The organism is Candidatus Zixiibacteriota bacterium, assembly GCA_029860345.1.
Lineage (GTDB): Bacteria > Zixibacteria > MSB-5A5 > GN15 > FEB-12 > JAJRTA01.
In genome coordinates this window covers 173,014-219,210 of record JAOUBJ010000007.1, presented here as the reverse complement: position 1 = coordinate 219,210, position 46,197 = coordinate 173,014, and the positions used below count along the sequence as shown (strand labels likewise).

Genomic DNA, 46,197 nt, shown 5'->3' with positions numbered 1-46,197 from the left:
AACCCCCCGGGGTTTCAGGGGGGTGGGGGGGTGGTCCGGTGGGGTTTGGCTCACGGGGGGGGGGGGGATTCTCGAGCCACTCAGGATGGATACCCCTGTCCCATAACTTCCAATAGGTTTCTCGGGATATCCTGATATGAAACACACTGTCCCGTTCTGTCGGCGTGAGTTCCCCAAGCATGGGTAACACAAACTGCAGATTCTTTGGCAGAACATCTTTCAGGCTGACCTCCCAATCCATCACCTGTGCCAACTGTTCAGGCGTCAGCTCCGCCCTACGCGATTCGCCAAAGCTCATTTTATTGCGCGGTGTAGCTCCTCGAGGGCTACCCTTCCAGAACTCGACCGACTCGTCAAAGGTAACGAACCAGGCGTGTGCAGCGTGTCTTTTCCGGCCATCGATGGACAACTCAATCCGAATGCCGCAGGTGTCGTTGGGTGGGATACTAACGTGGATCAGCTCGGTGTACTTAACACTCTGCTCCATATCTACTGCCCACGTTTTGGGTCCGGAATACTCCAGGCCGCTCTGCGTGGTTACGGTCAACGCCACCGTTGAGCGGCCTTTGAAGTGCTCGTTGGGGGTGACACTGAATCTCAATTCTACCGGCCCCGGTGCCAAGGGCATCTGAGTCGGCTCGAATTCACAGTCAAATATGAACCCTTTGCTGGTAGATGCAATTGCCGGTCCGGCCAACTGTATCAACAGGCCAAGGCCTGCAATCGCCCCTGTGATAATTGTCTTCCGATAACTCATTCCTTCTTCTCCTAATCTAATGAGTGTTTACTGTTAGCACAAACTGTTGTTCGGCCATAGACTCCTCCTTTCTGTTTGTTTACAATTGTACACACCACAATACGGTTTACTTCCCATAAACTCAAGCCTTGCGGGGCTAGCTGTGTACTCTTGCTCCCATCGCGCTTTTACGCGTGGTCTGGATTGGTTGTGTTCCCTGTCCTATTAGACGAACGTGCGGCTATAATGTCAAGCAGATTGTTAGTTTTCAGGTGGAATGGGATGTGGGCTATGACTGCTGTTCACCGCGGTGTGCTGATAACGATGTCGGTACCGTAACCGGATACGTCCAGCGATGCAGCCATGCGCCCAAGTTCGAGCCGAGTGGTGCTGGAACTGTCGGTCTGTTGGACGGGTGTCGAAAAGGCGCTCTTGATAGCGCCACCGATCATCTCGACAGTCAAGAGAACGTCCGATGATTCGTCCAGTCTGAGTTTGATGGTTCCATTATCGGCAATGATCGAAGAACGACCGATGATATCCTCATCGACGACCAGGTCGATCAAGCCGTTGGTGTTCACCAATCGCAAAGGTCCACTGAGCGAAACGGCCGAGATTGAACCATAGTTGTTGTTGGCCGACAAAGGTCCATCGATCTGATCGACCTGGATAGTCCCCCGCTCGTTTTGCAGGCCGGCCCGTCCGCGAATGTTCTCGACCACCACCGGCTGAAGCGAGTTGGTCACTTCAAGGCTGCCCTCGAGATTCTGAACCATCACAGCCCCGTTGTCATTGTCGATCCGCAGGTCACCTATAAACTCGTATACATCCACTCTTCCGGAGTTGCGTACCTGAGCTTCACCGGAACAGTCTTTGATATCTATCGAAGCAAGATCGTTTTCGATTGTCATATCTCCATTACATCCGGTCACCGTCAAGGCACCATAGGTGTTTCTCAACTCAAGCCGTCCAGAGACATCGCTGACGGTCAGATACCCCATGCTGTTGACTACCTCGACTTTTCCATCCACCGTGCTCAATTTGATATCACAATGGTCGGCATTGATTTTAACATCGTTGTCAAAATCCCGGACGACCAAACGTCCATGCGAGTTGCTGCAGCTCAGGGAATTGTCCCTGGGCGCTTTGATTTCAATCGTCGTACTCAAGATCGAGGTCCTTGGATCGGTTAACTGGGGCAGAACCAACTCCACGTAGACGGCGTTGGACCGGTTGTGAATACGAACGTCGACACGCTCGGCCAAGGCCTCGGCTTTTTCGGCACTAACGGCCGACAGTTCCACCTTGGCGTCAACCGAGATCCATGGCCGGTTCCACCCCTCAACCTCCAGGGTTCCCATGGGATTGACCACGTACACCGGTGTCGCGGCTGAATTGATACGGGTGCTGTCGATAAACTGTAAACTGAGTCCAGCTTCACCCGACGAGTGGCGGAATGCAGTCCGTTTATCTTCCAACCGAATTGGAGGCGCTTCAAACTGGGGCGCGTAGACTGTCAACTGCGGAAACTCATAAACGTCCGAAGGTTGTGGAGGCTCGATGATACTGTGAATTTCTATCTGCTCACAGTTTTCCAATACTGCGTCCAGATCGGGAAAGTTACCCAGATCTATTTCGAGCACAATCGGTGTATGTCCAACCTGGTCGCCTTTGCCCAAAACAAACGCACGCTTCTCCACACCACCGTCCGCCCCCATGGAAACAACGGCTGCCCTGATGTACTGTTGGACGATAGCCGATTTGGCGGCGCTGACTCTCATGCGTTCACCTATATCGTCCTCGAACTGATCATGTAGCATTTCAATTTCGCGGCGCAGGGTGCGTGTAATCTTCCGAAGCCTGGGATCGGCCGATTCGCCTGAGTGCACACCTCGCGCGTGGCTGTTCTTGTGCAACTTGGCCAGCTTCTCTTCCTGTAGCCGCAGCTCGTATTGTAAGCGGGTCAGATCGTAAGTCAGCGTTGTGAAATCACGGAAGTAGGCGCTGTCGTTGAGACGGTGTGATAACTTGCGCATTTTTTTTTCGAGCTCTTCGGCATGTACCTGTTGAAAGTCGGAGTAGTAGGTGCTGTAGTCGGCGGTCAGAGTCTTCAATTGGTCCAGCAGCACCAGATAGTCTTGAGCAAGTTCGCCGGCGTCATCTTTCAGCTTTACTTTGATTCTATCCCTGGCGGTGGGTTTGCCCCGACCCTTCTCGATATCCGGCGGCCGCGGCGGCGCCGACTGGGCCAGCACCTGAGCCGACCAGGCCAACAGCAAAACCCCTACTCCCAGCGCCAACCACACGAGCCACAGCGATCTCTTAAGGGCGACCGACCGACAGCGAGCACCATCACCACCACCCCTGGAAATATCCCATGGGTCATCGTTGAAGTTTCTGGCAGGGCGAGTGTCGTTGTAACCGTCGTACATATCGCTCTCGGCTCCGATTCTTGCCGTTGCTGTTTCCTATCACGGGCTCAAGGCCCAGTTCTACCTATCTTAATACGTCTTACACGATAGGTAGTTTCCCCACAACTTACCAATTATGCTCAACTCAGGCCAAACCGCAACCGGTTTTTCCCATTGGTCGCAGGGAAAAAGGAGAGAAAGTCAAGCTGTGCAGATAATGCACAATCTTGCCGATAACCTTACGGAACATAGGATTGCGACCGGCCGGACAAAACGACCGCACAAGTACAAGGTAGCGCCATAATGGCGCCGTGGACAATATGGCCAAGAATGGAACCTGCAAGACCGCATCGGCTCAAGGCGTTGCTGGACCCGACGACCGGCGCCGGTCCGATGAGGTCTCGATAAGTGTCGAACAACTGGATTTCCTCCTCAACTCGTCGAATCTGCTTTTCTGTGCGGTTGACACCTCTACCGGACGACTGGCCACTCTGGCCGGAGACATTGACAGCATCACCGCAGGTTGCAATCCTGCGCCAAAAACACTTGATGACTTGATTCAAGCCGTGGTTCATCCGGAGGAACTGGAAGGGGCAAGAGCAAAGCTGGCTGCGGCCGATGGAGCTGGTCTGTTCGAGTGTCGTCTTACTCCAAATGGCATCAGCACACGCCTGGGTCGCTTCAAATATCGGTTGGCGGCTGCCGAAGGTTCCGCGGACAATCGGTTGGATATTCTCATTACCGACATCACGGGCTCGAACAAAGCTCACGCCGAGCACTCGTTGGAAGAAGCACGTTTGCGGGCGGTGGTGCAACTCGACCGCGCCCAGGTTTCATCACAGCGCGAGCTTACGAATCTGGCCCTGATGGAATGTCTCACCCTCACTTCGAGTGCTTGCGGATTTCTGGCCCTGCTCTCTGAGGATGGTACCTCGCTGACGATTCCCAACTGGACACAGCCGCAAGGGAGCCAGGGACTGATTGCCAATCGAGCTCTTGTCTGTGCTGTGGCCTCTGCCGACTCCTGGGCCGACGCAGTGCGCACGCAGGAGGTCACTATTGCCAACAGCAGCGTCGCGGCCGATCCCCTTAAACGTGGATACCCGGGGGGACATGCACCGATACTTCGTCAGATGAGTGTCCCCATATATTCCGACCAGAAAATCGTGGCGGTAATCGGCGTGGCCAACAAGGTGACGCCGTACACACCTGAAGATGCAAACCAGCTATCTCAATTGATTCAGGAAATCTGGCCGCTCTTGCAGCGCCGTCGTGATCGCACCGCCCTGGAGGAAAGTGAAAAACGGTACCGTCTCCTGGTGGAATCGATGAACGAAGGGCTGGGTGCTTTCGATGAAAACTGCAACGTCACTTTTGCCAACGAACGGTTCTGCCGGATGTTGGGATATGCCGAACATGAACTGGTGGGGACATCGGCCGCCGCTTTTTTGGATGAACGTGATCAGGACGTATTCTATGATCGGATCGCACACAACAAAGACGAAGGCTTTCGGCCTTATGAAGTCGTCTGGAAAACAAAGCTGGGAGCCGATTTACCGGCTATCGTCTCGCCCCAGGCGCTGTTTGATCTCAGCGGGAACTTTGTCGGTAGTTTTGCCGTCGTCACCGATATCTCCAGACTCAAACAGACCGAAGAAGAGCTTCGGACAACCAACACGAAACTGCAAGCCGAGCAGATCGCGCTTCAGGAGAAGAACGTGGCTTTGCGCGAGGTGATGTCGCAAATCGAGAATGAAAGGAAACTTCTCAAGCGCCAATTGCAGACGAATGTCGACCGTATCCTGACGCCGATCATAACGAAACTTCAGAAACGGTCCAGCCGCCAGAACGAACATTATTTGACCCTACTCAAGACTTGTCTGGATGATATCGCGGCGCCGTTTGTCAACGAACTTGATCGCCGCTTTGATCGTTTGTCACCGAGGGAGCTTGAGATTTGTAACCTGATCAAGTCCGGCTTATCGACCGCGTCGATTGCCGAGACCTTAAGTACTTCGATTCACACTGTCAACAACCAACGCAAGACCATCCGCCGTAAGTTGAAACTTGCAGGCGAATCTTCCAACCTGAAAGTCTTCCTGCAATCCGTTTGAGGTTGGGGGATGAGCCTGGGCACGCACCGCGAGCGGATGGGCCGGAGAGCGACTGACTCCTACATGAAATGTCAGACCTTTAGAAATGGGCTTGTAATTCCAATTTTCGTCAGCTATATAAGACTCATAACCGCCAACCGTGGGAGGAGAAGAACGAGTGAATAGAGAGTTACTGACACAGCATATTGGGGCATTCGTCAACCGGTTGAAGGAGGAGCCTGAGAAGTTCAAGACTGATTGGGAAGAGAGATCAGGACTTATCCAGGTTTACGGTGGATACACTAAGGATGTGCTGCTCGCGATTGACGAGGATGGGATATTTGACTATATGTCGAAGTTGTGGGCGATGCTCATATGGGGGAACAAGCACTATGTTATTGACAAGATTATCGAGGACAATGGCCTGGATAATCTGAGACGCAGGCTGGCAGAACTCATCTGGGGTCAGACCAACATATCCCAACGCTGGGATTCCTTTCGCGGTGAGATAAAGGGGATGGGACCGGCCACAATTAGTGAGTTGCTGTGCAAGACACACCCTGATGAATTCATGCTATGGAACAGACGAGCATTTGTAGCCTTGGACTACTTAGGGGTCGACAACCTGCCCCGTTACGACTATCAACTGACTGGAGAAGTATATGACAACCTTTGCCAAGTCTGCAAGACAATTGCAGTAGAGCTCAGTAATGCTGGATTCTCTGATACAACCCTTTTGGCGGTTGACTACTTCATCTGGGATGAGCTTCAAGTTGAGGATAACCTGAGTAGGATTCACACAAGCCGTCCGAAGAAAGAAGCCGAAACAACTGAACCAATCAGAGCGGATTCTCGATTTATCCACAATGACATTCGTGACAAGCTCCGTGAAATAGGTCGGTGGCTGGGCTTCGAATCCAGTATTGAAAAGAAGGTATCTCAAGGTTCTGTTGTTGATACCGTCTGGGAGGCGACCATAGGAAACATGGGCCGAGTGGTTTATGTATTTGAGGTGCAGACTAAGGGAAGCATAGATAGCTTGATAGTGAATCTTCTCAAGTCACTTAACAACCCGGCGGTCCAAGGGGTCGTGGCTGTCTCTGATCAATCCCAGTTGGATCGAATCCGAAGCCATGCTGATGGTGTCCAAAACCTCCGAGACAAACTTCGCTACTGGGACTATGAGGACGTCGCCAGGGTACACGAGAGCCTGCAGTATGTTAATGAGAGTATAAACCGCCTTGAGCTAGTTCCAGAGGGCTTTTGACTACACAGCTATGAACTGCCACCCCACGATTGCTGTAGCTCCTGTAGTGAAAACACAATACCAAAAAAAATGGCGGAGAGGCAGGGATTCGAACCCTGGATAGAGGCATGACCCCTATAACGGATTAGCAATCCGCCGCCTTCAGCCGCTCGGCCACCTCTCCGACTAAACGATACCAAAGACAAGCCAATATATCGCAAGCCCGACCGGTTTTCAAGTCAATTCTTGGGAAGACGTTTTGAAGGACAGAGCAGGGGTTTAGCTCTTTTTGTACTTTTCCTCGATGATCCGATGGCCGTCCTGGCTGAGTTGCACAGCCAATAGGTCTTCATCGACTTCTTTGACCAACACCCCAACATGCGCCTTAACACCGGCATGCATGATTTCGCTGGCGATGATTTTGGAATCGCACAGTTTCTTGAGGCGTTCCTCAACTTCAGCCTTACGTTTTTCCACCGTCGCCAGTGCATCAGGAACAGAATTCTTGAATTCCTCAAGCTTGGCCAGACCCGCTTTCTGCTGGTCATTCAGTTTGCCGGCCATCTGGAGCTTATACAGCTGTACGAGGTTTTCCTTGACGCGCTCATCGTCGGCTTTCAACCGGCTGATCTCATGGCGAGCCTCGTGGAACAACCGCATCGCCTCAGCATCGAAAGCAACCGTCAGTGAAGTAACGGTTCCGGCATCGGAGCCGATGACGGCCGCTTCGATTTTCTTACCGGCATTGATTTCGCCGCCAACGATCTTACCCTTGCGTCCCTTTACAACGACAGAATCTTTGGCCGTGACATGGCAGTTGAGCAGTTCGCCGCCGACAATGATACTGCCGCCGGCGCTGAGCTTCTGACCCACGGCATATTTGACGGTGATATCACCATCGGCATGCATCTCACCCTCGCCGGCACCCAGGAAGCCGCCACGAACCAGGATGTTGCCCTTCACGTGTATCTTGGCGTCGTCGACATTACCGCTGACTTCCAGATCGCCACCGACATTGACGGAAAACCCGGTGTTGATCTTGCCGCTGACACGCAGCGAACCGACTGCATCGATATTGCCGACGTTGAAGTCAACGTTGTTGATGACCATTACATCTTTGACCGACACTCGACCTCGCGAGTAGACAATGGCGCCGTCGACCGTAGAAATCAATTCGAGGCCGTCGTCGGAGACCTTTGTGTTTTCGCCGTTGTTGAATGGTATGTTGCGACCTCTGGGAGCGACTATCTCGCGACCATCGACCCCCTTGCCGTTGACCCCGTCGGTAGGCGGCTTCCGTCGGATCAGTACATCACCCTTGTGGGTATTCTGGATATACTTCATGTCGCGGTAGTCGATGCGACCCTCTTCATCTTCCTGTGGCTGAAAGCGATTCTCGGTTTGGAAAAAGGTTTCAAATTCGGAGTCGGAGCCTTTGACCGGCGGCTGGCCTTTGGCAACCTCGATCGGCTTTTCATACTCAGCCATGGTGACACTTTCGGAAATCACATCCTCGTCGATACCATACACCACACCAGCCTGGGTCAGAGCGTTCCTGACCTCTTCCACGGTAATATTCGGCTCTTCGGATTCCGGTCGGCTGATGACGATAACCACCTTCATGGAATCCTTGGTGATTGTCACCCGAATTCGGCGGCGGGTCGCGGTACTTTGGGCTTGGCTGGCGCTCATGTCACTCCTACTACAACTCGGTGGTCATCTGGTTGCAGGACGAGAGAATTCGCCAGTAAGCTCGTTCTACTACCAGGGAGATCTCATAGCTCTTGAACGGCTTGGTGACATACTCATCGGCTCCCAAGAGGAGCGCATCCTTGACCGTGTAGGTGTCGCCATAGGCGGTCATAATTATGACACCCACGCCCGGATGGTGTTGTTTGATGTTCTTGAGCAGTTCAAAACCGTCCATCTTGGGCATTTTCATATCAGAGATAACGATGTCGACTTTGTGATTCTCGAGGTATTCCAGAGCCACCTGGCCGTCACAGACCGAGTGCATCTGGTATCCCTCCCGGGCCAGAATCTTTTCCAGCAGATTGCGCATCGTTGATTCGTCGTCCACAATCAGTATCGAGATTTCACTCTTCATGCCATTGCCCCCGTAGCTCCTCTTTCTTGATTGTTCATGCCCCTCATTTTCCTCTTTGGCCACTTTCATCGATCCTCATCGGTCCAGCGTGGACGTCATCTCAGAAATAAAGCTCTCCAGCATCACTGGTTTGTACATCACTCGGCAGGCCCCGAGTACACCGGCCTGATGCACGAGTTTTTCGGTGGCATTGCCGGTTATGACCATTATGGGCACCTTTGGCGCCACCTCTTTTATGGCTGTAAGTACTTCCAACCCGGACATCTCGGGCATTATGAGGTCCAGAGTGATCAGATCATATTCGCTATCACCGGCCATTCTGACGGCCTCGGCTCCGTCGGGAGCCAACTCGACCTTAAAAGCATCCGTAAGATTGCAGAAATCCCTGAAGACCTCACGAACCCACTGTTCGTCGTCCACTATCAACACTTTGTACGGCCTTCCTCGGTTTTTGGCCATTTCAGTGAGTTTATCTAATACCGGAGTGTTCATAATCCATTCGCCTCATCAGTGCACTCGATGGTAGCAGTCATCGCTTCAGTAAGCCGACAAGATTCCGTTTTTGAATCCACGTTGTCTCCATCGCGGTCAGGGTTCTCATATACTCGTCCGAGCTATTGTCACAACCGCGGCCCGAAACGGCTGAACCGTGATCAGCCGGAAATCCCGACAATGAGTCAGAGCCGGCCGCATCCAATCTATATCCTGTATATCGTCACTTGGCATGGTATCTGCACCTGTTCAAGCCAGAATTGAGCCGGCTCGTCACTTTTCAATCGGGCCACCCTTGCCCAGAGCCGTCATAATCCGACCACAGTGGTCCAGGATTGAGCGGAGTCTGAGTTCTATTTGGTCGCGCCGGAACTTGCCTGAAGGGACGTCGTAAACCAGTGTTTCAAGATTCCTTGCGGCTGCAATAATCCTCTCAATCTCCTGAAGTACGCTCACGGTACCGTTTACCAGCCGAATAAAGTCCGGTTCAAGCTGGCTAAGTTGCTCCGATTCGGATTTGGTTTTGGCCAGGTAGATAGCCAGATTCAGAGCCAGAATCCTAACCTCTTCGGCGAGTCCGTCGACCTGATCAACCAGGTCCAGGCTTTTGTCATTTTTGGTCTTGGTGTTCAACGGGATCAATCAACTTCCTGATGTTATGTTTGAGCGGTTCCAGGTCCGACGATTTCAGAACATAGGCATCGGCCAGCCAGGATTGGAAGTCTTGCTTGTAGTTGCTGTAGGCCGTGTTCAGGATCACCGGCGTGTCCGGGCTGACCCGACGCAAATGAGACAAGGCTTCGATACCCGACATGTCGGGCATTTCGATGTCCAGAATAATAATCGCGAATTTTTCCCGGGAGGCCAACGCGACAGCCGCACCGCCTGAGTCAACCGCCGCAACTTCGTACCCGGCCCGGACCAGTTCGGTCAGATAGAGGGCGCGGATGCCGTCATCGTCATCAACCACCAGTATGCGCGGTTTCACTTTCCGGCTCCTTCATAGTTGGCAGTTCGATATACAGCGACGGTGGAATATCAGCGCCGCAAGCAATACCCAGGTTTCCGCCGTGATATCTAACGGTCTCACCGGCCACCAGGATGGTCAAACGCTGCGAAGTTCTGTTTTGCGTGAAGATTTGCTGCAGGGACTTTCGCACTTTGTCACGTTGGTCCTCAGGACACCTGATCTTGACAAGCATCACGGCCAGGTCGTCTTTCGATTCGGTGCGCACTTCCGCATCTCCCAACTGAACCAGGTCCTCGGCCACAAACTTCAGAAACTGGTACACGGCGTGTGACAACTGGTCGTAGTTGCCAAACACCCTGAGAGGAGTGCCGGCCAACGATAGATACATCGGCAACTCCCTGGCCGAGAGGCGACCTTTCAACAGCTCCATGCTGCGCTGGACGAGTTGGGAAAAGTCGATCGGCTGATTGTCGCCTTTGCTGGCCTGCGAAAAATCAAGAACCTGGTGAAGAACAGACTCCGCCCGTTTGATTTCTGCGGCGATTATACTCAGATACTCACGGTTTTCCTCGGGCAATTCGGCTTTCAACATAAGGTTGGCAAAGCCGCCAACTACCGTCAGAGGATTGCGAAGTTCGTGGGCGATGGCCGATGTTAGCTCGCCTATTACGGACATTTTCTCGAACTTAATAATCTGGCTCTGCGATTCAGCAAGCAGTGTGTTGATCCGTTCCAACTCGCACCTGCGTTCGCGTTGTGCCTCGTACAAACGTGCTCGTTCCATGGCCACCGCAGCCTGGTTGGCAAGGACTTGTAGAAGATGCACGGCTTCATCGGAGATGGGATGGCCGGTGATTTGATTATCAGCAGCCAGTAGTCCCAAAAGGTGACCCTTGCTTACCATAGGAACCAAGGCCAGCTTGTTCGTGCCCAACCGTTCGGCCAGAGCCATGGTGACGGCATCGAGGTCATCCGACTCGGTCAGGTTCAACCATTCACCCTGGCGACAAACGCGACTGATCATGGATTCTTCATCAAGGCTGACTCTGAAATCGGTAATCAACTGGGTGATTCCATCCGAGAGTTCGTCCGGCTGGTGTTGTTTATTGTCCAGTAACTCTTCAAGCGAAAGACGCATGGCGTCCAGGTTACGCCAAATACTGCCGGCCTCTTCGGCCGAAAGCGGACCCACCGCCATCTGGCCGACCAATTCGTTGGTGTCCTCCTGGTGCATGAACAAAAAGGCGCGGTTGAATCCCAACCCTTGAGAGGCTGTAGCACCGGTGAGAATCACTTTAAGAAGCTGGACAAGTTCGCTGGATGACGACAAGGCAGCCGCAACATCTGAAAGTATTTGTAACTCCTGCCTTAAAAAGCGCTCGTCGTCTGAAATGTGATGTCGCCGCTGCAGGTCGTGCAAGAAGCAGATAGCAAACGACCCGTCATCACTACCAACATAAAGACAAGAGATGTCCAACAACATGTGTCGTCCCTTGCAGTTCGAGCAAGGTAATCCTCTTTGGTGTGACCGAGGGCGCTCCGGACCGAGATCGTTGACGGCATCGTTTAAGCTGGATCCGAGAACATGGGCCAGGTCCGATATATGAACAGGCTCGGTCGAACTCTTGTCATCGAGAACGAGCATTTCGGATGCAGCATGATTATAGTCCTCAAGCCGCCCGTCATGACTCACCATCAAGAAACCGACACCAAGATCATCCAGACCGGACGACCACGGTTTCCAGCTAACAAGGTTGTTGATTTCCTTAGTGATCGTATTCATTCAACTTAAGTCTCAGACTTTGACCGTGAAGTCGTTTTGGTTCTCATCGTCTTGCCTGGTGATCACCGGTATCTGCAGGAGCCGCTTGTTGACGGCGCCGATTTTGATAGCCGCGCTTTCGATGCGATGCAGACGGTCCTGGCTGGGGTCGTCGGTCGACTCCTTTTCCATCAGTAGACACTGCACGTTACCGATGATAACCGACAGCGAGTTGTTCACTTCATGACTTATGGACACCAACATTTCGTGGGCTTCGTCCAGACTCTGAAGCCTTGGACCGGATCGTGGCGCCAGACGCTGTGTCGTTTCCAGTTTGGACAGTGTCTCGTAAAGGGCTGTCAGTTTGTGGCGGTATTGACACCGTTCAACCGCCGAGGCCATCTGTCCACCCAGCACTCCGGCCAGCCGGATGGCTTCTCTGGACGGAGGATCGTTGGCAATGAAGGCGAGATTCAGCAATCCGTTGAGACGTTCCTGAACCATCATTGGCGCACTCAAAATGTGGGCGCGACCATCAGCCGAACCAAAGGCAGCAGCCGGGACTACCGACATTGACACCGGCGAATCGGATGATCCCTCCCAAGATTCCGGGTCGGTCGGGTCGCCCGACGAATCGGCGCAGAGGTCGACAGGGTTAAGCAAGGTGGCCGCCGCAAAGAGTCTCTTGCTCTTGCTGTTAATCAGATATACGGTGGCCGCATCGAAACCAACCAGGCGTCTTAACGCTCCCAAAACAGTGGCCAGTTTCTCCTCGGTTGTATTATCAAGGCTCTCGGTGATACGTTTGATTGAGACGATTTTCTCGAACAGTTGGTCATCACCGTCGCTATGCTTCAAGAGCCGTCCAATTTCATTCACCGTCGTTCCCTCGCTCTGAAAAACCGATGATCTCAAGCAGCTGATCACAGAGATGATCCTCCATTTGATCGAAAAAGACCAGTTTGCCCGGCGCCGTCAGATGCAGATCGGGGTGATTGGCATCGTCGTCGTCTGATGATTGAAATATCCGTTTGGCTTCTTGTTCTTTCAGAAACGGTTGGGCCACCAACAGGCGACCCTGGTTGAGGTCGATCAGCCTCAGTTCGCCGGAGATAACACCCACTGTCACATACTTGTGAAAAAACAGCGGTATCTGAAAGGACTTGCGCCGCTCCAGACGTTGGTGATGAACATCCACCAACATCAGGTACTGGCCGCCGATCTCCAGACCCCACTGGATCAGGCTGTCCACATTGTATCGATCTTTTGGAAAGGCAGGCAGTGCGCTGTCAGTCCCGTCAACGCTGGTCACACTCATAGCAGTGTCCCGGCTCATACGGATTATCAGCTTTTCCTCGATGCTGCTGGATGACCAGGCCGCCTCGGCCGGGCTGACCCTGAGCAAAATATTGGGACCCGCCAAAACCGCTCGTGGTACTACGGCGACCAACAATAGTATGATGCCGACAACTGTGTTTCTCATAACGACCACGAATCAGGCCCGGGTCCGTTTATCCTGAAGGTAACGACTCAGAAGTTCCTGCACCGACTGGGTAAAATGACTCAGGTCCTCCGAGAGTAGCTCCATTTCCGACTGCGAGAGTTTGTCGACGAGCTCATCACGGCGAACAAACTGGATGCCGACGAGGTGATAGTCATCATCCTGGTCGCAACGCTTGACCAGGCCGAGCACGCCCTCGATGGGTTCGACCTGCTCCATGATAATGCGCATGGCCACAATGTCGCCCTCGTTCAGCGGCTGATCCATCTCTGCCAACACGCCGCCCTCTGAGATATTCAGTATCGTGCCGTCAATCGGATATTCACCTGGGTTGGGCGAGAAGTTGCCGAAAATGTCCTTGATACTTCGGAAGTTGATGGGTGATGAAATCGTGAGTCGGACAAATCGCCGTTGGTTTTCACTCTGCAATTTGAGTGGTTGCTTGACTCGGACATTGTCTTCTGTGATCTCGACATCCGATACGAATTTCGTGCGTTCTTGTTCTGTCATCTGAAATACCCCTGATCACTGTTTTTTGGGTTCTGTTGCATCCATGCTGTTATGTGGCCGTTGAGACCTTTGCGATGTAAGTAGCTGTATTCAAAAGCCGACGATGGGAGGTTATCCAACAATGGCTTGGAGAAGTGTCGGCTACGCTGTTCGGCCACTATGAATTCGAGACCTACACGAAACTGTCCGCCTTCCTGTGGGTGGCAGTGGCGCACACTGCCGATGACCAGCGGCGGAAAGGAGTGCGACTCGATATCGACATTGACAAAAAGATAGGTGCTGTTGTGCAATAGGCTGTTGATATCGAATAGGGCACCGCCCGATGCAAAGTCGACCAGGTCGGTTTGCATCCAACGCAGGTGGGGCAGTTTGTGTTTCAAGAAACTACCGGTAGGAAGTACAGCCAGGTTAATCGGTTGTTGTGACCTGGCCCGGACGAAGCGTCGTCGTTTCAGCGGCTTAACTGTTTGCCCGACCAGCACGGTACTGCGGCCACCGTTGGTCCTTTTGAACACAGCCGGCGTGGCCACCTCTTCCTGCTTGTACATGAACTGCATGACTACTCCCTGACCGCTGACAAGATTGCCCAAAAGTACGTTGCCCGGAATCGGCTCCAACGCCACCTTGTCACCAACTGCCTGTACAACACGAGCCGGCAAAGGACGACCGGGATACTGCCTGGAAAAGATCGATACCTTACGCCCGACCAATTGCCCGAGGTCGAGGTGCGAACGATCAAATTCGGCGGCTGCATGGCCGTGGCCGGATGGTGTTGACGGGTTCACAGCAGTCCCTTCTTTCTCAGTTCGATTTCCTGCTGAAAGATGTATGACACCAATCGGTTCTGGGCGCGACGGTCGAATCGTTTCACGGCATCCGGCAGTCGTTTGAGATCATCCGACTTGAAATAGTCTACCAGGCGATCCGCAACGATATACTCAACTCCGGCCATGATTTGCTTTTCCAAAGTGAACACGCGCCTGACAACGCCCGCAACCGTATCCGGAAGTCCCTGACCGGGGAAGAAACCGATCTTTATTAACAAGCGGTCGTCAAATTCAAGCTCTTTATCGATTCTTATCATGGCGCCGCCGCCGCTCATATTCTCGGTAGTGGCCGTGAGCCACTTTTGACCCTCGGCCAGGTTATCCCAGTCGACCACAGGTCTGAGTTGGGTGTACTCAAGATGTTTGAGCATGTCGACCCGCACGAATTGGCGGCGCTGGACACGCTTGGTCTTGCTGGGCCTGGCCAGCAAATAGAGATTCTTGCCGTCAATGGGATGCTTCTTTATGCAGGAATGACATTGATACGTGGCGTCATCCTTGGTGAACACTATCAACACATCGGCGTTCTCTCGAAGCAGAGTGTGTCCTTTGACGAACTCCGGACTACTTATGATGATGCCCTCGGCGACGAAGTCCTCGATCCGTGCGGTGTAGATACCTGTCTCGTCTCCTTCACCGGTGACAAGCTCGAGTTTCTCCCAGAGCTTCAGAGGTTGCGATAAGTGCGGCAATGATAGATGAACGGTCATGTTATCTCAAATCGAGTCAGTCCGACTTCAATGCTTCCATGTTTTCGCGACCCTGTTCGATGGCCAGTTCGAGTATTTTTCTGGCCAGTGCGGTGCGTGACTGATCGCGCCGATTCTGGTAGATAAATTCCTGACCGTACTTGATGGTCGTGTTGAAATACTGCTTGGCATCCTCGTATCGGCCTATTCTGCGCGAAAGTTCGGCTATCAAGTACGAAGCCTGAATCTGCTGATTGCCGGCCGAGATACTGCGACCATCCTCAAACGCCTTCTTGTAATACTCCACCGCGACTTCGAGTGCTTCCTGTTCATCCAGCACTATCCCATTCCATCGGTTCTTGATGTCCTGAAGGAAAGCCGTAAAAGATGGGAAGCCTTCAAAGGCGGCGCCATCACTCCCTGAGCCCGTCGCAGACGACTTGTATTCACTCATGAGATCCTTCATCAGCTCCAACTGCGTCTGGGTCTGATTGAAAGTCACTTGCAGGCGGGCCAGTTCGGCGTCAAACTTGTCACGAAACGGCAACATTTGTGATTTCAGTTGCGTCGAGACCTGATCGGTCTCAAAATGGGCCGAAAGATGCCGTGCCCACACGGCCGCCTCTTCTTTCAGTTTTCCCAGAGCCTCGTCCATCATGCCACCCCGATTATCGACTTGTAGAAGGCTCTTGTTCAAAAACTGCTGGTCCGGGTTCTCACACGTCACCATGGAGCGATAGACCCATCCGATCCGAAGGTAGAAGCGACCGAGATCGAGATTGCCTACATGTTCGCAGAGCAACTCATCAAAGGCCGCCAAATGCAGTTTCAGAATTGCGGACTCACTCGGATTATTGACCAGGTCCACCGCCTCGCCCATTCGCTTCAGGACAGAATCGGCTGTGGCCAATCTGTCCAGGTGCAATTCCTTGACGCTCTTCAGTCGATAGGTGCGGAAGTTGCCGTCGCTCTTCCACTCCTTGTAGCTGTTGTTGAATTCGCGCGTGTAGTAACAGTTGGTGCAGGTGGCGGTGAAATAGCTCAGTGGATTGTACGCCTGGTACTTCGGGTAGCGCCACTCGATTCCCGACGGGCAGAAATCGGTATCACGCCCTTTCTCCACGTATGCACCTACCCGCACTGTCTCAAACTCGTTTATAGTTTTGCAGATCGGACACTCCAGCTTGGTCAGGAAGAAGGGATTATCGTTCGCCATTGTTTATCTCCAAGAGTTGCTATTGATTCTGCATGGTCAAGAGCGCCAGTTCCGCCTCCGAAACCGGGAGCACCTGTTGGATGCGTCTGTTGTCGGCTCCGGCCTTAAGCATCTCACGCGCTATTCTGATTATGTCCACACGATCGCGCCGCTGGGGCGGGCGCAGCATCGATGGCCTTTCGATCGGTTTGTCATCGTCTACCGCAAAGGTCTCAGCCGACGGAGTTGGCTGTTGAAGACGCATGAACTGAGGTGCAACAGCAGGCTGCTGAACCGGAAGTGGTCGGCTTGGCTGAGCTTCGGGTTGTGGCGATGCAGTCGGGCGACGTCCCAGTAACGGCGCCACTATCGGGTATACTGTCCAGACCAGCGCTCCGGCGGCCAGGTAGCCGATCAGGTTCAAAAGCAGGTCCAGATAAAATCCTGATGAAATATCCATTTTCATCCTCGCAATCTGTTCACGCTTTCAGGTCGATGTGACCATCCGACGTTTCGTTGTTTACATCCTCGTTATCTTCAGGCGCATCGTTTTCCACCGCGCCGTCGTTCGATTCGTTTTCATCGCTTTGATCATCGCACAACTCGGGATCGGAGAGCATCAGACGGTCGGCCGTCTTTTTCTTGTTTTCTTTCCTTTGTTCGTCCTCGGCTTTCTCTTTCAGTTCCCGCGCCTGCCGACGACGCTTGTCCTGTTTGGACTTTGCCATCGGGTTGATCTGTTCCTCAGGCGTGGCGGCCGTCAGGTGGTCCACTCTCTCAATATCCTGAGTCATCCTTAACTCACTTTGGCGTCCGGGCGCCGGTTATCCGGTCAGAGCAAATTTCTCCCTGACCATTCCGCGCAGTTTGGCCACGGCGCGGGTGTGGATTTGCGATACTCGTGACTCGGAAATCGACATCACTTCACCGATCTCCTTCAAAGTCAATTCTTCGTAGTAATAGAGCGCGATGACCAGCTTTTCCTGATTGGTGAGACGGTCGATGGCCACAACCAGGAAAGACCTCAGTTCGCCTTTTTCGATCTCGCCGAGGATCGAGTGTACTGACTTATCAACAACGGTCTCGATCCGAGGGACCTGACGATTGTCATCCTCGCGGTAAACAACTTCGTCCAGCGACAGAATGCTTGTTCCGGTGACATCGCCCAGGGCGGTATGTAAGTCTTCAACGCTAATCTTCATCAGTTTTGCCAGTTCCGGTTTTTCCGGCGGTCGACCCAGCTTGTTTTCCAACACCGTGTGGGCGCGATCAATCTCGCGGGATTTGGCTCGGGTCGAACGCGGCACCCAGTCCAGGGCACGAAGCTCGTCGAGGATAGCGCCACGAATGCGCGGCACTGCATAGGTCTCGAATTTTACTCCGCGGTCACGATCGAAATTGCCGAACGCTTCTATCAGACCAATGACACCGGTGTTTACCAAATCCGAGAGTTCCACCGAACGCGGGAAACCCATGGCCATCCGTGAGGCAACGTTGCGCACCAGCGGTAGATACTTGTTCAGAAGCTTCTGACGGATCTCCGGTGTATTGTGCTTCTGATACCGAGCCCAATCACGCTCCGACACATCCCATTTGCTTGCTCGTCGAGCCCGGGTCTGCGGCGTTTTGGGTTCAGTTGTCTTGGCAGCTTTGGCTGCTTCTTTACTTTTGCGCTTGACGGGCGCAGTTTTTGTCGTGCTAACCATTTGTATGCTATTCCCTTATATCGGCCGTAGCCGGGCTACTATTTATTGCTTTTTCTGAATTCTCTTGAGCAGGTGAATGGGCGCTCAAACTATCGGACACCAGTTGAATGGTTATCTTTTCGAGTTCCACCAGCGTCTTTTCCGCATCGTCGGTCATCGACAACGGCCTCTGACCAGCCACGGCCCGGCGAATCGACTCGGCCTCAAGCAGACGCCCATGGTAACCGGGAGGGCGGCCATAGAAACGCTCGGTTAGGGCGCCCAGCTTCTGATGGATGTACTCGGCTTCATCATCGGTCTGGGCTCGATTGACCAGCAAACGGCAGTCGAGTGAGCGGTCGGTTTCCAGTAGATGTTTGTAGAGTCCGCAGGCGTCGGCTATTGATGTCAACTCTGGCACCACTACCAGGAGATTGATGTCGGAGGCTGCGGCCATTACGGTTGAGGCCCGACACTTGCCCGAGGGATGATCGATCAGAATCAGATCATAGTGCTGACCCTCATTCCTGAGCCGGGTGGCCAGATGCGCGGCTGCCTTTGTCGATGACATATCTTCGGGCCAGCCGCGACCGTCGGTAGCCAGCAAATCGAGTGTGCCGCCAAGTACCGTCACCGCCTCTTTGAGCGAGAGATCGCCGGCCACCACCTGGGCCACGCCGTAGCGACAAGCTACGTTGGCCAGGATGTGCAGATTGCCGCAATAGACATCGAGGTCAACCAGCAACACCCGAGTTCCCCGGAAGGCCAGACGTTCGGCCATGTTATAGGCAAGTACCGACTTGCCCACACCGCCCTTGCCGGATAGCAGCGACACCAAACGAGTATCTTTCACCACCGATGGTTCGGCAGTACGTTGGAGGTTCAAACGTTGCTTAGACACCGGCCACCTCCGTTTTGAGAATCAGCCGGGCCGTGCGGTCCGGATCAGGTTGGCATACATGACCGATACCACCCGGCGCATCGCAGACTATGGCAATCGGCCAGCCTGTATGTTCGGCCACCGAAATCACGGTGCCGTGACGGTTGGTCAGGTCGGTCATGGTGACAGCCAGGTGCGTGGGCTTGAGAGGTTGCATGGCCTCAGCCATGGCGAGAGCGTCGCTCGAACGCATCAGTGTCGAGAAGACAGCCACCCGCATTGACGGATTTATCTCATCAAGTGTATCTCTTAATCGTGCCACGTCGTCAGAATTGGCGGGAAGGGCCGGCGTGTCGATGAGCATGACGGCGTCATGCGGCAACTCGGAAGTCTCTTGAAGTGACGCCGGGTCGGTCAGGTCGGCGTTGAGTACTTCGGCGTATCGACGAATTTCTTCGGCCGCGGCCATCTTGCAGTTGTCCAGGCTCACCATGGTGACCTTCTTCTTTTCCTGCACTGTCAACCGTGCAGCCAGTTTGCCCAACAACGTCGATTTGCCAGCTCCGGCCGGTCCGACAAAAGCAACCCTGTCGCCCGGTTCAAACTTGAGGTTCGGTTCCATCAGCCCGGCCAGCCGTTCGACCAAAAGCCGGTGCACGACAGTGACCGGGTCGGTGGCGGCATCTGAGTGCACGGCTGTGTCGCCGATGACGGATGCGATCAGATCGTCGGCCAGGTCGGCATCCTTAAGATTGTCTCGGATGGTGTCCAGAATAGTCGGCAGCCCCCGGTCGGTAGCCGAAATGTCATTGGCCATCAGATGATCCAGTTTGCGCCCGAGGTCGTCCAGTCGATTCTGTAAACCCGGTGCTTCCGGCGGAACGTCAAGACTGAAACTGTCTGTCGTTACCTGTCCATCATCAAGTTGCCACCGTGGCGTCATCCGGTTCGGTGATGATACTTCCGGCTTGCGGTCGGTGAGAATCTCCGAAGTTTGATAGGCCGACGCTTTCTCCAGGCAGGCGGTGATTTCCACCCGCGAGTCACCCCCGGCGGTGGTGAGTTGTCGCGTCTTCAGTACCATGGCCTCGCCACCCATCTCCGTCCGCACCTGTTTCAATGCCGCGGCGGCGTTTTCTGCTACGAATGATTTAATTATCATCTTCCAACCTCACCATTCCTGTAGAGATCAATTCTACCTCCGGCATGACCTCGTTGTATGACACCACCGCCAATTGCGGATGTCTGGCCTCGACCAAACGGCGCAGAGCCAATCTGATGTTGGGGGAGCTAAGGCATACCGGCGTGAATCCGGCCAATAGCGGCCGCTTCATTTCTTCGCCGATTCTCTCAAGCAGCTTCTCGGCCATAGCCGGGTCAAGCACCAGCATCAGTCCCTGTTTGGTGTTCTGCACCGACTCTCCGAGTTGTTGCTCCACGGCGGGATCTATCGTGAACACATTAATCTTGCCGTCTTTATCTTTGTAGAGTTCTGTGATCTGACGCCTGAGGGCCATGCGCACGTACTCAGCCAAAACGTCGGGTTCCTTGGTGGCCGTGATGTAATCGGAAATCGTTTCAAGGATGGTGGCCAGATCGCGAACCGGCACACGCTCTTTCAAGAGCGCTTTCAACACCTTTTGAAGGGTGCCCAGGCTTACCAACTCAGGGATAGTCGAATCGACCAGAGCGGGGAAATCTTCTTTGAGCGTGTCGACCAGATGTTGCACGTCCTGGCGGCTCAGAATCTCAGCCGTTGCATTCCGCACTACTTCGGTCATGTGGGTAGCCATCACGGCCGAGGGTTCCACCACCGTGTATCCCTTGGCTTCGGCTATCTCTTTCAGATTGGGAATTATCCAACAGGCTTCAAGGTCGAAAGCGGGATCGCGGGTCTCAAACCCTTCCAGCTTCTCTTCAACGAAACCGGGGTTGATGGCCAGCAAATGATCGACCATCAGTTCGAACGTTGCAACCGTGATACCCTTCACTTTGATGCGGTACTCGTTGGGACGAAGTTGCACGTTGTCGCGAATGCGAATCGGAGGCACCACGATACCCAGTTCACCGGCCAGTTGTTTGCGGATGACACCGATACGGTTCAGGAGGTCTCCCCCCTGTTTGGCATCGACGAGTCCGATCAATCCATAGCCGATCTCCAAACCCAGGGCGTCAACTTTGAGCAGGTCCTCGGTGCGTTCTTCCGCTACCTGGGTCTGCTGAGCCTCTTTTTTGGCTTCCTGCTGTTTGGCCTGCACCCGCTGACGCTGTTTCATCTCCCTGGTCACGAAGCCGATACCGCCGATCAAGAGAGCCAGGATGATAAAGGTAGTCGTGGGCATACCAGGCAGTAGACCAAATCCGAAGAGCACTACCGATGCCACGAGAATGGCCCGCGGCTGGCGGGTGAGTTGAGTGCCGAGGTCCTTGCCCATGTGATCACGAGCCGCCGCACGGGTAACGATGATACCGGAGGCGGTCGACACCAACAGCGCCGGAATCTGCGTTACCAGACCGTCACCGATCGATAACAGCGAGTAAGTGCGCAAGGCTTCGGAAAGAGACATATCGTTCAGGGCGATACCTATAACGAAACCGCCGATGATGTTAATGAGTGTAATCAGGATACCTGCAACGGCGTCACCACGCACAAACTTGGAGGCACCGTCCATCGCGCCGTAGAAGTCGGCCTCGCGGGCGATGTCTTCACGACGGGTACGGGCGTCTTCATCGTTGATAATGCCGGCGTTCAGGTCGGCGTCGATAGCCATCTGCTTACCCGGCATGGCATCCAATGTGAAACGAGCGGCTACCTCTGAGATGCGGGTAGCACCTTTGGTGATAACCACGAATTGAATGATGACCAGAATGACAAAAACGATGAAGCCGACCACGTAATTGCCCTGGACGACAAAATCACCGAACGAGTTGATGACTTCACCGGCGTAAGCATGACCGAGAATGAGTCGAGTGGACGCGACGTTCAGAGAGAGGCGCATCAAAGTCACGATCAAGAGCATGCTGGGGAAGACCGAGAGGTCCAGCGGACGCGTGATGTACAGCGTGGTCAACAACACCACCAGCGAGAAAGTGATGTTGAAGGCCAGCGCGAAGTCCAGAAGTCCGGTCGGTATCGGGATGATCAGTACTGCAATGATACCCACCACGGCCAGCGCCAGAATGACGTCGGAACGCGAGGCGATAGCTTCCAGCAGAGTCCTCTTGGGAGCTTGAGTTGCCACGCTACTTGATCACCTTTCCTTTGAGGCGGTAGACGTAGGCCAGAAGCTCGGCGACGGCACGATACAGTTGGGCCGGAACCAGATCTCCAACTTCGCACATACGGAAAAGCGCCCGAGCCAGAGGTTTGTCTTCGATGATCGGAACGTCGTGCTCGCGGGCCAGCTCTTTGATCTTCTCGGCCAGTTTTCGTTCACCCTTGGCCAGCACGAACGGCGCCTTCCCCTCATCCATGTCGTACTTGAGAGCCACCGCGATCTGTGTCGGGTTGGTGACCACGACGTCGGCCGTCGGCACGGCCGCCATCATCCGCTGCCGTGCCGTCTCACGTTGGATTTGACGCACGCGTGACTTTATCAGCGGGTTGCCCTCGGTGTCCTTATTTTCGTCCTTGATTTCCTGCTTGGACATCTTGATCGATTTCTCGAATTCGTATTTTTGGTAGATATAATCGAGAACGGCGATGGCGATCATTATGGCGCCGACCTTCAGCCCCAGAATCAGCGATAACCGACCCATTGCGGTGGCCAGTTGGCCGATGGTCATATCGGGAAGCAGGAAGAATGATTCAAACTCCCCCTTGATCGCATAGAAGGCGACCAGTCCGACGATTGCCAACTTGATGCTGTCGCGCACCAACTGCACCAGCGACTTGAGGGCAAACAGCCGTTTGAGACCTTTCAAGACATCCAGCTTTTCAAACTTCGGTTCGAGCGACTTGGGTGTGATCTTGAAACCAACCTGACCAACGTTGGCGATCAGCGCGATCACCGTCACGACGGTCAGAATGGGCGCCAACATCAAGAAGAAACGCAGGAAGTATTCGCCGAAGATCTTTATGAAAGTGGGATCACTGGTGGCCAGCGTTGGTGCGTTGGACATCGTGTAGCTCATCATGTCCTGAACCTGTCCGGCCAGGTGCGGACCCAGCATGTACAGCGACAAGAATCCCAGCAGTAGCATGGCCGCCGAATTCAACTCCTGCGACTTGACGACCTTACCTTCTTCACGCGCCTTCCGGCGTCGATGAAATGTCGCCTTTTCGGTCTTTTCTTGTGCTGACTGTTCCGACATGGCTGCCTACGTCCCCCCCAAACCGGTCAGGAGGATCTGTAATTGTTGATCGAAGTAGCCGGTGGTCCGCTCGAGCACGAAACCAAACACCGGCAGTGATATGGCCATGACTGAAAGACCGATGGTGATCTTAAGCGGAAAACCGACGAAGAAAACATTCATGGTCGGCATAGTCTTGGCGATGGTGCCCAGGGCGATATCGGTCAGAAACAAAGTAATCATCAAAGGTGCGGCGATCTTAAGGGCAACGATGAAGACGAACGCCGTCAGTTTGATTATCAGATCGCCAAAGTCGGCGGCGACATTGAAGACGCCGGGCGGGATTATCATGTAGCTGTCGGCAAAAGCCGAAATGATCAGGTGATGCCCGTTGATACCCAGGAATATCAGAATGGCCAGCGTATACCAAAAGCGACCGACCACCGATATCTGGCTGGCCAGGTTTTTGTCGAACACTGTAACCATGGCGAACCCAAGTTGATAGCCAACGATACCGCCGGCCGTCAGGGTACCCATGAACAACAGACGATAGAGCAGTCCGATCAGAAACCCGATAAAGAGTTCGTGCAGCACCAGACCGCCGAGTTGCCAGAATGACTTCGCAACTTCTATCGTCTCAAGCGACACCGTCGGCACCAGCACCAACGACAGCATCAACACCAGCCCCACCCGTACCAAGGGGGGCAAGCCGCGCTCGCCGAATACCGGCGCGAGCGCAAACAAACCGCTGGTTCTGACGATGATCAGAAGGAGGAATTGTAGCTTTTCAGCACCGAAGTTTACGAACTCAAACAAGGCTATCTTCCACGCAATAATGGTTTATCGATCAAACCTTATTTCAAACCGTGTGCCAGAATGAAACGGTATGGCGCGGAAGTGTAAGCTGTTGCGCTGGTGTGCTTTAGCGGGTGACCGAGGCGGCCCTGGCGTTAGTGCGGTGTCGAATTGAACCGAATTTGCTCAGGTAAGCTGGTAAAACTTTCCACAGTTGGGTCAGGAGCAGATAGATGGAAATTCGAACAACGGACCATGATGAGTAGCTCGTTTTCACGATCACATGGCCAGACTGGGAATCAGTTCAAACATGTGGCGCAGGAAGTCGGTGGCCAAGTTGATCATCCACGGCAGGAAAATCAACAAGGCGGCGGCGACGGCGAGGATTTTCGGCACGAAAGTCAGAGTCATTTCCTGAATCTGTGTCACTGCCTGAAACAGAGCGATGGTAATACCAATGACCAGCGCAAAAGCCAGCATTGGTCCGGCCAGCATCAGAGTGAGAATCAGCGCTTCGCGACCAATCGAGACAACAAGTTGTGGAGTCATGAACTCTAATCCTCAACTAAAGATGAAACGATTCCACCAGTGATTTGACCAGCAGATACCATCCATCCACCAACACGAACAACAATATTTTGAACGGTAACGACACAATGATCGGCGGCAACATCATCATGCCCATCGACATCAGTACCGATGCCACCACCATATCGATCACCAGGAAGGGAACGAATAACACAAAGGCAATTTGAAAGGCGATACGCAATTCGGATATAACAAAGCCCGGTACCAACACTTGTAGCGGTATGTCGTCGGGGTTGTCCGGTTTATCCAGTTTGGCAATGTTGACAAACAGCGCCAGGTCCTTCTCGCGCGTCTGTGAGAGCATAAACTCCTTGAACGGTTGGACAGCATTGGTAAAGGCTTCTTCTTTGGATATCTCTTCTTCCAGATATGGTTTGACGCCGGTGTTGTATGCCTGATCGACAACCGGTGTCATGATAAAAAAAGTCAGTATCAGAGCCAGGGCGATCAACAGTTGGTTGGGCGGCATTTGATGGATACCCATGGCGTGCCTTAGAAATGACAAAACGATGACGATGCGCACAAACGATGTCACCATAATCAGTATAGACGGCGCCAGGGCGAGCACCGTCATTAATATGACTATCTGAATGGTAGTCGAAAGATCGGTCGAATCGGCGGTTTCACCGACCTCAACGGAGATCTTCGGGATGGTCTGAGCGACAAGATTGCCGGTCGTCACCAAGGCGGTAGCCGAGGCGGCTGCCACGAATTTCAGCAGTTTTTTCATATCCTATATTTCTCTGAGTCGCAGGCCGCACATCATCCATGATGTGAGTAATGTCCTGCGACGTTCACAAAGTTTCGGTTCTACGATTCCAGCGCAGTCCGACGGCCTTTCGACGTCAGTCTTTTCATTTGCGCCGCGGCCGTACTCAGCATCTTGCTGAACGCATCCGGTTCACAATCGGCGGGAGTCGAAGTAATCAATGCCGCCGTGTCGGCGGGGTTCAATTCCGTCAGCAGAGCCATTCTCTCACCGGTAATTCCCACCAGCACTGACTTGTCACCGACGCGGATAAGAGTCACACTTTGTTTGGGACCCACCGGAGTCGATTCCAAAACCTCCAGGGCATTAATCTTGTTCGTGCCGCCGTACTTACCACCCATTGTCTTCTTCATCAGATAGATGCCGACATAGATGCAGACAATGACCACGAACAAAGCTCCGACCATCTTTGCCAGGGTCGGCAAGGCCCCATCGGTGAAAACATCGGAAGCCTCGGCTGCGGCGATCGCACCGGCACCTTCAGGCGCCGCCTGTGTTGTTTGGTCTGCTTCACCGTCGCCTGAAGACACCATGAACAGTCCCATAACGGCCATTGCGACGATCAAGGCGGACGTGTAGAGAAGGCGACGTTGTTTGTTATTGTTCTTCGCCAAGAGCCTTCAACCTCTCTTCGGGTGAAATCAGGTTGGTAACACGAACGCCGAAGTTTTCATCGATTACAACAACTTCACCTCGGGCCACTGTTTTGAAGTTTACCAGCAGGTCCACCGGCTCACCGGCCAGCTTGTTGAGCTCGACTACCGATCCGGGTCCCAGGGCGAGAATATCGGAGATTGACATGCGCGTGCGACCCAGCTCGATCGAAACCGGGAGGTTGATATCCAGGAGCATATCGATATTCTGCGCTTCGGGCCGGCCGGCCGGTTCCGACAGATGTTGAAATTCCGCCTGAGACACACTGGCGCCGCCGAAGTCTATATCTTCAGGTGTGGCTCCTCCGCCATCCTCCGGTAACTCCTCCAGCATGGCCAACATGGCTGCTTCGGCATCATCTTCACCGGCATCCTCTGCGTTGACGACCTTCTGGTCGTCGCCCGACGGTGGAGCATCATCATCGACGGCACCGGCCTCTGCCAGGATTTCATCGGCTGATGGGGTGGCTTTCGGTTCGTCAGGCGGAGCCTTATCCTCATCCGGAACTGCATCCGCTCCATCCGGAGTCGCATCAGCCTCTACACCCGCCGCTTCGGCATCACCTGGAGGCATGGCTGCCTCTGCAGGCGCAGCATCCGGTGCGGGTGTCTCCGATGATTCAACGTTTTCTGGTGTTTCCATATCTTTTTCGTCAGCCATCGCTTATATCTCCTGTGCCTCAAGGTCGCATTTATCGGTAATCTGGACCGCCCGTTTTTTGCCGGAGAGTCCGGGTCGAGCGTCGTACTTTCTCCGTCTATTGATAAAGAGTCCGATCGGTTGGTTGATCTTAACTTCTGAAGGGACAATGTCACCGACACATAGATCGAGGAATTCTCGCACCTTGATTGTCGTTCTCAAGAGCTCGGCGCTGACTACAGCCTCGATGTTGCTCAGATTCTGCCGATTGATCAAGCGGTCCTCGTCGAGGTTCTTCTTTTTGGTAGCATCGATCCAGTTTTGTGCCGAGAGCTTGGTGATTATTGGTTCCAGCGACACATAGGGATAACACAAGGTCAGCAGACCGGTTGACTGAAACAGCTTGATCTGAAACGATACCACTACCACCGTCTCACCGGGAGGAACCACCTGGATGAACTGCGGGTTGGTTTCGAAACTCTTTTGTTCGACCTCCAGCTTGACAATGTTTTCCCATGCGCGGATCAGATCGTTGTAAAGCTTTTGTGCGAGACGTCCCATTACTGATCGTTCAATGCCGGTAAGTTCGCGATCCGATTCCAGGATTTTGCCGTTGCCGCCGAACATGCGATCGATCAGCGAAAAAGTGAGGGTCGGGTTGAAGTCAACAAGACAGCCGCCTTCTAAAGGTTGGGCGGCATAGGTGTAGGTGCACGACGGCGACACCAGCGACATGATGAACTCGCTATAGGTAATCTGATCGACCGAGACAAGATCGACATCGACGATTGTTCTAAGCACCGCCGAAAGAGTAGAGCCATAGTGTCCCGCAAAGTTGTCGTGCATATTCTCCAGAGTGCGTATTTGGTCTTTGGAGACACGGTTGGGATGTTTGAAATCATACGCGATTACGGAGCGTAACTTGTCATCCTCGATCTGTTCATCGGAAACTTCTCCATCTCCGGCCGACACCGTCGTCAACAGAGCATCAATTTCGTCCTGTGAAAGTATCTTTGCCAACTGCGTCAACCTTTACTGAAGCACGAAGTCGGTGAAGTAAACACCAACCAACTCTTGGGAACCCATAAGTTTCGACACTCGTTTTTTGATCTGGTAGCGGACGATTTCCTTCTGTTTTGAATCGGTAAGCTGCGCTACCGTTTTGGACGACAGAATGGTAATCAGGGCGTCACGCACAACCGCCTCTTTGGCGGCAAACTCAGCCTCAAACTCAGGAGATTCCAGTTCAAAACCAAAAGACACGGACAGGAATCTGGAACCACCGGTTCCGGCCGGATTGACCACGATATCCCTGATGGCATAAATGAGCGCCTCGCTTTCGCCGTCGGATTTCTTGCGGGGCTTTTTCTTCTTCGGCTTTGGTTTATCCTCTTGAGCGGACTCGCCGTGGGACTCGTCCGTTTCTTCAGCATATTCCTGCTCGCTTTGGTCGCCTGAGGAATCAGAGAGCATTGGCTTGATCACAAACAATGCCACCACCAGCCCAACCACTACCGCAACCAGTCCCACGCCACCCAGGATAAACAGTTTCTTCTTACCGCCCTTGGGTTCGGCTTTCGCTTCGGAAGTTGTATCGTCGCCGGTTTCCATCGTGGTTTTTTCTTCGTCAGCCATAGTCAGTTCCTGTCAACTAATGCGGCAGTATCCGGACTGATCGTCCGGATACTCGCCTTACGTTTGAAATCGGCCACCCGCTCTATGATCTCGTCGATAGTTTGCTTGACCATGATCTTTTTACCGGTCGTCAGACAGATAATTGTCTCCGGACTGGCCTCGACGAATTCGATCAGGTCGGCATTGATAACCAGGGGGGCATCATTGATTCGGGTTACCTTAATCATGGTTTACTACCTTTTGATATTGACCAGCTCGTCCAGCATGCTGTCTGAGGTTGTGATGATCCGGGCGTTGGCCTGGAACCCACGCTGGGCGGTGATCATTCCTGTAAATTCCTGCGCGATGTCAACCGAGGATGACTCCAAAGCGCCCGATGAGATCGAGGCGCCGATGGTCTCCCCCGCCACACCGGAGAGCGGCTCACCGGAGTTTGCGGTCGGTTGATACATCGACTTGCCTGCCTTACGCAGACCGCCGGAGTTGGTGAAATCGGCCAGCATCAACTGAGCCAGAATACGGGTGACACCGTTTGAGAAGATACCGGAGATGTTTCCCGACTGGTCGATCGTGATTTTCTCAAGAATACCCAGGCCGTATCCGTCCTGGCCGGTGATAGACGCAGTGTGGTTACCGCTGCCGAAACCGGTCAGACCGTCGTAGTTACCGACCGATCCGGGATCAAAAGCCAAAGACATATTGGCCGCACCGTTGTTGGGGTTAATAGTAACCGCCGAAGCGCCGCCGTTGTAGTCGAACGTATTCAGAGACCCATCCGGGTTGAAACTAACGAAACCGGAGCCGCCGGCTGTGACCGTCTCCGATCCGAGCGTGCCGGCTGTCCACTCCCAGCGATTCTGAGTCATTGACTTGTAGAACTCAAGGGTGAGAGTGTGACGACCACCCTGCGAGTCGTAGACGTTGATCGACGTCGTATGAATGGTATCGGCTGTTTCGATTTCAAGCACGTTGGCGCCGGTGGCTGCCGCCAGCCCGCCGGTCCCGGTGATAACGGTAATTCCGCCGCCGCCAATTCCGGTGATTCCGGTAGCCAGGCCGGTGACGTCATCGATTACCATATCGAGCATGGTTACCTGCGGTCCGGCCGCCGCGCCACTACCGCGATTCGGTGTGAAAGTGTCGGTAATTGTAAAATTCGCATCGGCGCCGCCGGAGGTTTGGAAAGTCGCACCGTCGGCGGTACCGAAGATCACGTTGACAATGTTCTCGCTGCCGGCCGTAGCGTCGGACGCAGAGGAAGCGATGCCATAGCTCCCATCAGCACCGGCGCGATCACGCGTGATACTGATAGTACCCTGTGTCGGCGGCGGGCCGCCGGATTCGGTTAGCGTCGCGGTTACACCATCGATCTGACTGATAGCGTTAACCAGGTCGGTGACCGACGACGTTGCGCTGAGACCACTGATGTTCTCGGTACGGGTACCGTCCACCGTCAACTGGAAATCGTCGAAGGTGTTCACACCGAGTGTCCCAAGTTGGGCGGTACCTAACAATCCGGCCACGGTGGCTCCGGTGAAGCTTGCCTGTACCGCTTGCGATCCGGTGATGTCGATGGAATGAGTACCACCCACGCCGTCGACAGTCGTACCGGAGACCGACAGGATGTTCGACGTGCCGGCCAACGACATCGTCGCAACTGAATCGGATGCCGAGGCATCGAGGTTGTTGCCCAGGGTTACTACTTCCGAAGGCTTGGCCGGATCCTGCTGTCCGAACGGAAGGGTAATCATGCCGACCGTGGCCAGAGAAGGAATGTTGCCCGTGTTATCGGCCATCTTTCCCTGAACGTACAATCCGCTTGAGGGATCGACCAGGTTCGAATTGGCGTCGAAGCCAAAGGCTCCGGCGCGGGTATAAAACTGGTTGTCCTGACCGTCACCCAGAATAAAGAAGCCTTTACCCTGAATAGCCAGATCGGTAATCTGGCCGGTAGTTTCCAGGCCACCCTGCTGGAACAGGTTGTCGATAGTGCCGACCTGCATGCCCATGCCCAACTGCACCGGGTTGGTACCGCCGATGTTGGCCGACGGCCGTCCCGCACCTTTGTAGGTCTGGACCAGCGCTTCCTGGAAATTGATGCGGCTGCCTTTGTAGCCGATAGTGTTGATGTTCGCGATGTTGTTACCGATCACGTTCATCTTCACCTGGTGGTTTTTCAGTCCGGATACACCGGAGAATAGTGATGCCATCATGGTGATGGTTCCTCCAAGGATTTCACCAGCGTCCCTCCATCGAAATGGAGTCCAACTCTGGGGTTTTGTTTATAGGTTCTTCTGTTCATTTGTGCAATGTCATAGATCTCAGATTATCACCGCTGAATCTATCGCCGTGACAACACCCTCTCGCAGATTGTCACGATCAAAAACTGTTATCACGGTGCGGTTCGGCACACTTACGACAAAGGCTTCATCATCGGACAAAACCAGAGTCTCGCGCGATCCCTTGGCGTCTGCCTTATCGATAGCGCCGGCGATACTGTTCAGTTTTTCATCCGAAAGCGCCAAGCCGCGCGAATGCAACCGCTCATGGGCGTGACGGGAGAAAGCGATATTCCGCGAGCGGGCCAGCTCCTGCGAAAACATCTCCTTGAACGATGATCGACCCCTCTCCTCAGCCGATACGGTTTGAGCCCGATTGGCGATCTCAATAAGATCGACCGGGCGTTGATAGCCACTGATACGCATGCCAGTTGTGCCAGCCACCGTTTACCTCCTCTTAGCCTTCATCCTCGTCGAAAGAACCCTGTTCTCCGACCGCGGTGACGTCACCCAGAGGTATCTCGGTGCCGTTAACACGCAGGAAGGCGGCTCCTTCGCGATAGACTATGGTTTCGACCGTACCGATCAACGACAACCTCGGCTGAATCGTCTGCCCGGCGGCGTTGGTGGCTGATGCTTCGATGGTGTAGTAGCCCTGGTCGACTCGATTACCAAGACTGTCACGACCATCCCACTCGATGGAGTTGACACCAGGTTCGATGTTGTCGGCATTCAACCTGGCCACCACGTTACCATTTGTATCGCTGATGGTGAAGGTGACGTCGGTCACGAACTCGTCGGTGGTGTAGGTGATCTGCGGCTGGTTGGTAGCATCGACATAGAGACCGTTGTAGGTCGCCTTGATGTCTTTGCCGATCAAACCGGCTGCCATCGTGTTGTTGATCGACTGCATTTGCAGAAAGTCCCACTCATTCGAAGTCGCAATACCCTCGGCTATGTTGTTCATCTGCTCAAGCGAGGAGAACTGAGCCAATTGTGCGATGAAATCTTCGTCCTCCATCGGTTTCAATGGGTCCTGGTGGCGCAGTTTGGTAATCATCAACTGAAGAAAGTCATCTTTCCCCAGCGACTTGATACCGGTGCTCTGAGAACCGCTGATCTCGTTACCCATTCCTGAAATTACACTCATATAGCTACACTCCTAAGCCAGCACGTTCAACCCACCGGAGCCGACATAGGCAGGCGCCGTTGTCGAAACAGCAGCGGGCGGGCTGACTTCGTTTGATTCTGTAAGGTTATTCTCTTCAACGTGGTTTTCACGTGTTTGACGCCGCCAATGCGGATGACGCTCGGACAGTTGTTCGCCGGACTGGCGGCCGTCCAGAGCGACTTCGATCTTTTCTATATCTATTCCGGATTTGACAAGCTGCTGAGTGAGACGATCCAACGATTGTTCAACCACCGCCTTAATCTCAACCGTCTCGACTGTGATGCGGGCGCTCAGCTTGTCCAGATGCATTCTCAGTGACAACCGAGCCGGGCCGAGATTATCCGGTTGAATTCGGATCATGACACTCTGGCCGTTCGGTTTCAGTTTGGACGCCAGATCCTCCGGCAGACTGAACCGGACGTTTCTCGTTGTAACCTCTTTGCTGTCGATCTTGGTATCGGTGTGGACACCGCCGGAACCGTTCAGCGGGTCAACAGCATCGAATTCGTTGTTGAAGGTTGAAACGTCAAATCCGGCGGTAGTTTGTTTAACGATGTTCTTTACCATCTTATCAGCGGTTACCTGACCCTGTTTCAGTGATTGACTGAAGGTCGTCAGTAGCTGCTCATTTTCAATAGTGGCTGCCACCGGTGGCGTTGATGCCACATGGGAGCGTGGATTGTCGGAACCAACCACACGTCCGGACCGATGTTGAATGTCAGGCTTCCGAATCTTCGGGGAAGGCGTTGGCATCACAAACGGCGTCACGGCAGCCCGAACCAGTCGGGGCTGCGAAGATTCCACCGCATTTTGGCCGGTTGTCTGTTTGGGACCGGGCGATGGCTGTTGTCGAACTGCCGTCAACAGTTCGTCGGGACTGTCATAGTCGCCTGCCATACCCTGAGCCGCACCGGGAGTCTGAGTCGTCGGTTGGTTTGTGGCTCTTGTCGTGGATGCCACCTGTTGTATCCGTCCGTTCGTTTTCACTTCCGGCGTCGGTTGAAGCTCTACTTTGACGGCCTTGACTTGATCTTGCGGCAGTTTCGTTCTCAAGTGAAAATCGACATCGGCGTTCTTGACACCGGACAACTTGATGGTCAACTGCTCACCGATGGAATCGTTTTCGGATTTCACCGTGTTTACTTCGATATGTTTGAGATTAAGCTGCGAGAACAAACGTTCCATGTTGGTCGTCTGCCTGGGCAGGGCCTTGAGGTCAACCCGCTCAATGCTCCCCCGCGAACTCGATTGTTCGGCATCTGATCCGACCGCTGCGGGTACCAATTGATCTGATGGTAGCGATACCTGGATTACCGATCCGCGATCGGTGGGATCGACCAGCTTCATTTGGATAGTTCCGTCGGTTCGGCTTGATTCGATCACTTCGTAGCGCCCCGTCTCAAGATTGGTCGGGACAGCAAGGTTCATTCGCACAACCGAATGTTGAATCGGAAGATCGTTCACCGGTAGTTCTGTCCGTATCGCTTTGTTGAACGCAACCACGTTATCCTCAACGACGGCCTGTGGATTCGCGGCTGTTGGCGTAACAGCCAACTCGAGCTTATCTGTGATCGTAACGCCCGCTTGCCCGTCGGTATTCAGGGCCGGTAAGAGGGCGTTGGTGATCGGTCTCGGCGCTGTATCCACGGAACGATTTTGATCGTGCATCACCGGCGGACGTTCAAGGTCCTGGTTTTGAAAAGCCACTGGCTGTTTCGGATCATTCGCGGTCGGGTTGGTCAGTCGTTCAAGCTGCCCGGCGAAATCCGAACCTTCGGGCCTCTCGGACACGACCACCGGGCGATTGCTTGCACCGGGATACGACATCAACATCTCATTCAGCATTTCCGCAAACAGCGGGCCGCTGTTTTCCACATCGGTCTTACCGACAGTGGTGGAACCATCCGGGCCGGCGCCAAGCCCGAGCAGGAAATCAATGTTCATGTCGTTCGGGTTTATCATAACTATTTTTCCGCGATCGTAATCATCTGTTTGGATAGCTTGGCCCCCCGCTTGGGCGGAAACAGAGCCAGTACTTCCGAAGCGTTCTTGGTCTTCATGCGCGGCAGAATCGACACCACGGTAGCATCATCGAGGTTTGCCATCAAGGCGGCCACCGAACGAGCATCCATACCATCGTAAAGTTTGGCCAGGCTGTTAACTCGTGACGTTTCCGCCTGGTCCAGTGTGAGCAGTTTCTGGGAAACTTTTTTGTCCAACAACTTCAACTCACGTTCGCGAGCGGCCAGATCGTTCTCTCTTTCCGCCAGCGCCGCTTTTTCGCCCTCCAACCAACGAGCCGCGTCCATGGAGTCTTCGACCGACATACCCTCCGTCTCTTCCTCGGCCATGGCCACTTCCGCATCCGGCCGGTAATCGAGAAAGGCGAGGTTATCGGTGATGTCTTCCAGAACGCCGGGATCGTCGGCATCGGTCATGAATTCATCGTCATCATAGAAAGCGGGCGGTTCATCGTGCTCGCCGTCGTCATCGGCGGACAACTGGCCGTCGGGTCTTTCGGTATTTGATTTGTCGTGCTGGGTGGCCTGTTGTTCTGGCTCGTCATTATGGGATTCATCCGGGCCGAGGAACATCATGGCTGCTATCGCAACCCCGATAACCAGCACAAAAGCGGCACCACCTATAATGATGTACTTCATCAGACCACTCTTGCCGGTCTTTGAGACTTCGGCTTCGTTGGTCGTGGTTTCCGCAGTGTTTTCTTTTTCGTCAGTCATGCATAGACTCCATAAACCTATTTCTCCGCCGCCCTAAAAAGCAAGCCCCATGCCACCAGCCACCGGTGGATGCTATCGCATTGTACCAATGCGAGTTAGCCGAATTCGTAGGGGGGCACGACAGCCTCGATGACATAGATGGTGAGGAAGGTTTTTCCGTCCAGGTAGGAAGAAGAGGTTCGATGTGAGCAGTGAACGTTGGTCGATTGGGTGGGTGCTGCGTATTCCGAAGGCGAGCGTGTGAGTCGGTGGTTCTTGAGGTTGCTCTCTCACAACACGATGCCGAGAATCGCAGGATCACAATCCCGACTGGTTCGAGATCAAGACCCTGCGAGACCCTTTTAACAAGCTTCCAAGTGGGGCGTCTGCCATCGGGAGGCGTCGGGCGGGGTCGCCCAACGCCACACTCATGGCCGTGTGTGGGTTTCGGCAGCACTCAGCCGCTATGATGCGTCTTACAACAGTTCGCCCGAGACGAACTCGCCATGCGATTCAGTGATATCGAGCTTTACAATGTGGCGTCCACCGGCCAACTGGTCCGGCAGTTTTACTTTGACATAGTTGTCCGATATTCCAAAGCACTCGCCGGGAGAACCTCTGTGCTCTGAAATCGCTTCGAGCCTCTGACCAACCTGGCGCTGGTACGCTTTTCGCAGCATTCCATCGGACATCTGTGTCAGTATTTCACTGCGCTCTTTGATTGCTTGAGGCTTGACTTTGGGAGTCATAGCTGCTGCCGGTGTGCCGGGACGGTCGGAATAGCTGAAAACATGCAGGTAATCGACCAAGCCACTCTCCGTTATGGAGCAGCTATCGGCGAAATCCTCTTCTGTCTCGCTCGGAAATCCGACGATAACGTCGGCGCCGATAATCACATTGGGGATGGCCTGTCTTATCTGAGCCGCCTTTTCCAGAAAGCGCTCCCGGTCGTAGGGTCTGCGCATCAGCTTCAACAAGCGTGAAGAGCCGGACTGCAAAGGAAGGTGGAAATGCCGGCAGATTCGCTTGGACTGTTCCGAGCAGAGGCGAACCAGGTCGTCGGTGACGGTCTGCGGCTCGATCGATGAAAGGCGCATGCGGTACAGTTCGGTATTTTGCAGGATTCTGGCGCACAACTCCGAGAGGTTTCTGATCGGCGGGTCGACTTTGTTGTCATTATAGTAGCCGATATTGACCCCGGTCAGAACTACCTCATTGTAGCCGCCGGCCACCAGTTCATTGATTTCGGCTACAATTTCCTCAGCCGGGCGACAAGTGAGCTCCCCGCGAACGATTGTGACCAGACAGAAGGTACAGACCTGGTTGCAGCCATCGGAAATCTTGATCCAGGCCCGGTTGCGCTGATGAAATTCAGTGAGTACGCCGGCTTTGGCCGCCTCTCCCCCGTTGTCAAACAGGCCGGGCAGCTTTTCCGGCAGAATCTGGGGCAGTTGGTCCTTTTCACGATTGCCCACAACCACATCGACTCCGTTCAGGGCCGCGATTCCCGCCGGATCGGTCTCGACATAACAACCCACCAACACCACTCGGCAATCGGGATTCTCCCGTTTGGCCCGGCGCACCAGGTAGCGCGAATCCTTGTCGGCGCGGTGAGTGACCGTGCAGGTATTTATAATGTACAGATCAGCCGGTTGCCCGTGCGCAACGCGCTCGAATCCGAACGGCGCCAGACCGGCGGCCATTTTTTCAGTTTCGTACTGATTCAGCCGACAGCCAACCGTCTGGAAGGCAATTGTTTTTGTCGCTTTACTTTTCACGGCCCGCTAATATAATGCCTGAGTCCGCCCTGTGGCGCAAAAAACGAAGAACGAAACAGAGCAAGTTAGGCCCCAAAGCCGGTTTGCCGATCTGTGCAGAATTTGATCAATTAAGATCGGATTCTGACGATATACATAAGATAGAAGTAGTTACGCCACCAAGCCAGGGCTTGGTGCCACCCTTTGAAGGTTGGACATAATATGGCGGCGATTGAATGGCAGGAAAAGTACGATACCGGAAACGATCGGCTCGATGAGCAACTTCGCAAATTTGTCGAGCTTATCAACGAGTTGCATACTAAGGTTCCGGATGGAAATATCACCAACGAAACGTCCCAACCTTTGACCGATCTCTCGAAATTTGCCCGCGAGCATTTCGAGGACGAAGAAGCGTTGATGCAACAGATCGATTTCCCGGATTATATCGCGCATAAAGGGGAGCACACCGCCCTGCGCCAGTGGTTTGTCAAAATGATTTTCGATGTTAAAGGTGGCAAGAAGCTAACTACAGACGAGCTGGGGTCATACTTGGGCAAATGGTTGATCGATCATATCCTCAAAGAGGACAAACGGGTTGGTCAGGCCGCTGTTTCCAAGATGAGCTGAGGTGGCAAGCCACCTATAAAGATATCCCTCTCGCTACGCGCATCATTCTACCATTGTCATTCACGCGAAAACTGGATACTGGCCTGCGCCAGTATGACAGACCCCCCGACTGCGTTCGGGATGACATTAGCAGCGCGCGAAGCGCAAAAAACCGATTTATCGGCGCCTGAAATAGGTTCGTACCGTGCCCTCCTGTACCCCTGCCGACCAGACATCGAATGCTTTTGTTCTGGCCAAATCAATCAGCGGCACCGGTTCGAACGGTGTGATCAGTTCGTAAACGCCATCAGTCGCTAGCTGTCCCAGATCAGCCAGAACTTGCGCCACCGGTTGTTCACCGGCTTCTATTAAAGCGCATGCGTCGAAGGTCTTGGATACTTTCGATGGGTCCACCCACTCAGGCTTTGAGGTCGGCGAATCGACTTCGATTGAGTCGACCAAATCGCGCGCCTGTCCCGCCGCTTGGCGCAATCGACCAATCATCTCCGACAAGTCGACCCCGGCCACTTTGGCCGCCTGCCTGAGGGAAGTTGCTTTGGCCACGGTTCGACGCAGGATAGGACTACGAAGTTTTGCGAAGGCGGGGGCTATGTCGTAGAGAGTTTCTTCAAGGTCCGGATACTCTTTGAGCAGGTCGGCCACCTTCATCTCCGGAGTGATAGCCGGACCGGTCGGACGATTCATTGGCCGGGACTGCCGTAGTTTAGCAGTCGTTGCTCACCGCTGAGGGCACGTTTTTCGGTGAGGTCCTGACTGACTTCCAGTGTGCCGAGATAGGCGCCACTGTTGTCTCGCAGTGCGAAGTATTCAATATGCACGAATCGTTCACCAAGCGTGATCCAGAAGGCGGCCCGATCCTGTGCTCCGCTTTTGAAGTCGTCAATAATCTTCTCCACCATGTGAACAGACTTGGGCGGATGACACATCTGCACCTTGCGGCCCAGGATGGCCCGATTGCGCTGGAATATCCGTTCCCGCCCCTGCGTGAAATAGCGCACGGTGTCATCATTGTCGACGAAAGTCAGATCAAACGGGATGTTGCTGAGGATTGCATGGAGTTCGGCAGGATTGAGCGAACCGGAAGGTAGTTGGATACGATCGTCCGGGTCCGTACTTGTTGGTGTCGCTTCGGCGGTTGTCGAAGACACTTCGGTTCTCGGGCGCCATTCGTCGCTGGGATCGAAGAGACAATAGCCGATGGACAAGCTCTGAGCCTGCACCTGACCCCATTCCGATTCGGTGAGAGTATCCATGGACATGGGAAGCAGAATCTCTTCTTCCTTGAATACCATCTCGGCAATCGACGAAGCCGCCGGCCTGACGATTGTCTCAACAACTACTTTTGCTTCATCTGCATTGATATCCGCAGTTTGTCGTATAGCTTCAATCGCCGTTTTGAGCAATGCCCGCGTCTCGTCATGCTTACCCCACATCACGGTGGGTGGACCGGTGATCCCATGTTTTTCGAGAAAGGGAAAAAGCAGATTCTCTTTGCGCTGATAGTGCTTCTCCACATCAGCCAGGGCGTTAATCCGCACCTGAACCTGAAGCATCAGCGCAGGCACTTCATCGGCAGAAGTGGCTTCGGCTATCGACTCACAGAGTTTATCCAACAGGGCCAGCTCTCCTTCCAAGGCGCGGTTCTCCTGCTGGAAAGTGTGCACCGGATGGCCGGGCGGCACTTCGGCGGCATCGGAACGATCTATCTGACCTTTCAGGACGTCGGAGTGAATATCGCACAGTTTCAATACTTCTTCAGTCGGCAGTCCCTCGGCAATCAACTCCTGCTCGGCGGCTACCACATCGTCGTAAGGCACCTCGCCCAACAACCGGACCAGCTGCTTCTTGACCGCTTCGGGGGCCTCTCCATTGTGCAGTTGCAGGATCAGATGTTTTAGCAGGTCGCGTCGCCGGTTGGTATTGTCTATCAGTTCGCTCATCTACTTATCCTCGTTTCCTGGAGCCCGGCCCGGTCCTCCCGTTTGCTACCGTCCGTCATTAGTATTTTGGTTGCTGCTACCCTGGTCCTTCGACTGTTGGTTGAGTTTGTCTATCTCGTTCGTGCCGGTGGGATGCCCGTAGCTGTGGAGATATTTCTGATGGATCAGGTATTCATCCGCTGTGATCCTGTTCTGCCAGTTGCCGCTGATCCAACCGAGAGCACAAACCAGGAGATAGATTGCCACCACCCCAACGGCAACGGTTTTTTTCGAGACGTTGAAACGTTGCGGCGTTGCTTTTAGTTCGAGCGTCTGTGGAACCGGGCAAACGTCGAGACAACTCAGGCAGGTTGTGCATTCGTCGGAATTCACTGCCACAACTTTATCTACTTTGATACTCGACGGACAGACGACGGCACACTTGGCGCAATCGATGCACGACTGAACGTTGCGGCGAATCTTGAACGGACGCAGCAGCGAAAGCGATCCCAACAGAGCACCGTAGGGACAGAGATAGCGACACCAAAAGTTGCGAACGAAGAACGAAAGCACGAACAACACGACCAAGGTCCACCAAACAAAGGCGGAGATATCTGCAAAGAAGTAGTACATCTTGATGTCGGCAACCTGGTTGTACGGACTGTCCAGAAAAGTCTTAAGCGAGGCGGCGGTCATGAGAAAAAAGATAGCATAGACGAAAAAAGCCAGTAGTAGATACTTGAGACTGCGCAGTGGGTAGTCAAGCCAGCGCGGAAGTTTCATTTGGCGGCCGAACAGTTTTTTGGACCAGTCGCCCAATGACTCCGAAAGCAAGCCGACCGGACAAATCCACGAACAGAATGACTTGCCGAAAACCAACGACCCGACGATTATCGCAATCAAAATGAAAACTCCGGCCGGGTGGGCCCAGTGGATAACACCGGTCAGAAAATAATAGTAGAGACTCATCAACGAGCTGATCGGCAGAAACGCTTCCGCGCCCGGCGGCCGGTTCACGAAGGTCGCAGCGCCGCCGCTTTCCAGGTACTTGACGAAATAATGAAACTCAACGCCGATCCACACGCAGATCAACACAAATGCCACCTGAACGGCCAACCGATACCGGCCGATGGGTGCTTCCAACCCGTTGGGAACACTCTGATCTTCTTTTCGCCCGGCGTGAGTTACCCCGTTTTGGTCGCTCACTTGTCTCTCCTTAATCGTCGTCAACTCTCCTGTGGCCGGACCGCGACCGTCTGCTCGTGGATACCTCCACGGACACCTATCGTGTGCACTTCCAAAAGCGCTTGCGGGGCCGAATTCTCACGCGCCCTCAAAGTGGCATCGGCGATCCCTCCACAGCAAGGAACTTCCATCCGCAGCACAGTGATACGACTCGGCTTGGCCTGAGCAAAAATAGCTTGCAGTTTGTCGAAGTAAAAGTTCAAATCATCCAGCTTGGGACAACCTACCAACACAGCACGACCGTTCAGGTACCGAGCATGAAAGTCAGGTACGGTGAACGGCACACAGTCGGCACAGATGACCAGGTCGGCGCCCTGCAAGAAGGGTGCGCCCGGCGGCACCAACATCAGTTGGATGGGCCAATGACTCAGAAGCGACGGGTCCTCAGGCTGTGATCCACCCGGCGTAGCCGCTACCGGAGCACCGGCTGCTTTCGGAGGTCCATCAAACTGTCGCATGGCTGAACCGGGGCAGCCGCCCGAGGGTCCGGCTACCGGCATGGCCATCTTCTGGCGGGCCAGATGTTCGGCTACGGCTGCCTCATCGAAGTCAGCTGCTTCACGTTCTATGATTTTAATGGCGCCGACATGACACTCACTCAAACAGTCACCCAGGCCGTCACAATATGTGTCAGAGATCAGCCTGGCTTTACCGTCAATGATCTTGATAGCTCCTTCGTGGCAGGCAGCTACACAGTCGCCGCAACCGTCGCACTTCTCTTCGTCTATTACTATGATCTTACGGACCGCCATGGCAACTCCTCAGGCTTTGGTTCTTTCTTCTGCCTTAGTAAACGGCAGAAGCCAAAACTCGACCTTGACCGAAGTCAAGTGGCCCGGCATTAATCCAGGCGAAGCGCAGGGGCGCTTAAGTAGCCTCCCGACAGCCGCTTATAAAGACAGCGTCGGGGCTGAATGGCTATTGCTCGGTGGGTAGAATACGGAAAAACTCTTCGCGACGTTCTTTGGGTACCGATCCGGTGGGAATACCGACCACCTCGACCGTTACCGGATGGGTGCCCCGGATTGCAATGATATCGTTAAGTTTGATCTGGTAGGCCGGTTTGGCTCGCCGCTCGTTGACATGAACCAGCCCTTTCTGGGCTAGTTCTTTGGCAACGGTGCGCCGCTTTATCATGCCGACAGTCGAGAGGTAGTCATCCAGGCGCATCAGTTGTCCAGCCTGTTTTCGATATGAGTCTCAGCTTTGATCTGACCGATCCACTTGTCGACCAACCGTCCGGTTTTATCCTGCCGGGCCAGTTCTTTGAGGGAATCAAAATCATCGTCCAGTGTGTACTCTTTCTCGGCTTGGTATTCCAGAAGCTTGAACAGATGCACGCCATACTGGGTTGTAATCGGTCCACGGTATTCGCCCGGCGTGTTCCACCCAGCCACGGCGGCTGCAAACTCCGGCGGTAGATTGCCCAATGCAAACCAACCCAGTTCACCCCCCTGGGTGCGCGTTTCATTGTCGGCCGAGAATATCTTGGCTGTCTCCTCAAACGAGGCTCCCTCACGTAGCGACTGCACCAATGAATCGGCCAAGTCAAGTACTCGGATGGTATCCCCGGCCGATGGCGTTACGGCCAGCAAAAGGTGCCTGAGCTTGAGCTTGTCATCACGCTTGCCTTCACACTTGATGACGTGATAGCCAAAGGGTGAGCGCACAACGCCTGAGATATCACCTTCCTGCAACTGGAAGGCGGCACGAGCGAACTCTTCCACGACATCCTCACGAGATATCCATCCGAGATCGCCGCCTTCGGCGCCGGCGCCCAGCGAGGAATGTTGGCGGGAGATGTCGGCGAAATCGGCGCCGTCCAGTATCTCCTGCCTCAGTTGTGTGGCTCTTTGCATGACTGAATCTTCGACATCGGTCGACGGCTGGATACTCAACAGGACATGGGCCAGCCTGGCTGCCTCCGGTTGGGCCGGAATTGAATCCCTAAACTCGCCATAGAACTTCTCCACCTCGTGCCGAGAGATGGAGACCGACGACAGCTTCTTTTGAATGAAACGCTGTTTGAGAATCTGGTTCTTGACTTCGCTCTTGAATCGCTTGCGTAATTCCCGCAGAGTGATCTCTTCGGCCGCCAAAGCGTCGAGAAAAGCCTGTTCGGTAGGGAAATTTTTCGATATAGTGGCCACCCGTTCGTCCAGCGCCATTTCGACTTCTTCATTGCGTACATTGATAGTTGTGTCCAGGCGGGCGGCTATCAGAAAAAGCTGGTCGGAGATCATCTGATCCAGCACTTCGTTCTGGAGCTCCTCCACCTCGCTTTCAGATCGAGGCTGACGACCTGTCTGAAGGGCGGTGAATTGAATCTGCCCGGCCAGCTCTGAAGCCAAAATGACCTGATCGCCTACTACCGCGACTATTTTGTCGACCGTCTCACGCTGAGCATAGGCTGATGAAGACACCAACAGCAAGACCGGCAACATCAGTTGCAGGTATCTCACCAAACTGATCATTCGAGTGCCGTTATGAACCGGTCTCTTCCTCATCAGGATACCTATCCATGTCAATTGTAGCCCGGAGCGCGTCCTCATAGACTTCGTAATCTATTGTCTGTTTGCGCTCGTCCACCCAGGCCGCAAAGGCGGCATGAGAATTCTGTTGTGATATTTTCTCGAAGATGATCCGTTTGACACCGAGGAAATCTTTCAGTACCGGTTCTGTTTTGTCGGACACCCAAAAGATGGAATACTTGCCGCGAGTTACCACCGGACCGCCGATGGTTCTCACTCTTGTTTTGGCCGCCACGGCGTGAATGTCGGGATAAGCTTCAGGACGAATGTAACCGAGATCCCCCTGGAGCGCACGCTTTCCGGGTCGCTCCGAAATCTCCAGGGCTATCTCCCTGAACTCCTCTTCAGTTTTGATACTGTTCCTCAACTCGATCGCTTTCAACTCATCGGCCAGGAGAATCTCATACACATGATAGGTTGCCGGATCGGTAAACTCGTCTGGATGCTTGTCGTAGTACATCCTGATGACACCGTCGTCCGGCGGCGGCGATTTGGGAAGCGAGTCGTTACGCATCATGTCGGCCATCGTGTACTCTTTGAACAACTTCAGCTTGCGAGACATTTCAGGATCGGAGTCCAGTCCGCGCCGGTGCGCTTCGATCAGCAGGATGTCCTGCCGTTTGATGGCTGCAATGACCAGGGCCAGAGAATCGTACTTATCCAGATCGGGGCGTACATTGGCAGGTATCTTTTTAATCTCTTCCAGATACTCCACCACTGTCATCTGGCCGCCGTCCCAGGACCCTACCACCAACTCCCGCTCGTTCCGGTCGAGTTGCTCCACATCAAAATCGTTGCGCGGCAGGGTTTCCAAAAGCTGGGGTGGATACATCTGTTCCCGCTTGTGAAGCAGATAGGCACAAGTGGTGGTATCGATAGTCACCGGATAAGCTTCGGTGATATACTTGAAGAAATCCCGTTGCAGAGCGTAACGCTTGCGCGCCGTGACTTGCTGTTCAAGTTCGGCTTTCATAGTCTTGAATTCGCGGCGTTGTTCGTTCGGCAGTCGGTCCACCAGCTTGATCAAATGAAATCCGAGATTGGATTCCACCGGCGGCGAAAGCTCACCGGGCTCCATCTGAAAAGCCACTTCTTGAACTTCATCCACCAAAGCGCCCCAGGTGAAATAGCCCAAATCCCCCTTGTTTCTTTTGGCCGAAGGGTCGATTGAACGCTCGTAAGCGATCTTCTCAAAACTCTCACCGGCTTTCAGACGCTCAAACAACACCTGAGCGGTGTCCTCGTCGCTTACCACAATATGCGAAGCTCTAATCTTGTCCTCCAGGCGTTCCCAGAAGTCACGTACTTCGGTATCTCCCACAGTTGCCTTGTCACTCACTTCGGTTTTGTAGAGGATATCAAGCAGGAATCGGTCCTTATTGGCCAGCACCACTCGGGCTAGTTCTTCAGAACGGTCGATACCCAGTTCGTAAGCCGCATGCACAAGCATGTGAATAATCATCAGGCTGTCAACCTGTTCCAGTTTCTTGTCGAATTCGTCCTGTGCACTGGGGAAGGCGTAATAACCAACCGGGTAAAACCGCTCGAACTCCTCAGTGGAGATTTCATAGTCGTCTACCACCGCCACGGTGCGGCCTCCGGAGCCCCCACAGCCTGAGAGGGTGGCTATCAGGGCCCAAGTGAGAACCAGAACTACTGCTTTAACTGTCGATTTCATGAACATTCCTACCTTAGAGTCGTTTTTCCTAACTTGTACAGGTCGTTTGCCGTCCGGTTCCGTTATATGCAGAAACTCGGTCACGCAGTATAAAGAATGTGTTCTGAAATGCAAGGGGTTTTGGGGGGCGGGAAAACAGTCAGCCGACGCTGTCTACTCGTAATCCGCCTCAAGATAGCCCATTGTCTGAGACTGGCGGTTGATCTTCTGCGACAGCTTCTTGGTGAACTCGATCGCCGAATTCTCACCGTACACTTTGAGCATGTGGTTCATGGCGATGACTTCGGAGATCACCGTGATGTTTTTCCCCGGCGAAATAGGCACTTTGACCACCGGCAATTCCACCGCCAGCACTTTGGTCATCTTGTCCTCGATGCCCAGCCGTTCGTAATCTTCACCTTCTTGCCAAAGAGTCAGGTTTACTTCGACCTCGATCCGTTTCTGCATCCGGATAGCGCGGATACCGAACAGCTCTTCGATGTCGATAATCCCAACACCGCGGATTTCCATGTGATGCCCCAACAGCTCCGAACTAGTGCCGATAATGACATCCGGCGCGGTGCGGGTGATCTTGACGACATCATCGGCCACCAATCGATGGCCGCGTTCGACCAGGTCCAGCGCCACCTCCGACTTGCCGATGCCCGACTTGCCGGTATAGAGAAGACCAACCCCGTACACATCAACCAGCGAGCCATGGACGTTTATGCTGGGGGCGAACAAGAGATCGAGAAAAGCGGATAGCCGGTTGGTCATTTCGGCTGTTGTCAGACGACTGGAAAACACCGCCGTGCCGTGCTTATCGGCGGCCTTGAGGAACTCGTCCGGCGGGGCGATAGCTTTGGTGATGATGACCATAGGAATGTCGTGCTCAAAAAGACGCTCCGACACCTCTGTCATGCGCTCTGCGGTAAGTTGCTGCACAAAGGCCAATTCCGTTTCACCCAGCACCTGCACCCGTTGAGAGGCGAAACGCTCGAAAAACCCGGTCAAGGCCAAGCCCGGCCGGTGTAACTCCGGATTGCTGATGATCTTCCTCATCCCGGCTTCTGTATTCAGCAGGGTGAGTTCCAGGTCCTGGTTGCGCGAACTATAGAACTTTTCTACGCTGATATTGGGCATACTTTTGCAATATACCGGGACCGCACCCCAGGGCAAGAAAGAACTTCCAAAAAGGAAGCCCCGTCGAGCGGGGCTTCTTTCAAGCAGACCGTTTAATGACTGGTCAAGTCGGAGGTACTTTAATAATAGTCGAAATCAGTTGTCGATCATCTCGCGAAGGATGTCAAGTTCGGTTTTCATTTCCTTGCGCAGGTCCTTCTGCATTTCCTTCAACTCCTGGCGGAGTTTCTCCATCTCACCTTTCAGTTTGTCACGATCCCGATCGAGCGGCGCCCTGAAACTGCTGTGAAAGTTGCTGCGCAGGTTCGGGACTCGAATGTCCAGATCATCCAACGCATCCAGGGCGTCCAGGTTGATGTCTACCGATGGGCTGGGAACGTGTGGCGTGTAGTAAGTGTCGAACAAACCACCAAAGCGAGAACCGCCATGCGATTCATCCACCTCTACCTCAAGCGTGACTTCCACTTTGTCGCGCATTACAGTAACGCTCAGATTATCGCCGGGCTCGGTGTCGTGAATATACTCAGCCACATCTCCGGCATCGCGTATCTTGTCGGAGTCGATAGCAACAATGACATCGCCCGCTTTCAGACCGGCCTCATCAGCCGGTGAATCTTCCTCGACCTCCCGAATCAGAGCGCCGCGACCTTTGTCAACACCAAAGAACTCACCCA

General features: G+C 53.8%; 46 protein-coding genes, 1 tRNA gene and 1 pseudogene (1 of these 48 only partly in view). 3 read left to right on the top strand and 45 right to left on the bottom strand.

The annotated features are described in order from the left end of the window. Both OEV49_09410 and OEV49_09405 read right to left on the bottom strand, forming a co-directional pair. A partial coding sequence (locus OEV49_09410; protein ID MDH3891287.1) for a hypothetical protein occupies positions 1–757 on the bottom strand: 757 nt, incomplete at its 3' end. 281 nt (positions 758–1,038) lie between these two features. After that, on the bottom strand, positions 1,039–3,168 hold the full coding sequence (locus tag OEV49_09405) for a hypothetical protein (protein ID MDH3891286.1): 2,130 nt from the start codon (positions 3,166–3,168) through the stop codon (positions 1,039–1,041). 299 nt (positions 3,169–3,467) lie between these two features. Between OEV49_09405 and OEV49_09400 the strand changes: the two genes are divergently transcribed. Together OEV49_09400 and OEV49_09395 are read left to right on the top strand one after the other, a co-directional pair. Further along, positions 3,468–5,261 carry a PAS domain S-box protein gene (locus OEV49_09400; GenBank protein MDH3891285.1) on the top strand — a complete coding sequence of 598 codons (1,794 nt, stop codon included), beginning with the start codon at positions 3,468–3,470 and terminating at the stop codon, positions 5,259–5,261. Between the two features lie 157 nt (positions 5,262–5,418). Continuing rightward, entirely contained in the window at positions 5,419–6,507 is a 1,089-nt protein-coding gene (locus OEV49_09395; protein ID MDH3891284.1) for a hypothetical protein, read from the top strand. A gap of 70 nt (positions 6,508–6,577) precedes the next feature. Here the strand turns inward: OEV49_09395 and OEV49_09390 are convergent. The 34 genes and pseudogenes from OEV49_09390 to mtaB all read right to left on the bottom strand — a co-directional run bounded on the left by OEV49_09390 (position 6,578) and on the right by mtaB (position 36,422). Then, positions 6,578–6,670 (bottom strand) — tRNA-Ser (locus OEV49_09390). Between the two features lie 95 nt (positions 6,671–6,765). Then, positions 6,766–8,178, bottom strand: a complete 1,413-nt coding sequence (locus OEV49_09385) for a FapA family protein (protein MDH3891283.1) — start codon at positions 8,176–8,178, stop codon at positions 6,766–6,768. 10 nt (positions 8,179–8,188) lie between these two features. Further along, a complete protein-coding gene (locus OEV49_09380) occupies positions 8,189–8,662 on the bottom strand; it encodes a response regulator (protein MDH3891282.1) in 474 nt (157 codons plus the stop codon). Between the two features lie 6 nt (positions 8,663–8,668). Further along, complete coding sequence (locus OEV49_09375) at positions 8,669–9,085, bottom strand: response regulator (GenBank protein MDH3891281.1); 417 nt, start codon at positions 9,083–9,085, stop codon at positions 8,669–8,671. A gap of 273 nt (positions 9,086–9,358) precedes the next feature. Then, positions 9,359–9,718 (bottom strand): hypothetical protein, encoded by a 360-nt coding sequence (locus OEV49_09370; GenBank protein ID MDH3891280.1) that lies wholly within the window; start codon positions 9,716–9,718, stop codon positions 9,359–9,361. After that, the gene (locus tag OEV49_09365) at positions 9,696–10,073 is read right to left on the bottom strand and encodes a response regulator (GenBank protein ID MDH3891279.1); all 378 of its coding nucleotides are present in this window, start codon (positions 10,071–10,073) and stop codon (positions 9,696–9,698) included. Before OEV49_09365 ends, OEV49_09370 begins: the two co-directional genes overlap by 23 nt. Continuing rightward, positions 10,048–11,838: a GAF domain-containing protein gene (locus OEV49_09360; GenBank protein MDH3891278.1), complete on the bottom strand. Its 1,791-nt coding sequence runs from the start codon at positions 11,836–11,838 to the stop codon at positions 10,048–10,050. The genes OEV49_09365 and OEV49_09360 overlap by 26 nt, the downstream gene beginning before the upstream one ends. A gap of 12 nt (positions 11,839–11,850) precedes the next feature. Continuing rightward, the gene (locus OEV49_09355) at positions 11,851–12,744 is read right to left on the bottom strand and encodes a hypothetical protein (GenBank protein ID MDH3891277.1); all 894 of its coding nucleotides are present in this window, start codon (positions 12,742–12,744) and stop codon (positions 11,851–11,853) included. Then, positions 12,689–13,300 (bottom strand): hypothetical protein, encoded by a 612-nt coding sequence (locus tag OEV49_09350; GenBank protein MDH3891276.1) that lies wholly within the window; start codon positions 13,298–13,300, stop codon positions 12,689–12,691. The genes OEV49_09355 and OEV49_09350 overlap by 56 nt, the downstream gene beginning before the upstream one ends. Positions 13,301–13,312: 12 nt before the next feature. Further along, positions 13,313–13,828, bottom strand: coding sequence for a PilZ domain-containing protein (locus tag OEV49_09345; GenBank protein ID MDH3891275.1), 516 nt, complete (start codon positions 13,826–13,828; stop codon positions 13,313–13,315). After that, positions 13,825–14,613, bottom strand: a complete 789-nt coding sequence (locus tag OEV49_09340; GenBank protein MDH3891274.1) for a hypothetical protein — start codon at positions 14,611–14,613, stop codon at positions 13,825–13,827. The genes OEV49_09345 and OEV49_09340 overlap by 4 nt, the downstream gene beginning before the upstream one ends. Further along, a complete protein-coding gene (locus OEV49_09335) occupies positions 14,610–15,365 on the bottom strand; it encodes a PilZ domain-containing protein (GenBank protein MDH3891273.1) in 756 nt (251 codons plus the stop codon). Before OEV49_09335 ends, OEV49_09340 begins: the two co-directional genes overlap by 4 nt. A 16-nt stretch (positions 15,366–15,381) precedes the next feature. Further along, positions 15,382–16,560 carry a DUF2225 domain-containing protein gene (locus OEV49_09330; protein ID MDH3891272.1) on the bottom strand — a complete coding sequence of 393 codons (1,179 nt, stop codon included), beginning with the start codon at positions 16,558–16,560 and terminating at the stop codon, positions 15,382–15,384. 19 nt (positions 16,561–16,579) lie between these two features. Next, the gene (locus tag OEV49_09325) at positions 16,580–16,999 is read right to left on the bottom strand and encodes a hypothetical protein (protein MDH3891271.1); all 420 of its coding nucleotides are present in this window, start codon (positions 16,997–16,999) and stop codon (positions 16,580–16,582) included. 19 nt (positions 17,000–17,018) lie between these two features. After that, positions 17,019–17,333: a hypothetical protein gene (locus tag OEV49_09320; protein ID MDH3891270.1), complete on the bottom strand. Its 315-nt coding sequence runs from the start codon at positions 17,331–17,333 to the stop codon at positions 17,019–17,021. 30 nt (positions 17,334–17,363) lie between these two features. Further along, on the bottom strand, positions 17,364–18,245 hold the full coding sequence (locus tag OEV49_09315; GenBank protein MDH3891269.1) for a FliA/WhiG family RNA polymerase sigma factor: 882 nt from the start codon (positions 18,243–18,245) through the stop codon (positions 17,364–17,366). Between the two features lie 7 nt (positions 18,246–18,252). Further along, the gene (locus OEV49_09310) at positions 18,253–19,125 is read right to left on the bottom strand and encodes an AAA family ATPase (GenBank protein MDH3891268.1); all 873 of its coding nucleotides are present in this window, start codon (positions 19,123–19,125) and stop codon (positions 18,253–18,255) included. Further along, a complete protein-coding gene (locus tag OEV49_09305; GenBank protein MDH3891267.1) occupies positions 19,118–20,266 on the bottom strand; it encodes an ATP-binding cassette domain-containing protein in 1,149 nt (382 codons plus the stop codon). The genes OEV49_09310 and OEV49_09305 overlap by 8 nt, the downstream gene beginning before the upstream one ends. Continuing rightward, the gene (gene flhA / locus OEV49_09300) at positions 20,256–22,346 is read right to left on the bottom strand and encodes a flagellar biosynthesis protein FlhA (protein ID MDH3891266.1); all 2,091 of its coding nucleotides are present in this window, start codon (positions 22,344–22,346) and stop codon (positions 20,256–20,258) included. The genes OEV49_09305 and flhA overlap by 11 nt, the downstream gene beginning before the upstream one ends. A 1-nt stretch (position 22,347) precedes the next feature. Continuing rightward, positions 22,348–23,418 carry a flagellar biosynthesis protein FlhB gene (gene flhB, locus OEV49_09295; GenBank protein ID MDH3891265.1) on the bottom strand — a complete coding sequence of 357 codons (1,071 nt, stop codon included), beginning with the start codon at positions 23,416–23,418 and terminating at the stop codon, positions 22,348–22,350. A gap of 6 nt (positions 23,419–23,424) precedes the next feature. Further along, on the bottom strand, positions 23,425–24,213 hold the full coding sequence (gene fliR, locus OEV49_09290; protein ID MDH3891264.1) for a flagellar biosynthetic protein FliR: 789 nt from the start codon (positions 24,211–24,213) through the stop codon (positions 23,425–23,427). A 258-nt stretch (positions 24,214–24,471) separates the two neighbouring features. After that, complete coding sequence (gene fliQ, locus OEV49_09285) at positions 24,472–24,741, bottom strand: flagellar biosynthesis protein FliQ (protein MDH3891263.1); 270 nt, start codon at positions 24,739–24,741, stop codon at positions 24,472–24,474. Between the two features lie 16 nt (positions 24,742–24,757). Next, positions 24,758–25,432, bottom strand: coding sequence for a flagellar type III secretion system pore protein FliP (fliP, locus tag OEV49_09280; protein MDH3891262.1), 675 nt, complete (start codon positions 25,430–25,432; stop codon positions 24,758–24,760). Between the two features lie 158 nt (positions 25,433–25,590). Beyond that, positions 25,591–26,163 (bottom strand): flagellar biosynthetic protein FliO, encoded by a 573-nt coding sequence (gene fliO / locus OEV49_09275; GenBank protein MDH3891261.1) that lies wholly within the window; start codon positions 26,161–26,163, stop codon positions 25,591–25,593. Further along, positions 26,147–26,410: pseudogene (gene fliN / locus OEV49_09270) on the bottom strand (flagellar motor switch protein FliN). Before fliN ends, fliO begins: the two are co-directional and overlap by 17 nt. Before the next feature lie 456 nt (positions 26,411–26,866). Further along, positions 26,867–27,862 (bottom strand): flagellar motor switch protein FliM, encoded by a 996-nt coding sequence (gene fliM / locus OEV49_09265; GenBank protein ID MDH3891260.1) that lies wholly within the window; start codon positions 27,860–27,862, stop codon positions 26,867–26,869. Between the two features lie 12 nt (positions 27,863–27,874). Continuing rightward, positions 27,875–28,477, bottom strand: coding sequence for a flagellar basal body-associated FliL family protein (locus OEV49_09260; protein MDH3891259.1), 603 nt, complete (start codon positions 28,475–28,477; stop codon positions 27,875–27,877). A 2-nt stretch (positions 28,478–28,479) separates the two neighbouring features. Further along, entirely contained in the window at positions 28,480–28,704 is a 225-nt protein-coding gene (locus tag OEV49_09255; GenBank protein ID MDH3891258.1) for a flagellar FlbD family protein, read from the bottom strand. Positions 28,705–28,710: 6 nt separating this feature from the next. After that, positions 28,711–30,690 carry a flagellar hook-basal body complex protein gene (locus OEV49_09250; protein MDH3891257.1) on the bottom strand — a complete coding sequence of 660 codons (1,980 nt, stop codon included), beginning with the start codon at positions 30,688–30,690 and terminating at the stop codon, positions 28,711–28,713. Positions 30,691–30,798: 108 nt separating this feature from the next. After that, positions 30,799–31,200 carry a flagellar protein gene (locus OEV49_09245; GenBank protein ID MDH3891256.1) on the bottom strand — a complete coding sequence of 134 codons (402 nt, stop codon included), beginning with the start codon at positions 31,198–31,200 and terminating at the stop codon, positions 30,799–30,801. A 13-nt stretch (positions 31,201–31,213) separates the two neighbouring features. After that, the gene (locus OEV49_09240) at positions 31,214–31,906 is read right to left on the bottom strand and encodes a hypothetical protein (protein MDH3891255.1); all 693 of its coding nucleotides are present in this window, start codon (positions 31,904–31,906) and stop codon (positions 31,214–31,216) included. Between the two features lie 12 nt (positions 31,907–31,918). Next, the gene (locus tag OEV49_09235; protein MDH3891254.1) at positions 31,919–33,889 is read right to left on the bottom strand and encodes a flagellar hook-length control protein FliK; all 1,971 of its coding nucleotides are present in this window, start codon (positions 33,887–33,889) and stop codon (positions 31,919–31,921) included. A 2-nt stretch (positions 33,890–33,891) separates the two neighbouring features. Then, complete coding sequence (locus tag OEV49_09230) at positions 33,892–34,665, bottom strand: hypothetical protein (protein ID MDH3891253.1); 774 nt, start codon at positions 34,663–34,665, stop codon at positions 33,892–33,894. A gap of 455 nt (positions 34,666–35,120) precedes the next feature. Further along, complete coding sequence (gene mtaB, locus OEV49_09225) at positions 35,121–36,422, bottom strand: tRNA (N(6)-L-threonylcarbamoyladenosine(37)-C(2))-methylthiotransferase MtaB (protein ID MDH3891252.1); 1,302 nt, start codon at positions 36,420–36,422, stop codon at positions 35,121–35,123. Between the two features lie 201 nt (positions 36,423–36,623). On the opposite strand from mtaB, the gene OEV49_09220 reads away from it, so the two are divergent. Continuing rightward, a complete protein-coding gene (locus OEV49_09220; protein ID MDH3891251.1) occupies positions 36,624–37,028 on the top strand; it encodes a bacteriohemerythrin in 405 nt (134 codons plus the stop codon). Between the two features lie 156 nt (positions 37,029–37,184). Here the strand turns inward: OEV49_09220 and OEV49_09215 are convergent, their stop codons facing one another. The 9 genes from OEV49_09215 to OEV49_09175 all read right to left on the bottom strand — a co-directional run. Next, positions 37,185–37,712, bottom strand: coding sequence for a DUF1858 domain-containing protein (locus tag OEV49_09215; protein ID MDH3891250.1), 528 nt, complete (start codon positions 37,710–37,712; stop codon positions 37,185–37,187). After that, positions 37,709–38,968: a DUF438 domain-containing protein gene (locus tag OEV49_09210; GenBank protein ID MDH3891249.1), complete on the bottom strand. Its 1,260-nt coding sequence runs from the start codon at positions 38,966–38,968 to the stop codon at positions 37,709–37,711. Before OEV49_09210 ends, OEV49_09215 begins: the two co-directional genes overlap by 4 nt. A 45-nt stretch (positions 38,969–39,013) precedes the next feature. Continuing rightward, positions 39,014–40,153, bottom strand: coding sequence for a 4Fe-4S binding protein (locus OEV49_09205; GenBank protein MDH3891248.1), 1,140 nt, complete (start codon positions 40,151–40,153; stop codon positions 39,014–39,016). Between the two features lie 20 nt (positions 40,154–40,173). After that, positions 40,174–40,944 carry a 4Fe-4S binding protein gene (locus tag OEV49_09200; GenBank protein MDH3891247.1) on the bottom strand — a complete coding sequence of 257 codons (771 nt, stop codon included), beginning with the start codon at positions 40,942–40,944 and terminating at the stop codon, positions 40,174–40,176. A gap of 166 nt (positions 40,945–41,110) precedes the next feature. After that, on the bottom strand, positions 41,111–41,362 hold the full coding sequence (locus OEV49_09195) for a S4 domain-containing protein (GenBank protein ID MDH3891246.1): 252 nt from the start codon (positions 41,360–41,362) through the stop codon (positions 41,111–41,113). After that, positions 41,362–42,699 carry a peptidylprolyl isomerase gene (locus tag OEV49_09190; GenBank protein MDH3891245.1) on the bottom strand — a complete coding sequence of 446 codons (1,338 nt, stop codon included), beginning with the start codon at positions 42,697–42,699 and terminating at the stop codon, positions 41,362–41,364. The genes OEV49_09195 and OEV49_09190 overlap by 1 nt, the downstream gene beginning before the upstream one ends. Then, positions 42,677–44,401: a peptidylprolyl isomerase gene (locus OEV49_09185; GenBank protein MDH3891244.1), complete on the bottom strand. Its 1,725-nt coding sequence runs from the start codon at positions 44,399–44,401 to the stop codon at positions 42,677–42,679. Before OEV49_09185 ends, OEV49_09190 begins: the two co-directional genes overlap by 23 nt. A 153-nt stretch (positions 44,402–44,554) precedes the next feature. Beyond that, positions 44,555–45,523 (bottom strand): HPr(Ser) kinase/phosphatase, encoded by a 969-nt coding sequence (gene hprK / locus OEV49_09180; GenBank protein ID MDH3891243.1) that lies wholly within the window; start codon positions 45,521–45,523, stop codon positions 44,555–44,557. 135 nt (positions 45,524–45,658) lie between these two features. Continuing rightward, positions 45,659–46,197, bottom strand: the 3' portion of a protein-coding gene (locus OEV49_09175) for a PDZ domain-containing protein (protein ID MDH3891242.1). Its footprint extends 496 nt past the window's final position; the window shows 539 of its 1,035 coding nt (coding positions 497–1,035); the start codon falls outside the window, past its right edge; the stop codon is at positions 45,659–45,661.

Excerpts from the sequence above, each read along its gene's own strand:
- OEV49_09260 (MDH3891259.1), bottom strand. The coding sequence starts at position 28,477 with ATGGCTGACGAAGAAAAAACCACGATGGAAACCGGCGACGATACAACT.
- OEV49_09350 (MDH3891276.1), bottom strand. The coding sequence starts at position 13,300 with ATGAGAAACACAGTTGTCGGCATCATACTATTGTTGGTCGCCGTAGTA.
- OEV49_09345 (MDH3891275.1), bottom strand. The coding sequence starts at position 13,828 with ATGACAGAACAAGAACGCACGAAATTCGTATCGGATGTCGAGATCACA.
- OEV49_09190 (MDH3891245.1), bottom strand. The coding sequence starts at position 42,699 with ATGAGGAAGAGACCGGTTCATAACGGCACTCGAATGATCAGTTTGGTG.
- OEV49_09315 (MDH3891269.1), bottom strand. The coding sequence starts at position 18,245 with ATGGTTAGCACGACAAAAACTGCGCCCGTCAAGCGCAAAAGTAAAGAA.
- OEV49_09195 (MDH3891246.1), bottom strand. The coding sequence starts at position 41,362 with ATGCGCCTGGATGACTACCTCTCGACTGTCGGCATGATAAAGCGGCGC.
- OEV49_09380 (MDH3891282.1), bottom strand. The coding sequence starts at position 8,662 with ATGAAAGTGGCCAAAGAGGAAAATGAGGGGCATGAACAATCAAGAAAG.
- OEV49_09375 (MDH3891281.1), bottom strand. The coding sequence starts at position 9,085 with ATGAACACTCCGGTATTAGATAAACTCACTGAAATGGCCAAAAACCGA.
- OEV49_09325 (MDH3891271.1), bottom strand. The coding sequence starts at position 16,999 with ATGGATATTTCATCAGGATTTTATCTGGACCTGCTTTTGAACCTGATC.
- flhB (MDH3891265.1), bottom strand. The coding sequence starts at position 23,418 with ATGTCGGAACAGTCAGCACAAGAAAAGACCGAAAAGGCGACATTTCAT.
- fliQ (MDH3891263.1), bottom strand. The coding sequence starts at position 24,741 with ATGACTCCACAACTTGTTGTCTCGATTGGTCGCGAAGCGCTGATTCTC.
- OEV49_09320 (MDH3891270.1), bottom strand. The coding sequence starts at position 17,333 with ATGACTCAGGATATTGAGAGAGTGGACCACCTGACGGCCGCCACGCCT.
- OEV49_09185 (MDH3891244.1), bottom strand. The coding sequence starts at position 44,401 with ATGAAATCGACAGTTAAAGCAGTAGTTCTGGTTCTCACTTGGGCCCTG.
- OEV49_09230 (MDH3891253.1), bottom strand. The coding sequence starts at position 34,665 with ATGACTGACGAAAAAGAAAACACTGCGGAAACCACGACCAACGAAGCC.
- OEV49_09360 (MDH3891278.1), bottom strand. The coding sequence starts at position 11,838 with ATGAATACGATCACTAAGGAAATCAACAACCTTGTTAGCTGGAAACCG.
- OEV49_09215 (MDH3891250.1), bottom strand. The coding sequence starts at position 37,712 with ATGAATCGTCCGACCGGTCCGGCTATCACTCCGGAGATGAAGGTGGCC.
- OEV49_09220 (MDH3891251.1), top strand. The coding sequence starts at position 36,624 with ATGGCGGCGATTGAATGGCAGGAAAAGTACGATACCGGAAACGATCGG.
- OEV49_09235 (MDH3891254.1), bottom strand. The coding sequence starts at position 33,889 with ATGATAAACCCGAACGACATGAACATTGATTTCCTGCTCGGGCTTGGC.
- OEV49_09240 (MDH3891255.1), bottom strand. The coding sequence starts at position 31,906 with ATGAGTGTAATTTCAGGAATGGGTAACGAGATCAGCGGTTCTCAGAGC.
- OEV49_09335 (MDH3891273.1), bottom strand. The coding sequence starts at position 15,365 with ATGACCGTTCATCTATCATTGCCGCACTTATCGCAACCTCTGAAGCTC.
- OEV49_09400 (MDH3891285.1), top strand. The coding sequence starts at position 3,468 with ATGGCCAAGAATGGAACCTGCAAGACCGCATCGGCTCAAGGCGTTGCT.
- OEV49_09250 (MDH3891257.1), bottom strand. The coding sequence starts at position 30,690 with ATGATGGCATCACTATTCTCCGGTGTATCCGGACTGAAAAACCACCAG.
- OEV49_09255 (MDH3891258.1), bottom strand. The coding sequence starts at position 28,704 with ATGATTAAGGTAACCCGAATCAATGATGCCCCCCTGGTTATCAATGCC.
- OEV49_09210 (MDH3891249.1), bottom strand. The coding sequence starts at position 38,968 with ATGAGCGAACTGATAGACAATACCAACCGGCGACGCGACCTGCTAAAA.
- OEV49_09405 (MDH3891286.1), bottom strand. The coding sequence starts at position 3,168 with ATGTACGACGGTTACAACGACACTCGCCCTGCCAGAAACTTCAACGAT.
- OEV49_09200 (MDH3891247.1), bottom strand. The coding sequence starts at position 40,944 with ATGGCGGTCCGTAAGATCATAGTAATAGACGAAGAGAAGTGCGACGGT.
- OEV49_09305 (MDH3891267.1), bottom strand. The coding sequence starts at position 20,266 with ATGATAATTAAATCATTCGTAGCAGAAAACGCCGCCGCGGCATTGAAA.
- OEV49_09330 (MDH3891272.1), bottom strand. The coding sequence starts at position 16,560 with ATGGCGAACGATAATCCCTTCTTCCTGACCAAGCTGGAGTGTCCGATC.
- OEV49_09385 (MDH3891283.1), bottom strand. The coding sequence starts at position 8,178 with ATGAGCGCCAGCCAAGCCCAAAGTACCGCGACCCGCCGCCGAATTCGG.
- hprK (MDH3891243.1), bottom strand. The coding sequence starts at position 45,523 with ATGCCCAATATCAGCGTAGAAAAGTTCTATAGTTCGCGCAACCAGGAC.